Below are 55,748 nucleotides of genomic sequence, written 5' to 3' on the forward strand. Positions count from 1 at the left end.
GTCTCCGTCGATCTCGTGGCTCCAGGCGACGTCCTCTTCCATCAGGGCATCGGCCCGAAGGCTCTCGGTGAAGCTCGGCGAGTCCTGCACGTCCTGTGCGTCCCGCGCGTCCTGGGAAGGGGAAGAAGAGGAGGTCATTGGATCCTTACGTCGATTCGAATAGCACTGGTGGACTGTCACGTCCAACGTGTCACACCGCCCGGTGATTCCCCGAACGGCCCCGTCGATGGTGACATGCCCGTTCCTCGGCGGTCACACCCTTTTTCCGCCCTCCGCGGACCGGGCGTGCGCGCTCGGCGCGGCGGGGGTGCTCCATTCCGGGTGCCCGGGCATGGGCGGGGTGGTCTTCCCGTACAGCCACGGCTCCAGGAAGGCGCCCAGGTCACGGCCCGCCTCCTGCGAGGCGAGGCGTACGAAGTCGGCCGTGTCGGCGGTGCCGTCGCGGTGCCCGGCCACCCAGCGGCGCTCGATCCGGTCGAAGGCCGGTGCGTCGACCTCCTGACGCAGGGCGTACAGGATCAGGGCGGCGCCGTCGTAGACCACGGGCCGGAACAGCCCGATCTTCTCGCCGGGGGCGGCGGCCTTGGGCGCGGCGGGGGGGCCGCCGGCCGCGCGCCATTGGTCGGAGCGCTGGTACGCCTCGCGCATGCGCCGTTCCAGGGAGTACTTGCCGAGGCCGTCCGCGTAGAGGGCTTCGTACCAGGTGGCGTGTCCCTCGTTGAGCCAGAGGTCGGACCAGGTGCGTGGGGCGACGCTGTCGCCGAACCACTGGTGGGCCAGTTCGTGGACCATCACGGACTCGACGTACCAGTCGGGGTAGCCCTCGCCCGAGAAGAGGCTGTGCTCGAAGAGCGAGAGGGTCTGGGTCTCCAGCTCGAAGCCGGTGGACGCCCGGGCGATCAGCACGCCGTAGTTCTCGAAGGGGTAGCGGCCGACCCGCTCCTCCATCCAGGCGATGTGCCCGCCGGTCTTCTTCAACCAGGGTTCGAGCCGCTCGCGGTCCTTGGCGGGCACCACGTGGCGCAGCGGCAGCCCGTGCGGCCCGGCGCCGTGGACGACGGCGGAGTGGCCGATGGAGACCTGGGCCAGTTCGGTGGCCATGGGGTGGACGGTGCGGTAGGTCCATGTGGTGTGGGGGCCGACGCGCAGGGCGGGGGTCACCGGCAGTCCGTTCGCGACGACCGTGAGTCCTTGCGGGGCGGTGACGCGGAAGGTGAAGTACGCCTTGTCGGCGGGGTGGTCGTTGCAGGGGAACACCCGGTGGGCGGCGTCCGCCTGGTTGGCCATGGCCAGGCCGTCCTCGGTGGGTACCCAGCCGCCGTCCGCGCGCCCGCGCGGGTCGCTGGTGTGGCGGATGGTGATGTGCAGCGGCACGTTCTGCGTGACGGGGCGCGCCGGGGTCAGCACGAGGTCCTCCCCGACGCTCTCGAACCGCGCCGGCTCGCCGTTGACCTCGGCTGACGCCACCTTGCCGTGGGTGAAGTCCAGGTTGATCCGCTCCAGCGGCCGCAGGGCGCGCGCGTCGATCACGGTGACCGCGTCGAGGGGGCTGCGGTTGTCCTTGTACGCGAAGGACAGGTCGTACGAGAGGACGTCGTACCCGGGGTTGCCGAGCTCCGGGAACAGCCGGTCGCCGATGCCCAGTGCCTCCGGCGGGGGGAGCACGGCGGCGACGAGGGTGAGGGAGGCCGCGGCGAGCAGGGCGGCGCGCAGGCGCGGGGAGGTGAGCTGCATCCCCCATCGCTTACCAGCGCCTGTGGCACGGCCGCGAACGGCGCGCGAGGGGTCCACCCGAACGGGGCCTTCGGGCGCCGACCCGGCCTAGGGAAGGGCCCGTCCCTGCGGGCCTCACACGTTCACCTGCGCCGGCGCGGCAGCGCCCCTGCGCCGCCTACGCGCGGCTGACGTCGTAGACGCCGGGCACGTCGCGCATGGCGCGCATGAGGGCGGGCAGCCCGGCCGCGTCGGGCAGCAGGAGGGTGTAGGTGTGCCGGACGCGCTGTTCGACGGGCGGTTCCACGGTCGCGGAGACCACCTCGACGCCCTCCCGGGCGATGGCTTCGGTCAGGTCGGCCAGCAGGTGGGGGCGGCCGAACGATTCCGCGAAGAGCGTGACCCGGCAGTCCGCCGTGGCCCGCCAGTGCACGGCGACGGAGGTACGCCCCACCGCGCGCATCCGGGCCACCGCGGAGCAGTGGACGCGGTGCACGGTCACGGCCCCGCCCCGGACCAGGAATCCGGCGACGGCGTCCGGCGGCACCGGGGTGCAGCACCCGGCGAGCCGTACGGTCGCGTCCGGCAGGTCGGCGACGGCGTTGCCCCCGCCGCCCCGCGCCCCCACCACCGACAGCGGGGCCCGCGCGGCCGTGGTGGGGGCCGTCGCCCGGTCGGGATGCGCGTCGAGCCAGCGGCTGATGGCGATCCGGGCGGCCGGGGTCCGCGCGTGGTCGAGCCATTCGGCGGCCGGCCCGGAGGAGGCGTCCTGGGCCAGCAGCAGCTGCACGGTGTCCCCGTCGGACAGCGGCGAGGACAGGGAGGTGAGGCGCCCGTTGACCCGGGCGCCGATACAGCCGTGGGCCGCCTCGCCGTGCTGGGCATAGGCGGCGTCGATGCAGCTCGCCCCGGCCGGCAGGCTGATGGTGCCGGAGGCGCTGCCGTCCTCCCGGAAGACGGTGATCTCGCGGTCCTGGGCCAGTTCGGCGCGCAGGACGCTCCAGAAGGTGTCGGGGTCGGGCGCGGACTGCTGCCAGTCGAGCAGCCGGGACAGCCAGCCGGGCCGCGTCGGGTCCACCCGCTCCTCGTACGGGTCGGCGGGGGCTTCCGGGGCCGCGGTGGGGGCGGTGGCGTAGGGGTTGCCGAGCGCCACGACGCCGGCCTCCGCGACGCGGTGCATCTGCCGGGTCCGCACGATGACCTCGGCGACGTAGCCCTCGGGCGTGGCGACGGCGGTGTGCAGCGACTGGTAGAGGTTGAACTTGGGGACGGCGATGAAGTCCTTGAACTCCGAGACGACGGGGGTGAAGCAGGTGTGCAGCTCTCCCAGGACCCCGTAGCAGTCGGCGTTCTCGCCGACCAGGACGAGGATGCGGCCGAAGTCGGAGCCCCGCAGTTCGCCGCGCTTTCGGGAGATGCGGTGCACGGAGACGAAGTGGCGCGGCCGGACCTGCACTTCGGCGGTGATGCCGGCTTCGCGCAGGACGGTCCGTACGGAGTCGGCGATGGCGGGCAGCGGGTCGCGTTCCCCGGCGTGGGCCGCGATGAGCGCGCGGGTGCGCTCGTACTCCTCGGGGTGCAGGATCGCGAAGACGAGGTCTTCCAGCTCGGTCTTGAGGGCCTGCACGCCGAGCCGTTCGGCGAGCGGGATCAGGACGTCGCGGGTGACCTTGGCGATGCGCGCCTGTTTCTCGGGGCGCATCACGCCCAGGGTGCGCATGTTGTGCAGCCGGTCGGCGAGTTTGATGGACATGACGCGGACGTCGTTGCCGGTGGCGACGAGCATCTTGCGGAAGGTCTCGGGCTCGGCGGCGGCCCCGTAGTCGATCTTCTCGACCTTGGTGACGCCGTCGACGATGAAGCGGACCTCGTCGCCGAACTCCGCACCGACCTGATCGAGGGTCACCTCGGTGTCCTCGACGGTGTCGTGGAGCAGAGAGGCCGTCAAGGTGGTGGTCTCGGCGCCGAGTTCGGCGAGGATCAGGGTGACGGCGAGGGGGTGTGTGATGTACGGCTCACCGCTTTTTCTCATCTGCCCGCGGTGCGAGGTCTCCGCGAGGAGGTACGCGCGCCGCAGAACGGACAGATCGGCGTCCGGATGGTGGGCGCGGTGCGCTTCGGCGACGTGGCCGATGGCGTCGGGGAGACGGTCGCGGGACGTGGGCCCGAGCAGGGCCGCGCGCCCGAGCCGGCGCAGATCGAGCCTGGTCCGGCCGCGTCTGCGGAGCTCAGGGCGCGTTTCGGAATGTGCTTCGGGGTTCGTGGCCTCTGCACTCATGGGCACCTCCGGCGGCTTCGACCGGCGGTGGCGGGCATGGGGTGAGCCCTCAGGGCCGGTGCCTGATGTTACCGACCCCACCACGTGGCGCAGTCCGTCTCTCGCTCAGCGTGAAACGGATCACCCATTAGAGGGAAGCTTCAGGCGAAAGCCGTTTCGGTGAGCCAGGCCGCATCGAACTCGCCCGCGGCCACGATCACGGCCGGTCCGGTCATGTCGATCCGGCCGTCGGGGTGCTCGGTGATGACGAGGGTGCCGCCGGGGAGGTCGACGGTGTAGGTGACCGGGTCTCCGGTGACGGCCGGGTCGGCGCCGTCGCGGCGGATGGCGGCCACGGCGACGGCGCAGGCGCCGGTTCCGCAGGAGCGGGTCTCGCCGGAGCCGCGCTCGTGCACGCGCATGGCCACGTGCCGGGGGCCGCGGTCGACGACGAACTCGACGTTCACGCCGGCCGGGTAGGCGGCCTCGGGGCTGAACGCCGGGGCGGTGTACAGGTTCCCGGCGTCGTCGAGGCTGTCGACGAAGGCCACGGCGTGCGGGTTGCCCATGTCCACGTTGAGCGCGGGCCAGGTCTTCGCGCCGGCGCTGACGGTGACCTCTCCGTCGGGGAAGGCGGCGCGGCCCATGGAGACGGTGACGTCGCCGGTCTTGTCGAGGTGGACGTGCTTGACACCGCCGCGGGTGGCGACGGCGAGGTCGCCGGGCTCGACGTGGCCGGCGTGCTGGAGGTAGCGGGCGAAGACGCGGACGCCGTTGCCGCACATCTCGGCGACGGAGCCGTCGCTGTTGCGGTAGTCCATGAACCACTCCGCCTCGCCGGCCAGGTGTGCGGCCTCGGGGTGGGCTGCGGACCGCACGACGTGCAGGACGCCGTCCGCGCCGATCCCGGCGCGCCGGTCGCACAGCTTCGCGACGGCGGACGCGGGCAGCTCCAGTGCGTTGTCCGGGTCCGGAAGGATCACGAAGTCGTTCTCGGTGCCGTGGCCCTTGAGGAAGGAGAGGGTGGTGTGCGTCACCCGCCCATGGTACCGAGCCGCTGCTCAGGGGCGCTGCACGGTCCACTGGGCGGTACGGGCGGTATGCGGTACGTGCGGTACGGGTGCGGCGGTCAGCGGAGCCGGGCGACCCGGTACACGGCGAGGGCGACGACGGCCAGCGCGGCGAGGGCGTACAGCGCGGCCATGCGCCAGTCGGGGCGGCGGCCGCTGCCGCGGGGCGGGAGCCCGGGCCAGGTGTGCCCCACGCGACGGGCGGCCATCATCCCCCAGCCGCCGGCGCAGCAGCTGATCAGGAAGCCGAGCATCGCGACCACGGCTCCGCCGTCGCCGAACTCGAAGGCGAGCGGGAAGGCGAACATGAGCGAGCCGGCCGCGGCGAGCAGCACGATGGGGGCGATCTGCCACAGGCGCAGGCGGCGCTGGGGACGCAGTTCGACCTCGAACTCGGGCCCGGTGACGGCCTCGGCCTGCGCGGGGTCCGGGGTGTCGGGTCCGTCCGGGGTCAGGCGGGCCGGGTCGGCGGGCAGCCCGAGCCCGGCAGGGCCGTCCGAGGGGTCGAGAAGCTGCGGGTCCGCTTCCCGCCTGGTGTCGTCCCGCCAGGTGTCACGAGGGCCGGCCTCCATCGCCACGCGCCCTCCCCACTCGGACCCAGTACGCCGCCATGCACTGCCGGTGACCGCACCCGCAGCAGTTTGATGATGGCACGCCCCCGGCCCCGCGACAGGCGCCCGGGGCTTCCCGATGCCATCACGTGATCAGGCTGTAACCGCTCGTTCGACCAACGACTGCGCGAGTCCGGGGAGTTCCCCGCGGTCGGCGGCGGCGCCGCTGAGCCAGTGCACCCGGGGGTCGCGCCGGAACCAGGAGTCCTGGCGGCGGGCGAAGCGCTTGGTGGCCCGTACCGTCTCGGCCCTCGCCTCGTCCTCGGTGCACTCGCCGGCGAGGGCGGCGAGGACCTGCTGGTAGCCGAGCGCCCTGGAGGCGGTGATTCCGTCGCGCAGCCCGCGGGCCTCCAGCGCGCGGACCTCGTCCACCAGCCCGTCCTCCCACATCCGGTCCACGCGCCGCGCGATCCGCTCGTCGAGCTCGGGCCGGGCCACGTCGACCCCGATCTGCACGGTGTCGTAGACGGAGTCGTGGCCGGGCAGGTTGGCGGTGAAGGGGCGGCCGGTGATCTCGATGACCTCCAGCGCGCGGACGATCCGGCGGGTGTTGCCGGGCAGGATGGCCTGCGCCGCGGCCGGGTCGACGGCGGCCAGGCGCGCGTGGAGGGCTCCGGGGCCGCGCAGGGTGGCCTCCTGCTCCAGCCGGGCGCGGACCTCGGGGTCCGTGCCGGGGAACTCCATGGCGTCCAGGGCGCCGCGTACGTACAGGCCTGAGCCGCCGACGAGGACGGGGGTGCGGCCCTCGGCGAGCAGCCGGTCGATCTCGGCGCGGGCCATGCGCTGGTACGCGGCGACGCTCGCGGTCTCGGTGACGTCCCAGACGTCGAGGAGGTGGTGCGGGACCCCTCCGCGCTCTTCGGTCGTCAGCTTGGCGGTGCCGATGTCCATCCCCCGGTACAGCTGCATGGAGTCGGCGTTGACGACTTCGCCGTCGAACCGGCGGGCCAGGGCGACGCCCAGATCGGACTTTCCGGCCGCGGTGGGACCGACGACGGCGATGACCCGCGGTGCGGGGGCTGCTTTCCTCACTGCCCCAGTCTCGCAAACCCCACGGCGTGTACCCGATCGGGTTACGTGACGGGGTGGGGGCGGGGTCGTTGCCTTGGCAGGGTTCCGGCCCGGCGTACGCCCGGCGGAGGCCGGTCCGGCCACGGCGGAACTTCACTCACACGAGTAACGTTACGGGAGTAGACATGGGCGTTTTTGATCGGCTTTTTCGTCGTAAAGGACAGGCTGCGGCGCAGGAGGTCGCGGCCGAGGCCGTGACGGCGGAGTCCGCTGCGGCCGACCAGGCCGGGACCGAGGCCGCGGTGGAGGGTCCGGCGGCGGAAGCCGTGGAGATTCCGAAGCAGCAGTCGGCCGAGGCGGCCGCGGACAGCGAGGCCGGCGAGGGCGCCCGTACGTGACCGTCATCCGCTGATGAAAGGTGTCCCATGGGCCTGCTGGACAATCTGAAGGCCAAACTCGCTCCGGCCAAGGAGAAGGTCGGCGACCTCGCGCAGCAGCACGAGGGCAGGATCGGCGAGGGCCTGGACAAGATGGCCAAGGTCGTGGACGGCAAGACCAAGGGCAAGTACAGCGCTCGGATCACCAGCGCCGAGGGCAAGGCGAAGGACGCCGTAAGCAGGATCGCGCACAAGGACGCTCCCGGCGGGCCGCCGACGCCGCCGCCGGCGACGTCCTGACGACGCGCCCGGAGGGGCGCGGGACCGGCTCCGGCCGTCCCGCGCCCCTGCGCCGTCCCCGGACGGCGCGCCTGCCCGCCGCTCGCCAGAACGGACGACGGCCAGGACCAGGCGGCGGCCAGGACCAGGCGGCCCCTAGGACCAGGTGGCGACGAAGTAGCCCACCCCGTACGGCGCGTCCTCGTAGAGCAGGCGCCCCTCCAGGCCCGCGCCCTCGGCGGCGCCGGCCAGCACCTGCCAGGGGGCCCGGCCCGCGGCCTGGAGCTCGGAGGCGAGGGCGGCATCGAGGGCGGCGAGGGCCGCCACGTCGGCGGCGCCCAGCGCACGGGCGGCGGCCGCGTCGAAGGCGGCGGCCCGCTCGTCGAGATAGCCCGGCGCCTTCACGGTCCGGCAGGCGCTGCCGTCACCCATGACGAGCAGGGCGACCCGGGCGTCACGCGCTGCGAGCTCCCGGCCCGTCCGCAGACACCGCGCGGAGTCCAGCGCATCGACGACCGCGAACCCTTCCACGGGGGCGGCGCCCCAGCGCGCGCGACGCAGCAGCCAGGCGCCCACGGCCAGCGAAGGGGGCAGCAGCCGCGGCCCCTCCTCACCCTCCCCCAGCTGTACGCCGGCCTCGACCCCGAATCCGCGGAAGGTGCCGCGGGCGCCCTGGGGGTAGGGCCCGCCGTGGTCCTCGTCGGCGGCTCCGACCACCACCAGCAGGTCGGGCCGGGAGGCGGCGAGCACCGCGAGGGCGTCGGAGCAGGCGGTGCGGGCGTCGCCGAGTTCGGCGGCGGCCCCCGAGGCGACCTCCGGCACGAGCAGCGGCGGGGCGGGACAGACGGCGGCGGCTACGAGCATGATCCGCAGCCTAGCCGCCGCGCCGGCAGGGGGCGGTGAAGGGTCAGTCGACGGCGCAGCCGGAGGTGGCCGCCGGGAGCGGCGCCGGGACCCCCAGGGTCGGGATGCCGAGCATGACCCCGGCGGGCCCGGCCGGGGCGGCGTTGCGCTTCTCCCAGGCGTCGCCGGCGCGGGTGCGGCGCACGAGTCGGGTCGGGCCCTCGGCGAGCAGGTGGTGCGGGGCCGCGTAGGTGATGTCGACGGTGACCACGTCGCCCGGACGGACCGCCGTCTGCGGCTTCGTGAAATGGACCAGGCGGTTGTCGGGGGCGCGCCCGGAGAGGCGGTGCGTGGCGCCGTCCTTGCGGCCCTCGCCCTCCGCGACCATGACCTCCAGGGTGCGGCCGACCTGCTTCTTGTTCTCCTCCCAGGAGATCTCCTCCTGGAGGGCGACCAGGCGCATGTAGCGGTCCTGCACGACCTCCTTGGGGATCTGCCCGTCCATGTCGGCCGCCGGGGTGCCGGGGCGCTTGGAGTACTGGAAGGTGAAGGCGTTCGCGAAGCGGGCCTCGCGCACCGTGTGCATCGTCTGCTGGAAGTCCTCCTCCGTCTCGCCGGGGAAGCCCACGATGATGTCGGTGGAGATCGCGGCGTGCGGGATCGCGGCGCGGACCTTCTCGATGATGCCGAGGAAGCGCTCCTGGCGGTACGAGCGGCGCATCGCCTTCAGGATCGGGTCGGAGCCGGACTGGAGCGGCATGTGCAGCTGGGGCATCACGTTCGGGGTCTCGGCCATCGCCGCGATGACGTCGTCCGTGAAGTCGCGCGGGTGGGGGGAGGTGAAGCGCACCCGCTCCAGGCCCTCGATGGACCCGCAAGCCCGCAGCAGCTTGGAGAACGCCTCGCGGTCGCCCAGGTCGGAGCCGTACGCGTTCACGTTCTGGCCGAGCAGGGTGATCTCGCTGACGCCCTCGGCGACCAGGGCCTCCACCTCGGCGAGGATGTCGCCGGGGCGGCGGTCCTCCTCCTTGCCGCGCAGCGCCGGGACGATGCAGAAGGTGCAGGTGTTGTTGCAGCCGACGGAGATCGAGACCCAGGCGGCGTAGGCGGACTCGCGGCGGGTCGGGAGCGTGGAGGGGAATGCCTCCAGCGACTCGGCGATCTCGACCTGCGCCTCTTCCTGGATGCGGGCGCGCTCCAGCAGCACAGGGAGCTTGCCGATGTTGTGCGTGCCGAAGACGACGTCGACCCAGGGGGCCCGCTTGACGATCGTGTCGCGGTCCTTCTGGGCGAGGCAGCCGCCGACGGCGATCTGCATGCCGGGGCGCTTGGTCTTCATCGGGGCGAGCCGGCCGAGGTTGCCGTACAGCTTGTTGTCGGCGTTCTCGCGGACCGCGCAGGTGTTGAAGACGACCACGTCGGCGTCGCCGTCGGAGCCCTCGGGGGCGCGGGTGTAGCCCGCGCCTTCCAGCAGACCGGAGAGCCGCTCGGAGTCGTGCACGTTCATCTGGCACCCGTAGGTGCGCACCTCGTAAGTTCCCTTGACGTCCACTGCCGTGCTCCGGTCGCTGCTGCTGGTCATGCACCAAGGGTAGGCGCTCGCCGGGAGCCCTCCGGTCCCCGGGGACGCGGCCCCCGCTTCCCCGGCGGCGGGATGCGGGCGGCCGGGACCGGGGCGGGCGCGGGCGGCCGGGGGCGAGGGGACCGCGTCGTGACAGGACGGCCGACGGGTGGCAGGATCGCGCCATGCCTCTCGTACCGCCCCGGATCAGCAGGCGCCACGCCCTGCGGGCCCTGGTGGCCGTACTGGCCGTCCTCGGCGTCCTGCTCTGGTGGCTGAGGCCCTTCGGGCAGCCGCAGCTCACGGGCGAGCTCACCTTCAGCACGGGCGTGCGGACCGGTGTCTACCACCGGTACGGGCAGCTGCTGGAGCAGCAGCTGCGCCGGGACGTGCCCGGGGTCAAGGTCCGGCTGGAGCCCAGCGAGGGCTCCCAGCAGAACCTGCAGCGGGTGGCCGCCGGCGAAGCGGACTTCACGGTGGCGACGGCCGACGCGGTCGCCAAGTACCGCCAGGACGGCAAGCCCGGCGCGACCTTCCTGCGGGGGTGCGCGCGGCTCTACGACGACTACGTGCAGCTGGTGGTGCCGGCCGGCTCCCCGGTGCAGTCGGCGCGGGACCTGCGCGGCAAGCGGGTCGCGGTCGGGCAGGCCGGCTCCGGGGTGCGGCTGATCTCGGAGCGGCTGCTGACGGCTGCCAAGCTGGACCCGGCGCATGACATCACCCCGGTGTCCATCGGCATCGACACGATGCCCGCCGAGCTGGAGGCGGGGCGCATCGACGCGTTCTTCTGGTCCGGCGGTCTGCCGACGAGCGCGGTGCGCGAGTTGTCGGAGCGGTTCGAGATCCGGCTCGTCCAGCTCGGGGACCTGGTGGAGTCGCTGCAGGGCAGTGGCAGCCCGGCCCGCTACTACCGGGCGGCGGTCATGCCGCAGGACGCCTACGCGCGGGCGCGCAACACCACTTCGGTGGCGACCCTGGCCGTGCCGAACCTGCTGGTCACCACGGAGGGAACGGACCCGGGGCTCACCGAGCAGTTCACCCGCACCGTCATCCTCAGCCGCGACCGCATCGGGCACGAGGTGCATGCCGCGCAGCTGGTGGACCTGCGGACGGCGATCTACACCGACCCCCTCGACCTGCACGAGGGCGCACGGCGCTACTACCGCTCCGTCAAGCCGTAGCGGGGGCGTCGGAGGGCAGCAGCATGGTCGCCGCGGCGGCGGCGCCGATCAGACCCGCGTGCGTACCGAGGGCCGCCGGGACCACCCGCAGGTCCTGCACGAAGGACAGGCTGGCGTAGGCGGCGAGGTGGCGGCGGACCGGGGCGAACAGCGTGTCGCCGGAGGCGGCGACGCCCCCGCCGATGACCGCGATGTCCGCCTCGACGAGGGTGGCGGTGGCGGCGATGGCCGCGGCCAGGGCGCGTCCCGCGCGGTCGAAGGCGGCGATGGCGATGGGGTTGGCCGCCTCGGCGGCCGCGGCCACCCCCGCGGCCGAGGCGTCCCCGTCGGCCTCGGCGGGACTCCAGCCCTGGGCCAGGGCCCAGCGGGCGATGGCGGTGCCGGAGGCGATCGACTCGACGCAGCCGCGGCTTCCGCAGACGCACGGCTCGCCGTCGAAGGCGACGCTGATGTGGCCGACGTGGCCCGCGTTGCCCGTGGGGCCGGGGTGGAGCTGGTTGTTCAGGACGAGGCCGCCGCCGACGCCGGTGGAGACGACCATGCACAGCGCGTTCGCGTGGCCCCGGGCCGCGCCCAGCCAGTGTTCCGCGGCCGTCATCGCCACCCCGTCGCCGACCAGCACCGTCGGCAGGTCGGCGCCGCGCGCCGCGAGCTCCGCCGAGATCCTCTCCTGGACCGGGAAGCGCCGCCACGCGCCGATGTTGACCGGGCTGACCGTGCCCCGGGAGGTGTCCACCGGGCCCGCGCTGCCGATCCCGCAGCGGACCGCCGACCGCCACAGCGGGGAGCCGGACAGCTCCGCGACGACCTCCGTCACCGCGGCCATCACCTCCTCCGCGTCCATGCCGCGCGGGGTCGGGCGGCGGGTCGTGGCGGTCATCGTCCCGTCGGCGCCCACCAGCGCCCCGGCGATCTTCGTGCCTCCGATGTCGATGGCCACCGTCAGGCCGGCGGCCGGAGTCCCGGCGCGCGAGGGGGGGAAGGACGTGGTGGGAGTGATCACGGTGGCGGCTCCAGGAAGGGGTCCGGATTCAGTATGCGTCGCGGGGACAGCCGTGCTCCCGTGGGGTTGCGGCCCCGGCCGCCCGCCGTGCGCCCGCCGGTCCCGAGGAGCTCTTCCGCGACGTGACCCTGGGACGTGGCCCTGGACGGTGTTCTTGCGGATGCGTCTGGCGACCGCGCCTGCCTCCTGCGTGCCTGCACGGCCCACGTGCACAAGCCCGCCCCGGCCCGGGCACCGGTCCCTTTCCGGACGCCGCCCCGGCCCGGGCACCGGTCCCTTTCCGGACGCCGTCCCTCTCCGGACGCCGACCCCTTTCCGCCAACGGCAGTGAGACGCACAAGTGGCGGCCGGTTGGGCCCTGTTGACTGCTCCCGCAGAAGGGGGCCAGGTTGTCAGTGGTCCGCCCGCCGCGGCCCCCAGGCCTCCGGGACCGTCCCGGTCCCGAGCGGATCGCCCACGAGTGGGCGGCCCGCGGCCGGAGCACGCCCCGCGCCCCTGTCCGCACGCCGCATCACCGAGATCCCGCGCGTCCCCCGGCCCCGCTTGAACCGCCGCCGACGACCCGCCCGCCTGTCCGGCCTGCCGGACCCGCCCGACCCGCCCGCCTGTCCGACCAGCCCGACCCGCCCGCCCGTCCGACCCCGCCGCCCCCTTCCGGAGGAGCCCCGCATGTCCGAGACCGGCCACGGTGTCGACCCTCGTGCCGCAGCCGCCGCCCCCGGGGCGGCCCCGGCGCCCCCGTGCCCGACCCGGCGCGGGGTGCTGGCCGCCGGGGCCGGGGCGGGGGCCGCCGCCCTGCTGGGCGGACCGGCCGCCGCCCCGGCGGCCTCCGCCACCGAGCCCGCCGCCCGCCCCGGCCCCCGCCCCGCCGCCGGGCCCGCCGAGGAGGCGCCCCCGCCCGGCCTGGCCCCGTACGCCGCCTACTGGTACCCGGACTCCCTCCCGAAGGGCGCCCCCGGTCCGGGAATCGTGTGGCGCTCGCTGCGGCACTGGACCCCCGAGAGCGACCCGGACCTCGCCCACAACACCGCGACGGTGCCGCTCGCACCGCGCTTCACCCCGGTGCCGCCGAACCGGGACGCCCGCACGGGCCAGGCCCGCATCGCCTCCCTCGTCTCCTTCGGTCCCACCGCCGAGAACCCCTCCCAGGGCTCGCCCACCGCCGACTTCTACGCGCTCACGCACTGGGCGTACATCGACCAGCTGGTCTTCTGGGGCGGCTCCTGCGGCGAGGGTCTCGTCCTCGCCCCGAACGCCCCCGTCGTCGACGCCGCCCACCGCAACGGGGTGCGCGTCCTCGGCAACGTGTTCCTGCCGCCCGCGGCCTACGGCGGCGATCTCCAGTGGACCCGCGACCTCGTCCAGCGCGACGCGCGGGGCAGCTTCCCGATCGCCGAGAAGCTGGTGCGGGTGGCGACGGCCCACGGCTTCGACGGCTGGTTCGTCAACGCGGAGACCGACGGCGGTGACAGTGGACTCGCGACCCGCATGCGGGAGTTCCTGCACGCACTGCGGGCGGCGGGCGAGTGCGCGGGCCTGCGGACCACGTGGTACGACGCCATGAACGCCACCGGCCGCGTCGGCTGGCAGGGCGCCCTCAACGCACTGAACCAGGAGTTCTTCGAGGACCGTTCCGGGAAGGTCGCGGACACGGTGTTCCTGGACTTCCGCTGGACCCCGCAGAAGCTCGCCTCCTCCGGGGCGCTGGCCGAGCGGCTGGGCCGCTCCCGCCACGAGCTGTGGGCGGCGGTGGACACGGAGTCCGAGGGCTGGGACGCTCCGGTCCGCTGGGACGCGATCGTCCCGCGCGCGGGCGAGCACGTCGTCAGCTACGGCTTCTACCGGCCCGAGTGGACGCGCAACCATCTCGCCGACCGCTCCCCCGGCGCCTTCCACCTCGCCGACGACCGCTTCTGGACGGGCGCGTCCCTCGACCCGTCCCGCCCCGCGCCCGACGACGGCTGGCGGGCCCCCGCGACGGTCGTCGCGGACCGGTCCACGGTCTCCGCACTGCCCTTCGCCTGCTCCTTCAACACCGGCCACGGGGAGCGCTGGTACGAGGCGGGCGAGGTCGTCTCCGACCTCCCCTGGAACCACCTCGGGCTCCAGGACCGGCTGCCCGGGCGGCGCTGGGTCGTGGCCACCGACGGCGAACGGCCCCGCGTCACCCTGGACTTCGCCCGTGCCTGGCGCGGCGGATCCAGTCTCCTCGTCGGCGGGCGCCTGACCGCTCCGGCCGCGGTCGGGCTGCACGCGACCCGCCTGCCGCTGACCCCTTCCACCGTCCTGGAGCTGGTGCACGCCACCGAGTCGGGGCCGGTCACCGTGGAAGTGGGCGTCGCCACGCGCGAGCCCGCGGTCGCGGGCGAGCCGGTCCCGTACACCTGGATCCCGGCGCAGGCACCCGGCTCCGGGCCGGGCTGGCGCACCGCGCGGGTGGGGCTGTCGGCGCTGGCGGGCCGCACGGCCCACGGGCTGGCCGTACGGATCACCCCGGGCGGGCAGGGGGCGGTGGCGTGGCGGCTCGGCGCCCTGTCGGTACGCGACGGGACGGCTCAGCGGCGCCCGGCGCGGCCCGCCGCCCTGACCGTGGACGCCTCGGCCCGGCAGGACGGCGCGGCCTCGGTCCGCCTGTCGTGGCGCCCGGCGGCCGGGCCGGTCCGCCACCACGAGGTGTCCCGGGTGCTGCCCGGCGGCGCCCGCCGCTTCCTCGGCGGTACCTGCGGCGCCGCCCTCTACCTGCCCGCCGTCCCCCGGGCCGGCCGGGAGCGCGCGGCGGTCTTCGAGGTCCGGGCCGTGGACGAGCTGTACGCGCTCTCCGCCCCGGCCCGCACCACCCTGGTCTGGTAGCCGACGGCCGTCAGCCGGGGCAACCGGGAGCCGCGGGGGCAGGGGGCGGGGCCGGGGCGGTGGTCGTGGCCGTGGCCGTGGCGGTCAGGAGGCGTGGGGATCGGTGCGCGGCACGGCCACCGTCACGCGCAGCCCGTGCGGCGGGTTCGTCGCGTAGGAGAGGGTCCCGCCGCCGGCGGCGAGCAGGGCGCGGGAGATCGACAGGCCGAGCCCGGAGCCCTTGACGTTCTGGTGCCGGCCGCTGCGCCAGAACCGGTCGCCGACGCGGAGCAGCTCGTCCTCGGTGAGGCCGGGACCGCGGTCGGCGACGACCACGTGGACGGTGCGCCCGGCGGCCGGGACCGCGACCTCGACCTCGACCTCTTCTCCGGGCGGGGTGAACTTGAGCGCGTTGTCGATGACGGCGTCGAGCGCGCTGGAGAGGGCGATGGGGTCGGCCCAGCCGGTGACGGCGCAGCGGCCGGTCCCCTTGAGCCGTACGCCCTTCTCCTCCGCGTAGGGCCGCCAGGCGGCGACCCGTTCGGCGGCCAGCGCCCCGACGTCGGTGAGGCTGATCTCGGCCGAGGCGTGCTCGGCCAGGGCCAGGTCCAGCAGGTCGTCCAGGACCTGCGTCAGGCGTTTGCCCTCGGCGCGCACGGAGGCGATCTCCTCATTGCCCTCGGGCAGTTCGAGGGCGAGCAGCTCGATCCGCAGGAGCAGCGCGGCGAGGGGGTTGCGCAGCTGGTGGGAGGCGTCGGCGACGAAGGCGCGCTGTTGCTCCAGTACCTCTTCGACGTTGTCGGCCATCTCGTTGAACGAGCGGGCGAGGCGTTGCAGCTCCGGGGGGCCTCCGGCGGCGGCCACGCGCGAGTTCATCCGGCCGGTGGCGATGCCGTGGGCCGCCGCGTCCAGGGTCCGCACGGGCCGCAGGACCCAGCCGGTGAGGCGCAGCGCGGCGCCGAAGGCGACCAGCATGGCGGCGGCGAGGCCGGCCGCGATGAGGAGCCAGCCCTTCAGGATCCGGCCGCGCATCAGGTCGGTGGGCGATTCGGTGGCGACGACGGCGACCACGTCTCCGTCGAGGACGACCGGGGAGACGACGAGGAGCTTGCCGTGGGTCTGCCAGGGCCAGACCTGGGCGGGGTCGTGGCTGCGCCGCCCGGCCAGCGCCTCCTCGAAGGCGCGGCGGCCCTCGCCGGACTCGGGGAGCTGCCACCAGCCCGGGGACTGGGCCATCGCCTTGTCGTCGCGGTAGAAGATGCCGGCGCGGATGCCGTACAGCTCCTGGTAGCGGGCCAGTTCGAGGCGGAGGGTGGCCTGGCGTTCGTCGGTGCCGGTGGATCCGGAGCCCTCCGCGTCGACGACGAACTGGGCGAGGGCGGCGAAGCGGGCGCTGTCGTCGATGCGGTCGACGACCACCCGCTGCTGCTGCCCGGCGGCCAGGCTCGCGGCGAGCGGGAAGCCGAGGGCGAGGAGCGTGCCCGCCATGAGGATGACGAGCAGGGGGAGCAGCCGGGCGCGCACGGGCGGGTCCCGCTAGGGGGCGGCCGGGGTGACGAGCCGGTAGCCCACCCCGCGGACGGTCTCGATGAGGGCGGGCATGCGCAGCTTGGAGCGCAGGGACGCGACGTGGACCTCCAGGGTGCGCCCGGTCCCCTCCCAGCTGGTGCGCCAGACCTCGCTGATGATCTGCTCGCGCCGGAAGACGACGCCGGGCCGCTGGGCGAGCAGGGCCAGCAGGTCGAACTCCTTGCGGGTGAGCGGTACGTCGGCGCCGTCCACGCTGACCCGGCGGGTGGGCAGCTCGATGCTGACCGGGCCGAGCCGGACGAGGGCGGGCGTGCCCGTCCCGGTGGCGGCGGCCTCTTCGGAAGCGCCGGTGCGCCGGGCGACGGCGTGGATGCGGGCGAGGAGTTCGCCGGTGTCGTAGGGCTTGACGACGTAGTCGTCGGCGCCCATGTTCAGGCCGTGGATGCGCGAGCGGACGTCGGCCCGCGCGGTGACCATGATGACGGGCGTGGCGGTGCGCTTGCGGATCTTGCCGCACACCTCGTAGCCGTCCTGGTCGGGCAGGCCGAGGTCGAGCAGGATCACACCGTAGGGAGGTGCTCCGGCGGGCAGCAGTGCCTGCAGCGCCTCCTCGCCGTTGCGGGCGTGGGTGACCCGGAAGCCGTGCCGGGCGAGGATCGCGGACAGGGCGGCGGCGACGTGGTCGTCGTCCTCGACGAGCAGCAGTCTCATGTCGTCCCCCTCTCCTTCCCTCGGTCTTCGGATTCCGTACGTTGCGGGGCCACCCAGCATCCACGCCGATGAGGACGCCCACGTCAAGGGGGTTCCGGTCCGGCGCGCCTTCCGTTACGCACCCGGTACGACCACGGCGCCGGGGCGGCGAGCCCGCGCACGGAGCGTATCCGGGAGAGTCCGGATCGTTATCCTCAATTCTCGCTCAGATGTGATGACGATGTGCACGCTTCGTCACTACTGTCCTCCCAACCGAGGAGGACGGAGCAAGAAGCCGATGAGCGGAGTATCAGTGACCAAGGACGTGCAGGACGCGGCCGGTGCCGCGGACGACCTGGTCGTACTGAGCAACGTCAACAAGCACTTCGGCGCGCTGCACGTGCTTCAGGACATCGATCTGAGCATTGCCCGCGGTGAGGTCGTCGTGGTGATCGGCCCTTCGGGATCGGGCAAGTCCACGCTGTGCCGGACCATCAACCGCCTGGAGACGATCGACTCGGGCACCATCACGCTCGACGGGAAGCCGCTGCCGGCGGAGGGCAGGGAACTGGCCCGGCTGCGCGCCGACGTGGGCATGGTGTTCCAGTCGTTCAACCTCTTCGCGCACAAGACGGTGCTCCAGAACGTCATGCTGGGCCAGCTCAAGGTCCGCAAGGCGGACCAGGCCGAGGCGCACGCGAAGGCGCTGGCGCTGCTGGAGCGCGTCGGGGTGGCCTCGCAGGCCGACAAGTTCCCGGCGCAGCTCTCCGGCGGCCAGCAGCAGCGTGTGGCGATCGCCCGCGCGCTGGCGATGGACCCGAAGGTGATGCTGTTCGACGAGCCGACCTCGGCGCTCGACCCGGAGATGATCAACGAGGTGCTGGAGGTCATGCAGCAGCTCGCCCGGGAAGGGATGACGATGGTGGTCGTCACGCACGAGATGGGCTTCGCCCGCTCCGCGGCCAACCGTGTCGTCTTCATGGCCGACGGAAAGATCGTCGAAGAGGCCGCGCCCGAGCAGTTCTTCAGCAACCCGCGCAGCGACCGGGCCAAGGACTTCCTCTCGAAGATCCTGCACCACTGACCACCGGGTCTGGTAGTCATCCGGTGACGGACCACCGCCGGAGGGCTCCTGCCACCCCGCAAGCGCCCGTACGCGACGCTCCGCGTCCAACATCGTCTCATCCGAGGGAAGTTCACCATGAAGGTTTTCAAGACCGGTGCGGTCGCGGCCATCGCCGTCGCCCTGGCCCTGACCGCGACCGCCTGTGGCGGCGGCAGTGACAAGGGTTCCGAGGGCAGTGGCGGCAAGGACAAGGTCGTCATCGGCATCAAGTTCGACCAGCCCGGCGTGGGCCTGAAGACCCAGGACGGCAAGTACACGGGCTTCGACGTCGATGTGGCCACCTACGTGGCCAAGGAGCTGGGCTACCAGCCGGACCAGATCGAGTGGAAGCAGGCCGTCAGCGCCGAGCGCGAGAACCTGATCGCCAACGGTGACGTCAAGTTCGTCGTCGCCAGCTACTCGATCAACGACAAGCGCAAGGAGAAGGTCGACTTCGCCGGCCCGTACTTCCTGGCGCACCAGGACCTGCTGGTCCGCGCCGACGACTCCTCCATCACCAAGGCCGAGGACCTGAACAAGAAGAAGCTCTGCTCGGTCACCGGCTCCACCTCGGCGCAGAACGTCAAGACCAAGCTGGCCCCCGAAGCGGACCTGCTGGAGCAGGGCGGCTACTCCGAGTGCCTGACCGGCCTGGAGAACAAGAAGGTCGACGCCCTCACGACGGACAACTCGATCCTCGCCGGCTACGCCTCGCAGGACGCGAACAAGGGCAAGTTCAAGCTGGTCGGGCTGAGCCTGAGCAACGAGAACTACGGCATCGGTCTGAAGAAGGGCGACAAGGACCTCCAGACCAAGATCAACGCCGCGCTCAAGAAGATGGTCTCGGACGGCGCCTGGGAGGCGGCCGTGAAGAAGAACTTCGGACCGGCCGACTACAAGAACGAGCCGGCCCCGCAGATCACCGAAGGCAGCTGATTCACCGGTGAGGTGCGTCGCCGCCCGCCTGTCGCGGGCGGCGGCGCCCCCCGCCGGCCATCCTGGGGAGAGCGCAGGGCATCGTGTTCGATTTTCTTGATTCCGGGCAGTACGACCTGCTCGGAGCCTTCTGGGTGACGGTTCAGCTCACCCTCTACTCGGCGGTCGGATCCCTCATATGGGGCACCGTCCTGGCCGGGATGCGGGTCAGCCCGGTCCCGCTGCTGCGGGGCTTCGGTACCGCCTACGTCAACCTCGTGCGCAACACGCCGCTGACCGTGCTGATCATCGGCTGCTCGCTGGGCCTCAACCAGACCCTCGGCATCGAGCTGGGCGGCGGAACCTTCAAGGAGATCGGCTTCAAGCTCGCGATCCTCGGGCTCGTCGCCTACACCGGGACCTTCGTCTGCGAGGCGCTGCGCTCGGGCATCAACACCGTGCCGGTCGGCCAGGCCGAGGCGGCCCGCGCCCTGGGACTGAGCTTCTTCCAGGTGCTCACCCTGATCGTGCTCCCGCAGGCTTTCCGGGCGGTGGTCGCACCGCTCGCCAACGTACTGATCGCACTCACCAAGAACACCACGGTGGCGGCGACCATCGGCGTGGCCGAGGCGGCCCTGCTGATGAAGGAAATGGTCGAGAACGAGGCCCAGGCGCTGTTCGCCGTCTTCGGTGTCTTCGCCCTCGGCTTCGTCCTGCTGACCCTGCCCACCGGCCTGCTCATGGGCTGGGTGGCCAAGCGAGTGGCGGTGAAGCGATGAGCTCGGTGCTGTACGACACCCCGGGCCCCCGGGCCAAGGCCCGCAACTGGATATACAGCGGCGTCTTCGTCGCCTTGTTCGCCCTCGCCGCGTGGTGGGCGCTGTCGCTCATGGCCGAGAAGGGCCAGCTCGAAGCCGACAAGTGGACCCCCTTCGTCACCGACAGCCGCGTCTGGACCACCTTCCTGATCCCCGGCCTGCTGGAGACCCTGAGGGCCGCTGCGATCGCCATGGTGATCGCCATTCCGCTCGGCGCCCTCCTCGGCATCGGCCGGCTCTCCGACCACTCCTGGGTGCGCGTCCCGGTCGGCGCGGTCGTCGAGTTCTTCCGCGCCATCCCGGTGCTGATGCTGATGCTGTTCGGCTTCTCGCTGTACGTGCAGTTCGCCGATGTCTCCTCGGACCTGCGCCCGCTGTACGCGGTGATCACCGGCCTGGTGCTCTACAACGCGGCCGTCATCGCCGAGATCGTCCGGGCGGGCGTCCTGTCCCTGCCCTCCGGCCAGACGGACGCGGCCAAGGCGATCGGCATGCGCAAGGGCCAGATCATGGTCCACGTCCTGATCCCGCAGGCCGTCACGGCGATGCTGCCCGCCCTGGTCAGCCAGCTCGTGGTGATCCTGAAGGACACCGCGCTCGGCGGCTCCCTGCTCGGCCTCGGCGAGCTGCTGTCGATGAACCGGCAGATCTCGGCGAACTACAGCAACACCATCGCGACGCTCGTCGTCATCGCCCTGATCTACATCGTGGTCAACTTCGGCCTCACCACCTTCGCCTCCTGGCTGGAGGGCCGGCTGCGCAAATCGAAGAAGGGCTCCGGCGCGGTGGTCGGGGTGGCCGAGGTCAGCGACCTGGCCACCGGGGGCAACAGCGGCGGAGCGGCCTGACCGCCCTCCCGGTTCGAGGCCCCCGAGGGCCTGACGTACGGTCAGTCATACTGCGTAGCCCGTGTGGTGCGGCGGAACTCATCCGCCGCACCACACGGCGCTGTCCGGACCGGCGTCACTTGACGCAGGCACTTCCAGTGGGTTGCATACGTTCTGTGATCACATACCGGACACCGGGAGCCACATCATGGACCCGGTGATCGTCGTCGGCGCGGGGCCCGTCGGGCTGTCCCTGTCCCTCGCCCTGGCCGGCCAGGGCGTGCCCAGCGTCGTGCTCGACGAGGGGCCCGGCAAGGAGGATCCCCGCCCGGCCCGCACCGTCATCCTGCACGCCGACACCGCCGCCATGGCACACCGGCTGGGCTGTACGACGCTGCGCGACGAGGGCGCCTACTTCGCCGCCTGGCGCACCATGCGGCGCAGCCGGCCGGCCCGGCGGTACACCTTCGACGACGGCCCGGCCCCGCTGCACCTGCCGCAGCACGCCCTGACCCGCGGGCTGCGCGACGCCGCCGCCGCGCACCCGCTGGTCCAGCTGGTCACCGACAGCCGTCTGGACGCCGTCGAGCAGGACGGCCGGGGGGTCACCGCGCACACCCGGGGCGCCGAGACCACCTGGTGGCGCGGGAGCCACCTGGTCGGCTGCGACGGCGCCCGCTCCACCGTGCGCAAGCTGATCGGCATCCGCTTCCCTGGCCGTACCGCCGTGGAACGCCACGCCGTCGCCGCCTTGCGCACCGAACTCCCCTGGCCCGGCGAGGCCCTGCTGCACCGCGCCCCGCCGCGGGAGGCCACTTCCCGGCCGCTGCCGGACGGCGTGTGGCGGCTGGACTGGCTGCTGCCGGCGCGCGGGGACCTCGTCACCCCCGACCTCCTGGTGAACCTCATCCGGGACACCCTCGCCGACTGGTGCGGGGGCACGACTCCCCCCTACGACCTCATCGACACCGGCGTCCACACCCTGCACCACCGCCTGGCGCGGCGCTGGCGCGACGGCCGCGTCTTCCTCGCCGGGGACGCCGCGCACCTGCTGGGCGCCCTGGGCACCCAGGGGGTCGAGGAGGGGCTCCGGGACGCCGAGAACCTCGCCTGGAAACTCTCCCTGGCCTGGCACCAGGGGGCGTCCGAGGCCCTGCTCGACAGCTATGAGGACGAGCGGCGCACCGCGGTCGCGGCCCGGCTGCGCGCCGCGGACCAGGCGCTGGCGGTGCTGCGGGCCGGGGGCGGGGGCCTGCGGCCCTACCTGCCCGGTGCCACGCGGTCCGCCGAGTCCCTGCTGACCGACGGCCACCTGGGGCGGGGCCCGCTGGGTGCGGCGCCGGCGTACGCCCCGCCGGTAGCCGTACGGGAGGTGCCGACCGCCACCGAACCGGGCGGCGCCGTGGCGAACGTGCCCGTGACCGCGCCCGACGGAGCGACCGTGCCGCTGCGCGACCTGCTGGGCAAGGGCCGGCTGCTGGTGGTCCTGGTCGCGCCGGGCACCGGGGTCTGGGACCGGCGCCACTGGCTCGGCGCGGGCCTCATGCCCCGCTTGGCGGCCGCGGTCAGCGCCCTGCCCGTCCGTACGGACCTGCTGGTCGCGGACGGCTACCCGGGGGCTGCGGCTCACACCGTGCTCCTGATCCGGCCGGACGGCCACCTGGCCGCGACCTTCGCCGGGGTGCGCCCGGCGGAGCTGTACGAGGCGGCGGACGCCGTCCGGGCGGGCGCACCCTCCTCCCGGCTGCCGGCTCCGGCGCCCGCGCCGCCCACCACACCGGCCGTGGTGATCGATTGACCGGTCCCGCGCAGCCGTGGTTCACTCGCGGACATGACCGGCAACGACGTACGCCTGTGGCGGAGGGTCCATATGGACCTGCTCCGCTACGCGGGCTGCGTGTGTCGCCCCTCCTGCTGATTCGCCTTCCCCTTTCGCGCGCCCCGTGCCGTCACCGGCCTGCGCGCGTCTCCGCGAACCCCAGGACGGTCTCCTGCCATGTCTGCACCCGCGTCCGCCTCCGCGGCTTCCGCCGCCCCTGCTCCCGCACCCCCCGGGGGCCCCACGGCCGCCGAACTCCTCGACTTCGCCCTGCGCACCGCCGCCGACCCCGCGATCGTGGGGTCGCTGCCGCTCGATCCGCAGGGCCGCACCTGGATCAGGCTGGACGGCCCCTGCGGCAGTGAGGCCTGGCTGATCGGCTGGCCGCCGGGGACCGGCACCGGCTGGCACGACCACGCCGAGTCGCGGGGGGCGTTCGCCACCGCCCGGGGCCGGCTCACCGAGCACTCGCTGGCCGTACGGCTGCCCGCGGAGGGCTGGCGTTCGCTGGAACTCGCCGCGGGGGTGGACCGCAGCCGCCGCCTGGAGGCGGGCACCGGGCGGGCCTTCGGGGAGCACCACGTGCACGAGGTCCTCAACGAGTCGGCGAGCGAGCACGCCGTCTCGGTGCACGCGTACTATCCGCCGCTGCCGCTGATCCGCCGTTACAGCCGCAGCGGAGCGGTGCTCGGCCTGGAGCAGGTCGACCGTCCGGAGGACTGGCAGTGAGCGCGGCGGAGCCGACGGGCATCGACGAACTGCTGGAGCGCCTCCGTGCGGGGTACACCCGCATCGCACCGCAGGAGGCGTACGCCGCCTCCCGGGCCGGGGCACTGCTGGTGGACATCCGCTACCAGGCCCTGCGGGAGCGCGACGGGCTGATCCCGGGCGCGCTGGTGGTGGAGCGCAACGAACTGGAGTGGCGGCTGGACCCCCAGGGCAGCCATCGCGCCGCCGAGGCCACGAGCCACGACCTCCAGGTGGTGGTGATCTGCAACGAGGGCTACGCCTCCAGCCTCGCCGCGGTCTCCCTCCACACCCTGGGCCTGCACCGGGCGACGGACCTGACGGGCGGCTTCCAGGCTTGGAAGGCGGCGGGCCTCCCGGTGATCTCCCGGCCCTGACCCCGCCGGCCCGCGCTCGGCCCGCTCCTCGCACCCCGCCGGGGGCAACCGGGCGGGGGCGACCGGGCGGGGCGGCGCCGGCGCTAGCCCGGGTACCCCAGGTCGTCGGCGTCCTCGCCCTCCGCCTCCAGTGCGCGGCGGACCACGCGCAGCGCCATTCCCTCGGGGTAGCCCTTGCGGGCGAGCATCCCGGCGAGGCGCCGGATCCGTTTGTCCCGCTCCAGGCCCCGGGTGGCACGGAGTTTGCGCTCCACGAGCTCCCGGGCCGTCTGCTCCTCCTGCTCGGAGTCCAGCAGCTCCAGGGCGTCCTGTACGAGGGTGGCGTGCACCCCCTTGGTACGGAGCTCCTGCGCCAGGGCCCGCCGGGCCAGGCCCCGGCCGCGATGGCGGGATTCGACCCAGGCTCCGGCGAAGGCGGCGTCGTCGATCAGGCCCACCTCCTCGAACCGGGAGAGGACCTCTTGCGACACCTCCTCGGGGATGTCGCGCTTCGCCAGTGCGTCCGCGAGCTGCCGCCGGGTGCGCGGCATCCCGGTGAGCAGGCGCAGGCAGATCGCCCGCGCCTGCTCCTCGGGGCTCTGGGGCGGCAGTTCGCCGCGGCCTTCACGGCTGCCGCGGTTCCCGCCGCCCCTTCCCTGCTCCCGCACGGGTCAGCTCTTGGCCACGGCGGCCTTGGCCGTCGTCTTGGCCTTCGACGCCGGAGCGGGCACCGCGGTGGCGGCGGCAGCGGCGTCGGCCGTCTCGGCACCGGCCTCGGCGGCGGCGTCCTTGCGGACACCCACGCCCAGCTTCTCCTTGATCTTCCGCTCGATCTCGTCGGCGAGATCCGGGTTGTCCTTCAGGAAGTTGCGGGCGTTCTCCTTGCCCTGGCCGAGCTGGTCGCCCTCGTAGGTGTACCAGGCGCCGGCCTTGCGCACGAAGCCGTGCTCCACGCCCATGTCGATCAGGCCGCCCTCGCGGCTGATGCCGTGGCCGTAGAGGATGTCGAACTCGGCCTGCTTGAACGGCGGCGCGACCTTGTTCTTGACGACCTTGACGCGGGTGCGGTTGCCGACCGCGTCCGTGCCGTCCTTGAGGGTCTCGATACGGCGGATGTCGAGGCGCACGGAGGCGTAGAACTTCAGCGCGCGGCCACCCGTCGTGGTTTCCGGCGAGCCGAACATCACGCCGATCTTCTCGCGGAGCTGGTTGATGAAGATCGCGGTGGTCTTGGACTGGTTGAGCGCACCGGTGATCTTCCGGAGTGCCTGGCTCATCAGACGGGCCTGGAGACCCACGTGCGAGTCGCCCATCTCCCCCTCGATCTCGGCGCGCGGCACCAGGGCCGCCACGGAGTCGATGACGATCAGGTCGAGGGCGCCGGAGCGGACGAGCATGTCCACGATCTCCAGCGCCTGCTCGCCGGTGTCCGGCTGCGACAGGATGAGGTTGTCGGTGTCGACGCCGAGGGCCTTGGCGTATTCGGGGTCGAGCGCGTGCTCGGCGTCCACGAAGGCGACGGTGCCGCCGGCCTTCTGCGCATTGGCCACGGCGTGCAGGGTCAGGGTCGTCTTACCGGAAGACTCCGGCCCGTACACCTCGATCACACGGCCGCGGGGCAGCCCGCCGACGCCGAGCGCGATGTCCAGCGCGGTCGATCCCGTGGGGATGACCTCGATGGGGTCGTTCGGCTTGTCGCCGAGGCGCATCACCGCACCCTTGCCGAATTGCCGTTCAATCTGTGCGAGAGCGGCGTCGAGAGCCTTCTCGCGGTCGGTGCCTGCCATGGGTTCCACCCGGTTTGCTTGAGTCGATCGCTTCACGCCATTGACGCTAGTGCCTGCCACTGACAATGCGCCTCCACGACCGGTTCGGCTGTGGATAACCCATCAGAATGGATGTTCGATTTCTATGTCAAGCGCACCACGCCATACCCCGGGGGCCCCGCCCGCACCCCGCCTATGACGCACCACGCGAGGGCGGGTGACAACCCACGGTTGACACCTCGGAACTGTCAACCTAGGGTTGCCTCCATGACGAACCCTCCCGTGGAACCCGTCCGCATGACCAATCCGGTACGCCTCGACGACCTCATCGAGGCCATCAAGAAGGTCCACACCGACACCCTGGAGCAACTCAGCGGCGCCGTCGTCGTCGCCGAGTCCCTCGGTGACGTGGCCGACCATCTGATCGGCCACTTCGTCGACCAGGCCCGCCGCTCCGGAGCCTCCTGGACCGACATCGGCCGCAGCATGGGCGTCACCCGCCAGGCCGCCCAGAAACGCTTCGTCCCCAAGGCCGACAAGGAGGGCGACCCGGGCCTCGACCCCAACGAGGGCTTCGGCCGCTTCACCCCGCGCGCCCGCAACGTCGTCGTCACCGCCCAGAACGAGGCCCGCGCCGCCGGCGGCACCGAGATCCGCACCGAGCACCTGCTCCTCGGCCTGCTCAGCGAGCCGGAGGGCCTGGCGGCCCTCGCCCTGACCGCCCAGGGGGTCGCGGCCGGCGACGTGCGCACCGCGGCGACGGCGACGCTGCCCCCGGCCGCGGAGGCCGTCCCCGACCTCATCCCCTTCGACGCCTCCGCGAAGAAGGCCCTGGAGCTCACCTTCCGCGAGGCCCTGCGCCTGGGTCACAACTACGTCGGCACCGAGCACGTCCTGCTCGCGCTCCTGGAGCTGGAGCACGGCACGGGCCCGCTCAGCGGCCTCGGCGTGGACAAGGACGCCGTCGAGGCCTGGGTCACCGAAGCCCTGGCAGCCGTACTCGGCGACGCGGACGCGCAGTAGAGGCGTCCGCGTCCCGCGTCAGCTCGTACCGCTTCACGTACGCGCCGAGGAACGCCTGCAGCGTGGCGACGGCCGGGATCGCGATGAGCGCCCCGACCGCGCCCAGCAGGGCGGTGCCCGCGATGACCGAGCCGAAGGCCACCGCCGGGTGGATGTCGACGGTCCTGGACGTCAGCTTGGGCTGCAGGACGTAGTTCTCGAACTGCTGGTAGACGACGACGAAGCCGAAGACGTACAGCGCGTACCAGGGGTTGACCGTGAAGGCCAGCAGCATCGGCAGCGCGCCCGCGAGGTAGGTGCCGATCGTGGGGATGAACTGGGAGACGAGTCCCACCCACACGGCGAGCGCGGGCGCGTACGGCACGCCGAGGACCGCCAGCAGGACGTAGTGGGCGACGCCGGAGATCAGCGCCATCAGCCCGCGCGAGTACAGGTAGCCGCCCGTCTTGGCGACGGCGATCTCCCAGGCGCGCAGCACCTCGGACTGCTTGGCGGGCGGCAGTACGGAGCACAGCGCGCGCCGCAGCCGCGGCCCGTCGGCGGCGAAGTAGAAGGAGAACAGCCCGATCGTCAGCAGTTTGAAGAGTCCGCCGAGGACGGTGGCGGACACGTCCAGCACGCCGCTCGCACTGTTCTGCACGTACTTCTGGAGCCAGTCGGAGTGCAGCATGCTGTCCTGGATGTCCAGCCGGGACAGCTTGGTGTGGAAGGCCGCGTTGATCGAGTTGATGACCGAGTCGAGGTAGCGCGGGAAGTTCTCCACCAGGTCGACGATCTGCCCGGCGAGCATCGAGCCGAGCAGCGCGAGGAAGCCGGCGACGAAGGCGAAGACGGCGAGGAACACCAGGAAGGTGGCGAGCCCGCGGCGCATGCCGCGCGCGGCCATCCGGGAGACCGCCGGCTCGACCGCGAGCGCCAGGAAGAACGCGATCAGGATGTTGACGAGCAGCCCGATCAGCTGGTGGAAGGCCCAGCTGCCGAGCTGGAAGCAGGCGACGAGCGCCAGTACGAGGACCACGGCGCGCGGCAGCCAGCGCGGCATCCGGTCCCCGTACCCGGCCGGGAAGGGCCGGGCGGGAGGCTCCCCGCCGCCGTCGGGGGCGGGGACCGGCCCGGCCGGGCCCGACCAGTCGCCGGGAGCGGCGGCCCGACCCCCCGGACCTGCGGGAGCGGGCGGGGCGCCGAGGGCGGCCGGCCCTCCGGGGCCGCCGGGCTCGGGCCGCCGGGGCGGCGGCGCGCCCTTGGCGTGTACGTGCTGGTCGGTCGTGTCTTCGGTGGCTGCCACACGGCAAGTCTGTCCCACCGGCGGCCCGTACCGCGAAGCGGCGCCGCGCGCCGGCTCCGGCCCGGCCGCCCCGGCGCCCCTGCGCGCCGGGCCCCGCACCCGGCGTCAGCGCAGCGAGGCCGGCACGTCCATCGCCGAACACACCGCGCGCCACACGTCCTTGGCCTCCCAGCCCGCCTCGAGCGCCTGGTGGACGGTCCGGCCGCCGAGCTCCGTCATGACATGGTCCCGGGCGAAGGAGTCCGCGTAGCCCGCACCGAAGTGCTCCGCCATCCGCTCCCAGAAAATCGTCAACCGCATGCCTCCAGTATCCCGCCCCGGAGAGTGCACCCGCCCCGTTCGTCCCCCGGCGCCGCTCCACGGCGCCCTACGGTTTCCCGCATGTCTGGAGACGAAGTCCCCCCGGCGCCCGCCACGGCGGCCCCGGTCCCGCCGCAGGCCCGGCCGGTCCCCGGGGCCCGCTCGGCCCCGCTGGACCGCGCGGAACGGTTCATCTGGCTCACGGCCCGCGTGCTGGAGCAGCGGCGGTTCGCGTTCCACTTCCTCGGCGGGGACGCCGGACCGGTGGACACCGCCCTCGCTTCCCACCTCAACGGCGACGGCGGCTACGGGCACGCCCTCGATCCCGATGTGCGCGGCCCGCTCAGCCAGCCCCTGCACACCGTGTACGCGCTGCGCGTCCTGGACGGCCTGGGACGCTGCGCCGGGCCCCGCGTCGAGCGGCTGTGCGGCCACCTCACCCGCGTCTCCACCGCGGAGGGGGCCCTCCCCGTGCTCTCGCCGGGCCCGCGCGAGCACCCGGCGGCCCCCTACCACCTCGCGCAGGACGACCCGCCGGGGGCGCTGCTGACCACCGGCCCGGTCGTCGGCCTGCTGCACCGCAACCGGGTCTGGCACGCCTGGCTCTTCCGGGCCACGGACTTCTGCTGGGACCGCATCGAGGGGCTGCGCCACTCGCACCCGTACGAGGTCCGCAGCGCGGTGGACTTCCTCGACGGCGTCCCCGACCGGGCGCGCGCGACGGCCGCCGCGGACCGGCTGGGGCGGCTGGTGCGCGCGCAGGGCCTCGTCGTGCTCGATCCGGCGCGGCGCCGCGAGCATCCGCCCGCCCGCGGCTACGCGCCGCAGGAGCAGCTTTTCCCGCACGACTTCGCCACGAGGCCCGAGTCGCTGGCCCGCGGCTGGTTCACCGCCGAGGAGCTGCGCCGCTCGCTGGACTTCCTGGCCGGCCGGCAGCAGCCGGACGGCGGCTGGCCGCAGCGCCGCAGGCCCTGGGCGCCGGGCAGCGCGCTGGAGCGGCGGCCGATCGCCACCCTGGAGGCGCTGCTGACGCTGCGCGCCTACGGACGCCTCCCGGACGCAGGGTCCGCCGGGAGCGGGCTCAACCGCCCAGGGCCCGTACCCCCGCGGTGACCGCGACGGCGGCGGCGACGACCAGCAGGAAGGGGGCCCGCGCCAGCAGCGCGGCCGCGGCGGCGGCCAGCCCGGCGGCGCGGGCGTCGAGGACGAGCTCGTGGCCCGTGCTGAAGGTCTGCTGCGCGGTGAGCGCGGCGAGCAGGGCCACGGGCAGCAGGGCGGAGAGCCGGCGCACCAGCGGCCGCTCCAGGGCCTGGGCGGGGACGAGCAGCCCGACCAGTTTGACGGCGTAGCAGCCGACGACGGTCAGCCCGATGGCGATCCAGACGTTCACGAGCGGCGTCCCTTCATCCACAGCACGGCCGGCGCGGCCAGCGCGGCGATCAGGACCGGCACCCCGGCGGGCAGCACGGGCAGGAAGCCCAGCCCGAGGACGAGCGCGAGGGCGGCGACGGCCCGCTCGGTGCCGGTCCGCAGCATCGGCGCGAGCAGCGCCAGGAAGACGGCGGGCCCGGCGGCGTCAAGGCCCCACACCCTGGTGTCGCCGATGGCCTCGGCGCCGAGCGCCCCGAGCAGGGTGGTGAGGTTCCACAGCACGTACAGGCTGATCCCGGTGGCGGCGAAGCCGAGCCGGGCCGACCTGCGGTCCGGCTGGGCCAGCGCCACGGCGGTGGTCTCGTCGATCACCCAGTGCGCGGCGAAGGGCCGTACGGCGCGCGGCAGCGCGAGCAGCTGCGACAGCCTCAGCCCGTAGAAGGCGTTGCGCGTCCCGAGGAAGAAGGCGCCGGCGGCGGCGGTGAACGGATTGCCGCCGGCCGCCAGCGCCCCGACCAGCGCGAACTGCGAGGCGCCGGTGAAGACGAGCAGGCTCAGCACGCAGGCCTGGAGCGCGTCGATCCCGGCCCCCGCGGCGGTCACCCCGAAGGCGAACCCGGACAGCCCGACGGCCACCCCCACCCCGAGCGCGTCCCGCACGACGGCGCCGCGCGGCCGTCCTTCGGCGACCCCCTCGGGGGTCTCCTGCGTCATGATCCGATGTTCTCCCACGCCCCGAAGCTACGCAGGCCGGGGCGGCGCGGTCTTGTACGTTCCTGCGGTCCGGCCGGCGGACCGGACCGCGGGACGGCTGCGGCGTACGCGCTGTCCTACGCGCCGTCGTGCGTGCCCGCGCCCGCCCCGGCCCCGGCCCCGGCCCCGGCCGGAGGCTACCCGGCGGCCCGTTCCCGCCGGTAGGCCCCCGGCGGAACCCCCACGATCCGGGTGAAGTGCCGGTTCAGGTGCGGCTGGTCGGTGAAGCCGACGGCGACGGCCACCTCCGCGGGCGGTGTTCCCGCGCCGAGCAGCCGTCGAGCCCGCCGGACCCGCGCGTCGGTCAGCCAGGTGTGGGGCGGCATCCCGTACCGGTCCCGGAAGGCGCGCAACAGGGCGAACGGACTCGTCCCGAGCTCCGCCGCGAGCTGTTCCAGCGAGGGCGGAGCGGCCATCCGCTCCTCCAGGAGCGCCCGGGCCCGCTCGGCGTCGGCGGCGCCCGCGCGCCGTACCGTACGGGCCGGCAGCGGTCCCGCGTGCCTGCCGAGCATGCGCGCCACCACGCCCCGCAGCAGCGTGTCGGCGGCCAGCGCGTTTCCGGCCTCGGCGGCCCGGTGGACCCCGGCGATCGCCCCCGAGCCCTCCGGGTCGGCGACCATGTCGGCGGTGAATCCGGGGGTTCCGCGCGGGGCGCCGATCTCGGCGGCGACCTCGGTGATCAGGTCGCGGGAGGGGTAGAGGGTGGCGTACGCCCAGCCCTCGGGGACCCCGGCCCGCGCGCTGTGCGCCACCTCGGGGTTGATCAGGACGACGCTGCCCGGTCCCGCCCGGACGGTACCGCCGGGCAGTCCGATCTCCTCGACGCCGCCGGTGACGGCCGCGATGACGTACCCGTCGTGGGCGTGGCGCGGGAAGGTGTGGCGTACGTAGCGGGCGCGCAGCAGGTCCAGCCCGGGCAGCTGCGGGTACTGCCAGTGCCGGGCCCACTCCCGGCGCTCCTCGTCCTTGCCCATCCACCCATTCTGCGCCCCGCCGGACGGGGGTGTTCTCGCAGGTCCGGATGGTTGTCGGTGGCGGGGTGCAGGATGGGGGCATGTCCGGCTCCGCGCTCGCCTCGTTCTCCCCCGCGACCCGCTCCTGGTTCACGGGGGCCTTTCGTACGCCCACGCCCGCCCAGGAGGGCGCCTGGCGGGCGATCGCACAGGGTTCGGACGTGCTGGTCGTGGCGCCCACCGGCTCCGGCAAGACCCTGGCCGCCTTCCTGGCCGCCCTCGACCAGCTGGCAGCGACCCCGCCGCCGGCCGAGCCGAAGAAGCGCTGCCGGGTGCTGTACGTATCGCCGCTGAAGGCCCTGGCGGTGGATGTGGAGCGCAATCTGCGCAGCCCCCTGACGGGCATCCGGCAGGAGTCCGTCCGCCTCGGTCTGCCGGAGCCGGAGATCCGGGTCGGGATCCGCTCCGGCGACACCCCGCCGGCCGAGCGCCGGGCGCTGGCCACCCGCCCGCCGGACATCCTGATCACCACGCCCGAGTCCCTCTTCCTGATGCTGACCTCGGCCGCGCGGGAAGCCCTCGCCGGGATCGAGACGGTGATCCTGGACGAGGTGCACGCCGTGGCCGGCACCAAGCGCGGCGCCCACCTCGCGCTCTCCCTGGAGCGTCTGGACGAACTGCTGCCGCGCCCGGCGCGCCGGATCGGCCTGTCGGCGACGGTCCGGCCGGTGGACGAGGTGGCCCGCTACCTCGCACCGCGCGGCCGAACCATGATCGTGCAGCCCCCTTCCGCCAAGGAGTTCGACCTGTCCGTGGTCGTCCCCGTACAGGACATGGGCGAACTGGGCGGCTCGCCCGCGACCGAGGGCCGCGAGGGCGGCGACAAACCCTCGATCTGGCCCCATGTCGAGGAGCGGATCGCGGATCTGGTGCAAGCCCACCGCTCGACGATCGTGTTCGCGAATTCGCGCCGTCTCGCGGAGCGGCTGTGCAACCGGCTCAACGAGATCGCGTACGAGCGCGCCATGGGCGAGAAGATGCCGGAGGGCTCGCCCCCGGCGGAGATCATGGCGCAGTCGGGCGCCGCCCAGGGCGCCCCGCCGCTGCTGGCCCGCGCCCACCACGGTTCGGTCTCCAAGGAGCAGCGGGCTCTGGTGGAGGAGGATCTGAAGGCGGGCCGGCTGCCCGCGGTGGTCGCCACCTCCAGCCTGGAACTGGGCATCGACATGGGCGCGGTGGACCTGGTGATCCAGGTGGAGTCCCCGCCCTCGGTGGCCTCCGGGCTCCAGCGCGTGGGCCGGGCCGGGCACCAGGTCGGCGCGGTCTCCACCGGCGTGGTCTTCCCCAAGTACCGCGGCGACCTGGTGCAGGCGGCCGTGGTCACCGAGCGGATGCGCACCGGCTCGATCGAGTCCCTGCGCATCCCGTCGAACCCGCTGGACGTCCTGGCGCAGCAGCTGGTCGCGATGGTCGCGATGGACACGTGGCAACTGGACGACCTGCTGGCGCTGGTGCGCCGGGCGGCGCCCTTCGCGGCCCTGCCCGAGTCGGCGTTCACCTCGGTGCTGGACATGCTGGCCGGCCGCTATCCCTCGGACGCCTTCGCCGAGCTCAGGCCCCGTGTCGTCTGGGACCGCGTCGCCGGGACGATCACCGGCCGGCCGGGCGCCCAGCGGCTGGCGGTCACCTCGGGCGGCACCATCCCCGACCGCGGCCTCTTCGGGGTCTTCCTGGCCGGCTCCGACCCGAAGAAGGGCGGCGGGCGGGTCGGCGAGCTCGATGAGGAGATGGTCTACGAGTCCCGCGTCGGGGACGTCTTCACCCTGGGCACCAGCACCTGGCGGATCGAGGACATCACCCGCGACCGCGTCCTGGTCACCCCAGCGCCCGGCGTGCCCGGGCGACTGCCGTTCTGGAAGGGCGACCAGCTGGGCCGCCCCCTGGAACTGGGCCGCGCCGTCGGCGCGTTCCTGCGCGAACTGGGCGGCCTCGGCGACGAGGACGCCCGGCTGCGGCTGCTGGCGGCAGGCCTGGACGCCTGGGCCGCGGAGAACGTCCTGACGTACCTCGCCGAGCAGCGCGCGGCATGCGGCCACGTGCCGGACGACCGGACCGTCGTGGTCGAGCGGTTCCGGGACGAGCTCGGCGACTGGCGGGTCGTCGTCCACTCCCCCTTCGGCGCCCAGGTGCACGCTCCGTGGGCGCTGGCGCTGAGCGCCCGGCTCGCCGAGAAGTACGGCATGGACGCCCAGGTCATGCACGCCGATGACGGGATCGTGCTCCGCCTGCCCGATGCCGACCTGCTCTCCATGGACCTGCTCGACCACGACCCGGCGCATCCCGCCGGCTTCGAATTCGACGACGAACAGGCCCCGCTGGGCGCCGCCGATGTCGTCTTCGACCGCGGCGACGTCAGCCGGATCGTCACCGACCAGGTCGGCGGTTCGGCGCTCTTCGCCTCCCGCTTCCGCGAATGCGCGGCCCGGGCGCTGCTGCTGCCGCGGCGCAGCCCCGGCAAGCGCACCCCCCTGTGGCAGCAGCGTCAGCGTGCCTCCCAACTGCTCCAGGTGGCTTCGGAGTTCGGGTCCTTCCCGATCGTGCTGGAAGCCGTGCGCGAGTGCCTCCAGGACGTCTTCGACGTGCCCGGCCTGACCGAGCTCATGGGTGACATCGAGGCGCGCCGCGTCCGGCTGGTCGAGGTCACCACTCCCGAACCCTCCCCCTTCGCCCGGTCGCTGCTCTTCGGGTACGTCGCCCAGTTCCTCTACGAGGGCGATTCGCCCCTCGCCGAGCGCAGGGCGGCCGCGCTGTCGCTGGACTCCCGCCTGCTGGCCGAGCTGCTCGGGCAGGCGGAGCTGCGCGAGCTGCTCGACGCGCAGGTGCTGGAGGAGCTGGAGCGGGAGCTCCAGTGGCGCACCGAGGACCGGCGGGCCAAGGACCCCGAGTCGGTGGCCGACCTGCTGCGCATGCTGGGCCCCCTGACGGAGGCCGAACTGGCCGAGCGGGGAGCCGGTGCGGACTGGGCACAGGAGCTCGGCTCGGCCCGCCGCGCCATCCGCGTCCGGATCGGCGGCGCCGACCACTGGGCGGCCATCGAGGACGCCGGCCGGCTGCGGGACGCGCTGGGCACGGCCCTGCCCGTCGGCGTTCCGGAAGCCTTCACCGAACCGGTCAAGGACCCGCTGGGCGACCTCCTCGCCCGCTACGCGCGCACCCACGGCCCGTTCACGACGGCGGCCGCGGCCACCCGCTTCGGCCTGGGCCCGGCGGTCACCGAGGGCGCCCTGCACCGGCTCGCGGCGGCCGGCCGGGTGGTGCAGGGCGAGTTCCATCCGGCGGGCATCGGCCAGGAGTGGTGCGACGCCGCGGTGCTGCGCAGGCTTCGCCGCCGCTCGCTGGCCGCCCTGCGGCAGGAACTGGAACCGGTCCCGCCGACCTCGCTGGCGACCTTCCTGCCGCAGTGGCAGCACCTGGGCGGGGCCCTGCGCGGCATCGACGGTCTGGCCCGGGCGGTCGAACAGCTCCAGGGCGCACCCGTACCGGCCTCGGCGCTGGAGCGCCTGATCCTCCCCTCGCGGGTCAGCGGCTACTCCGCCGGGCTGCTGGACGACCTGACCACCGCCGGCGAGGTGATGTGGGCCGGCGCCGGCGCCCTGCCGGGCAAGGACGGCTGGATCTCCCTCTACCTGGCGGACGCCGCCCCGCTGCTGCTGCCGCCACCGCACCCGCTGGAGCTCGGCCCGGTGCACCAGGCGGTCCTGGACTGCCTCTCGGGCGGGTACGGCCTGTTCTTCCGGCAGATCGCCGAATCGGTCCGCGCCGGCTCTCCGGAGGTCTCCGACCTCGCCCTCTCGGAGGCGGTGTGGGATCTGGCCTGGTCGGGCCGGCTCACCAACGACACCCTGAACCCGCTGCGGGCGCTGCTGGGCTCGGGCCGCACCGCGGGATCGACGGCCCACCGGGCCCGGCGCACGGTCCCGCGCGGCCGTTACGGCACCCTCAGCGCCACGGCCTCGCGCACCGGGCCGCCCACCGTCTCGGGCCGCTGGTCGCTGCTGCCGCAGCAGGCCGCCGACCCGACCCACCGTGCCCACGCCCTGGCCCGGACCCTGCTGGACCGGCACGGCGTGGTGACGCGCGGTGCGGTCGCCGCCGAAGGGGTGGAAGGCGGTTTCAGTGCGGTCTACCGCGTCCTGTCGGCATTCGAGGACAGCGGCCAGGCCCGCCGCGGCTACGTCGTGGAGGGGCTCGGCGCCGCCCAGTTCGCGATGGACGGCGCGGTGGACCGCCTCCGGGCCGCCGAGCGCACCCCGCCCCCGCTGGCGGCGGTGGTCCTGGCCGCCGCCGACCCGGCCAACGCGTACGGCGCGGCCCTGCCCTGGCCGGAGCCTCCGGCCGGCGCCACCCACAAGCCCGGCCGCAAGGCGGGCTCCCTGGTGGTCCTGGTCGACGGCGAGCTCATCCTGTACCTGGAGCGCGGCGGCAAGACCCTCCTCGCCTGGCCGGAGCCGGGCGAGCCCCGCCTGACCGCCGCCGTGGAGACGCTGGCCACGGCAGCCCGCTCGGGCACCCTCCCCGCCCTCACGGTGGAACGCATCAACACCAACCCCTCCCTCACCTCTCCACTGGGCCCCACCCTGGAATCAGCCGGCTTCCACGCCACCCCCAGGGGCCTCCGCCTGCGCCCCTGACCCCAGCCCCGCCCCCGCCCACGTCCCCGACCCCAGCGCGGACCGGTCCGGCGCGCGCCCCCACCCCCAGCCCCAGCCCCAGCCCCAGCCCCAGCCCCAGCCCCAGCCAGTGTCGAGGGCCCGGCGGCCCCGGCCCCCACCCCTGGCGTACGAGGCCAAGGGCCCGGGGCGAAGCCCCTTGGCCCCGGCCCTGCCGGCGTCTGAGGCGCGGAGCCCGCGCCCCGCCCCGCTCACGCCCGAGACCCGGAGCCTGGCGAGAACCCGCACCCCGACCCCGCCGACCTCCGAGCCCGAGGCCCGAGGCCCGAGGCCCAGCGCGGCGCCCGCACCCCCGCCCCGCCCGCGGTTCAGGCGCCGGGGTTCGGGGCGGAGTCCCGGGGAAAGGGCGGGTGGGGATCCGCTCCGCGCGGCGCCCCCGACGGGCCCACCCCCGCCCCACCACCCCGGGAGACAATCGGCTCATGCCCGAAGGAGACAGCATCTGGCGCGCAGCGGCCCGCCTCCACTCCGCGCTCGCCGGCAAACCCCTCACCCGCAGCGACCTCCGCGTCCCCCGCTTCGCGACCGCCGACCTCACCGGCCGCACCACCCTCGACGTCATCCCCCGCGGCAAACACCTCCTGGCCCGCTTCGAGGGCGGCCTCACCCTCCACAGCCACCTCCGCATGGACGGCGCCTGGAACGTCTTCCCCGCGGGGGCGAAGTGGCACGGGGGCCCCGCCTACGAGATCCGCGCCATCCTCGGCACCGCCGACCACACCGCCGTCGGCTACCGCCTCCCGGTCCTGGAGCTCATCCGCACCGCGGAGGAGGACCGCGCCGTGGGCCACCTCGGCCCCGACCTCCTGGGCCCCGACTGGGACGCCGAGCGCGCTGTCGCCAACCTGCTGGCCGCCCCCGAGCGCCCCCTCGGGGAAGCCCTGCTCGACCAGCGCAACCTCGCCGGGATCGGCAACATCTACAAGGCCGAGATCTGCTTCCTGGCCCAGGTCACCCCCTGGACCCCGGTCGGGGCGCTCCCCGAGAGCACGCTGCTGCGCCTGGCCGCGGCCGCGCAGCGCCTGCTGGCCGCCAACGTCGGCGACCGGCCCGCGCACCGCAACACCACCGGCAGCCGCCGTCCCGGCCAGGACCTCTTCGTCTACGGCCGGCTCCGCCGCCCCTGCCTGCGCTGCGGCACTCCCGTCCGCGAGGCCTCCCAGGACGACCGTCCCACCTACTGGTGCCCCTCCTGCCAGACGGGCCCGACCCCGTGAGGCACGTCCTGTCCGACCGGCCCCCGCCAGTCAATTGACGCACCGTCAGTTTTGGTCGTACGGTCCCGGCATGCCCCCGCCCGAGCCCGAGCCCCACCCCAAGCCGAGGCCCGCACCCCCGCCTCCGGCCCCGCCCCCGTACGACCTCACCGGCCGCACCGCCTTCGTCACCGGCGCCGCCGGCGGCATCGGCCGCGCCGTCGCCGTTCTCCTGGCCGCGGTCGGCGCACACGTGCACTGCGCCGACCGCGACGAAGCGGGACTCGGACAGACTGCCGCCCTCATCGCCGCGGCCGGCGCGGCCGGTCCGGCCGGCCCGGCCGCCACGCTCCACCCCCTCGACGTCACCGACCGCAGCTCACTGCGGGCTGCCGTCGCGGCCGCGGGCCCCCTCGACATCGCCGCCGCCATCGCCGGGATCATGCACACCAGCAGCGTCCTGGAGACCTCGGACGAGGACCTCGACCGGGTCTTCGACGTCAACTTCAAGGGGGTACTGCACACCTGCCAGGAGGCAGCCCGGTCCATGATCGCAGCGGGCCGCCCCGGCTCGATCGTCACCATGGCCTCCGGGGCGGTGGACGCCGCCCAGCCCGGCCTGCTCTGCTACAGCGCCGCCAAGGCGGCTGTGGTCCAGCTGACCAAGACGCTCGCCACCGAGGCCGGCCCGCACGGCATCCGGGTCAACGCCGTCGCGCCCGGCTGGGTCCGCACCCCCATGACCGCCCGCCACGGCGCCGAGGTCCAGGAGCGGACCGAGGCGATGATGGTCCGCCTGTCGCCCCTGCGCCGGGTCGGCGAGCCCGTGGACATCGCCCAGGCCGTGCTCTACCTGGCGTCCGACGCCTCGTCCTTCATGACGGGCCAGATCCTTCGTCCCAACGGCGGCGTCGCGATGCCCTGGTAGCCGGGACGTCCCGCGCCGCCCCGGCCGCGGCCCCGCTCCCGTCCCCCACGGACGGCCCGGGGGCGCCCGTGGCGCCCCCGCCGCCGCCACCGGCCCGGACGGCCCTGCGCCGGACCTTGCGCACCGGCGCCGGCACGCAGTGCACCGGCAGCAGTCCCAGCCCCCAGCCTCCCACGGCCACCGCGCCCTCCACGGGCCCGGACTCCGCGGGCACCAGCACCAGCCTCAGCACGGCCCACCACCACAGCGCCCCGACCGCGAGCCCGAGGGCCCAAGCCGCAGGTACGCGTCGTAACCGCCGCACGGCTACCTCCCAGGGCCGGGATGCGGACGGGCCCATCCTCCCGCACCGCTCCCGGCGCCGCACCCAGAACAGCCGGGAGCCCCGGCCGGTGCTCTAGGCACCGGCCGGGGCTCCGGCCACACTCACACGCTCACGTGCTCGCTCACGCGGCTACGACATTCACCGCTTCCGCAGGCGCCTTGATGGTCACCCGCTCGGGCCCCGGGACCGAAGTCATGGACACCGAATTGAGCATCGGGCGGACCGGCACACTCACCGGTTCGCTTGCCGCGGCCGACTGTGCCAGCTCGGCCAGCGACAGTTCGTCGCTGACTTCGCGCATCAGCTCGGACATCCGTACGTCCAACGCGTCGCAGATCGCGGAGAGCAGCTCGGAGGATGCCTCCTTCTGCCCCCGTTCCACCTCGGAGAGATAGCCGAGCGAAACTCGGGCCGACGAGGAGACTTCGCGCAGAGTACGGCCCTGGCGCTGGCGCTGCCGACGCAGCACGTCACCCAGCAGGCGACGGAGCAGAATCATCGGTGGCTCCCTCCTCTGACCGTGTAGCCGCATCCTTCACGCCCCACCGTACCGCCTCGCGCCGCGGCCGTGCGGGGAGCGATGTCGTGTTCACTCAGGGCTGCAAACATCAAATCCCCCCGTTCTGTTCCGTATCCTGCCTCCGCGCATTCTCACGGAGTTGGCTTGAGAGAAGTTCGAGTACTGTGCGTGCACTCTCCCTACGAATTTCCGCGCGGGAGCCGTTCAACCACAGCCGGGCCGTTTTCCCGCCCTGCGGACCCTCCACGGCGATGTGGACCGTGCCGACCGGCTGCCCGTCCTGCGGGTCCGGGCCGGCGACGCCGGTGGTGGCGATTCCCCAGGAGGCGGCCATCACCCGCCGCACCCCCGCCGCCATCTCCCTCGCGACCTGGGCGTTCACCGCGCCTTCGGCGGCCAGCAGTCCGGCGTCCACTCCCAGCACCCGGTGCTTGAGCTCGGTGGCGTAGGCGGTGACGGAGCCGCGGAAGGACCGCGACGCGCCGGGGACCGCGGTGAGCTCGGCGGCGACCACGCCACCGGTCAGCGACTCCGCGACGGCGACCGTCTGGTCACTCTCCGCGAGCAGCCGCAGCACGTCCGCGGCCGCCGCGTGCAGGGCCGTCCCGTCGGCCGCCTCGGCCGCGGGCGCCCCGGCCGGCCTCGGTCCGGCTCCCGGTTCAGCCACAGGAGGAATCCCCTGCCGTGTCCGTCACGTCGCGACCCGCTCCGCCGCGCGCTCCGCGGCGAGGCCCGCACGGCGCAGGACGACCGCCTGCCGGATGTAGTCCAGTCCCGTGAGCACGGTCAGCAGGACGGCGAGCGCCATCATCCAGAAGCGCAGGGTCGCCAGCGGGCCGGTCAGCGCGAGCACGTACATGCCCACGGCCGTGCCTTGCGCCAGGGTCTTGACCTTGCCGCCCCGGCTGGCCGGAATCACCCCGTAGCGGATCACCCAGAAGCGCAGCAGCGTGATCCCCAGTTCGCGCCCGAGGATCACCCCGGTCACCCACCAAGGGAGGTCGCCCAGCCAGGAGAGACAGATCAGCGCCGACCCCATGATCGCCTTGTCGGCGATGGGGTCGGCGATCTTGCCGAAGTCCGTGACCAGGTTGTACGTCCGGGCCAGGTGCCCGTCGAAGATGTCCGTGATCATGGCGACGGCGAAGGCGGCCCACGCGAAGGCCCGCCACGCGGGGTCGTAGCCGCCCTGTGCCAGCAGCAGGAAGACGAAGCCCGGCACCAGCACGAGACGGATCATCGTGAGGATGTTGGCGATGTTCCACAGGCTGGCCTGATCGACCGCCGCGGCTCCCAGCTTCGCGCCGGGCGCGGGCCGACGGCCGGTCCCGCCCGCCGCAGATGCCGGGACTCCGGTCATCCGGCCGCCTCCTCAAGATCCGTGCCCAGGGGCTCGGCCACCAGGTCCACACCCAGGGTGCCGACCACCTTCGCCGTGACGATACGCCCCGGGACCAGGCCGGCGCCGTCCGTGAAGACGACCTGCCCGTCCGTCTCGGGAGCCTGGTGGGCGGCCCTCCCGTAGGCGCCTTCGCCGTCCTGCGCCTCGTCGAGCGGTACGACCGTCTCGACGAGTACCTCCAGGGTCTCCCCGATCCGCTCTTCCGCGCGCTGCGAGGTGAGCTCCTCGGCGAGCCGCTGCATGTGGGAGAGGCGCTCGGCGATGGTGTCCTCGTCGAGCTTGTTCTCGTAGGTGACGGCCTCGGTGCCGTCCTCGTCGGAGTAGCCGAAGACGCCGATGGCATCGAGGCGGGCGTGGGTGAGGAAACGCTCCAGCTCGGCGAAGTCCGACTCCTTCTCGCCGGGGAAGCCGACGATGAAGTTGGACCGGACGCCGGCCTGCGGGGCCTTGCCGCGGATGGTGTCCAGCAGCTCCAGGAAGCGGTCGGTGTCGCCGAAGCGGCGCATGGCGCGCAGCACGTCGGGGGCCGAGTGCTGGAAGGAGAGGTCGAAGTACGGGACGACCTTGGGGGTCGAGGTCAGTACGTCGATCAGGCCGGGCCGCATCTCGGCCGGCTGGAGGTAGCTGACGCGGACGCGCTCGATGCCGTCCACCGCGGCCAGCTCCGGCAGCAGGGTCTCCAGCAGCCGGATGTCCCCGAGGTCCTTGCCGTAGGAGGTGTTGTTCTCGGAGACGAGCATGACCTCCTTGACGCCCTGCTCGGCGAGCCAGCGGGTCTCGCCCAGCACGTCGCTCGGGCGGCGGGAGATGAAGGAGCCGCGGAAGGAGGGGATGGCGCAGAAAGAGCAGCGCCGGTCACAGCCGGAGGCCAGCTTGACCGAGGCAACGGGGCTCTTGTCCAGGCGGCGGCGCAGGGGCGCGCGCGGGCCGGAGGCGGGGGCGACGCCCTCCGGCAGGTCCGCGGGGGCTTCGGCGACGGGCTCCTGGGCGTGGCCGGGGAGGGCGACCTCGGCGGCCTGCCGCTGCGCGGGGCTGATCGGCAGCAGCTTGCGCCGGTCGCGCGGAGTGTGGGAGGCGTGGATGCCGCCGTTGAGGATGGTCTGGAGGCGGTCGGAGATGTCGGCGTAGTCGTCGAAACCGAGCACGCCATCGGCCTCGGGGAGCGCTTCGGCGAGTTCCTTGCCGTAGCGCTCGGCCATACAGCCGACGGCGACGACGGCCTGGGTCTTGCCGTGATCCTTGAGATCGTTGGCTTCCAGCAGGGCGTCTACGGAGTCCTTTTTGGCGGCTTCGACGAAGCCGCAGGTGTTGACGACGGCCACGTCCGCATCGGCGGCGTCCTCGACGAGCTCCCAGCCATCCGCCGCCAAGCGGCCTGCGAGCTCCTCCGAGTCCACCTCGTTACGGGCGCAGCCAAGAGTGACAAGGGCGACGGTACGGCGTTCGGGCATGGACTCAAGACTACTTCGTCCCGGCACGGGCCCCCGCCCCAAGTCCCCCCACGGCAAGATCCCCGGGAGCCGCCGCGCGGACCGCGCGGCACCCCGGGGATCCGGAGGGGAGCCTTCCGCCCTGGGGCGGCCCGTGTTCAGCCCGCCTGGGGCTGCCCCTGGGCGGGGTCTTCCTTGGTGTATGTGAGCCGTTCCACCTGTCCGGGCTGGAAGCGGTCCTTGATCTCCTTGCCGTTCACGAAGAGCTTCACGGCCCCGGCGTCGCCGAGCACGAGGTCGACGGACTCCTTGTCCGTGAAGGTCTTGGACTCGCCCCGGGCGAGCGTGCCGTCGAAGAGAAGGCGGCCGCTGTGGTCCTTGGCGGAGATCCAGCTCTCTGCGGTGTCGGCCGTCAGGACGACCGTGACGAGGTCCTTGGGCGCGGCGGCGATGGCGCTGTCGGAGGGTTCCGGCTTGGGCGCCTGCGGGGTCTGCTGGGGCTGTCCGGCCGGCTTCGCGCCGGACTGCCTGGGGGCGGGCTGCGGGGAGGCGGAACCTTCCGCCACCGGCCGCTTGGCCTTCTCGTCGCCGCCGCTGAAGGCGGTGAAGCCCACGAAGCCGATCACGGCGACGATGGCGGCGACCATGGCGGCGGTCCAGTTGGGCCGCTGCCTCTCGGGACGAATGCGCTCGGCTTCGAACATCGGCGCGGCGGGGGTGGGTGCCGGCCGGCCGCCGTGGGCCGCGTCGTAGGCCTCGACCAGGGGTGCCGGATCGAGGTGTACGGCGCGGGCGAGCGTACGGATGTGGCCGCGTGCGTAGACGTCGCCGCCGCAGCGCGTGAAGTCGTCCTCTTCGATCGCGTGCACGATCGGGATGCGCACGCGGGTAGTGGAACTGACCTCGTCGACGGTGAGCCCGGCGGCGATCCGGGCCTGCTTGAGGGCCGTCCCGATGGACGGTCCTTCGACGGAACGTTCGACGATGCGGTCCTCGGACCGGTCGTCGGTCGAAGGCCGCTCTTCTTCGGGGGAGTTGGAGTTGCCGATGGACACGTGGGCGCCTTTCGAGCGTGTAGCCACCTGCTGGATGTCCAGTCTAGGGGGGTGACGAAAGGGTGGAGCAACCGGAGGGTGCACTTCCTACGCCATAAGAATGGCGAGGGGAGGCCCCGCCCGGTGCGGCGGCCCGGCGCCGTGCGCGGTGCCGCCACCTCCCTTCAACTGGACGCGGGCCCTGGGGAAACGGTTGCCCGCGAATTCCCCGGCCGCACATCGCCCTTACGGCTGGGTCTCCCCGCGGATCACGGCGAGCACCCCGTCCAGCTCGTCCGCCTTCAGCAGCACGTCACGGGCCTTGGAGCCCTCGCTGGGCCCGACGATGCCGCGCGACTCCATGAGGTCCATGAGCCGGCCGGCCTTGGCGAAGCCCACCCGCAGCTTGCGCTGGAGCATCGAGGTGGAGCCGAACTGCGTGGAGACGACCAGCTCGGCCGCCTGGCACAGCAGGTCCAGGTCGTCGCCGATGTCCTCGTCGATCTCCTTCTTCTGTTTCTGCCCCACCGTGACGTCGTCCCGGAAGACGGGCGCCATCTGGTCCTTGCAGTGCTGCACGATCCCGGCGATCTCGTCCTCGGTGACGAAGGCGCCCTGGAGCCGGACCGGTTTGTTCGCCCCCATCGGCAGGAAGAGGCCGTCGCCCTTGCCGATCAGCTTCTCGGCGCCCGGCTGGTCGAGGATGACCCGGCTGTCGGCGAGGGAGGAGGTGGCGAAGGCGAGCCGCGAGGGCACGTTCGCCTTGATCAGACCGGTGACGACGTCCACCGAGGGCCGCTGGGTGGCCAGCACCAGGTGGATGCCGGCCGCGCGGGCCAGCTGGGTGATGCGCACGATCGAGTCCTCGACGTCCCGCGGGGCGACCATCATCAGGTCGGCCAGCTCGTCGACGATCACCAGCAGGTACGGGTAGGGACTGAGCTCGCGCTCGCTGCCCGGCGGCAGCTTGATCTTGCCGTCCCGGATGGCCTGGTTGAAGTCGTCGATGTGCCGGTAGCCGAAGGCGGCCAGGTCGTCGTAGCGCAGGTCCATCTCGCGCACCACCCACTGGAGGGCCTCCGCCGCCCGCTTGGGGTTGGTGATGATCGGCGTGATCAGGTGCGGAATGCCCTCGTACGCCGTCAGCTCCACCCGCTTGGGGTCCACCAGGACCATCCGGACGTCCTCCGGGGTGGCCCGCACCATGACGGAGGTGATCAGGCAGTTGATGCAGGAGGACTTTCCGGAACCGGTGGCGCCGGCCACCAGCACGTGCGGCATCTTGGCGAGGTTGGCCATGACGTAGCCGCCCTCGACGTCCTTGCCGAGCGCGACCAGCATGGGGTGGTCGTCCTCGGCGGCGTCGGCCAGGCGCAGGACGTCACCCAGGTTGACCATCTCGCGGTCGGTGTTCGGGATCTCGATGCCGACGGCCGACTTCCCCGGGATCGGGCTGATGATGCGCACGTCGGGCGAGGCCACCGCGTAGGCGATGTTCTTCGCCAGCGCGGTGATCCGCTCGACCTTCACGGCCGGGCCGAGCTCCACCTCGTAGCGGGTGACCGTCGGGCCCCGGGTGAAACCGGTGACCCTGGCGTCGACCTTGAACTCCATGAAGACGTTGCTCAGCGAGGCGACCACGGCGTCGTTGGCCGCGCTGCGGGTCTTGCCCGGGCCGCCGCGCTCCAGCAGGTCCAGCGAGGGCAGGGCGTAGGTGATGTCCCCGCGCAGCTGGAGCTGCTCGGCGCGGGGCGGCAGCGGCTGGGCGTCCGGCGGGGTCTTGGTCAGGTCGGGCACCGAGAGCGTCCCGGAGGCCGCGGCGGTGGTGTCGTGCGGCCGCCCGGCGGACGCGCCGGTGCTCCCGGCGGCGACGACGGTGGCGGCGGGCGCCTCCGGGACGGCCCCGGCTGCGGAGGCGGCGGCAGCGACCGGGCTCCCGGCGGCCGGTACGGGACGCCCCGCCCGGGCCGGCGGCACCGGGGTGGTGGCCTGCGCTCCGTCGTGCCCGGCGCCGATCCCCTGGGTGAGGTCGGCGACCAGCGGGGAGGGCGGCAGCCCCCCGTAGACCGCCCCGTCCAGCGCGGCCGCGGCCGCTGCGGCCACGTCCACGGCGTCCATCCCCCGGTCCGTGGCCGGCCGGGAAGCGGCCCGCCGGGGCCGGCGGCGCCGGGCCAGGGCTTCCTCCTCGGCGGAGCCGGCCGGATCCGCGGCGGCGCCGGTGCGGGCCTGCCACTGCTGCGGATCGTGCCGCTCCCCCGCGAAGACCGGCTCGGCGCCCCCGTACCCCTCCCCGTACCCCTCGTCGTACTCGTTCGGGGCGATGATGCCGAGCCTGATGCCGAGCCGCCGCAGCCGCTGCGGGATCGCGTTGACCGGGGTCGCGGTGACCACCAGCAGGCCGAAGACCGTGAGCAGCACCAGCATCGGCACGGCCAGCGGCGCGCCCATCGTGAAGATCAGCGGTTTGGAGGCGCCCCAGCCGATGAGGCCGCCCGCGTTCTGCATCGCGGTGGTGCCCTCGTCGCGGCCGGGCGCCCCGCAGGCGATGTGGACCAGCCCCAGGACGCCGATGACCAGGGCGGAGAGCCCGACGCCGATGCGCCCGTTGGCGTCGGCCTGGTCGGGATGACGGATGAAACGCACCGCCATGACACCGAGCAGGACCGGTACGAGCAGATCCAGTCGTCCGAAGGCGCCGGTGACCAGCATGGTGACCAGATCCCCGACGGGACCGCTCAGGTTCGACCAGGTTCCGGCGGCGACGATCAGGGCGAGGGCGAGCAACAGCAGCGCGACGCCGTCCTTGCGGTGGGCGGGGTCGAGGTTCCTGGCCCCGTGGCCGATCCCGCGGAAGACCGCACCGACCGCGTGCGCGCAGCCCAGCCACAGGGCGCGCACCAGCCGCACCACACCCCCGGTCGGGGACGGCGCGGGCCTCGGCGCGACCTTCTTGACCGGGGCACGCCGGGCGGCCGCGGCCTTCTTCGCGGGAGGCCTGCGCGCGGCAGCCGCCTTCTTCGCCGGCGCCGGGGTACGGCCGGTGCGGCCCTTCGCGGTGCCCGCGCTGCTCGGGGAACCCTTGCCGGACGTACGTGAGGCCATGGGCCCGAGATTACCGGTGTCCACCCCGGGGGACGCGCCTGCCCACCCCTTCACCCGTTCGTGTCGCCCGCGTCGTCGGTGCTTTGACGCACCACCAGACCTGACGTGCCGCCAGAGCGGCCGCCGCTCAGCCCTGTACGGGCAGGACGGGCGCTCCTCCGCCGGTGCCGGGCTCCAGCGCGTCGAGCGCCCGCCGCAGTCCGGTCAGTTTGCGTTCGAGGTGCGCGGCGGTCGCCACCACCGCCGCCTCGGCCGAATCCTCGCCGAGCTGCTTGGTCAGCGCCTCGGCCTGCTCCTCGACCGCCGCGAGGCGCGCGGAGAGCTCGGCCAGCAGGCCGGCGGTCTCCTTGCCGGCGTCCACGCCGTTCGACCCGCCGCCCTCCAGCTGGAGCCGCAGCAGGGCCGCCTGCTCACGCAGCTGGCAGTTCTTCGTGTACAGCTCCACGAAGACGGAGACCTTGGCCCGCAGCACCCACGGGTCGAAGGGCTTGGAGATGTAGTCGACCGCGCCCGCCGCGTACCCGCGGAAGGTGTGGTGCGGACCGTGGTTGATCGCGGTGAGGAAGATGATCGGGATGTCCCGGGTCCGCTCCCGCCGCTTGATGTGCGCCGCGGTCTCGAAACCATCCATTCCCGGCATCTGCACATCCAGCAGGATGACCGCGAAATCGTCCGTCAGCAGCGCCTTGAGCGCTTCCTCCCCCGACGACGCCCGGACCAGTGTCTGATCGAGCGCGGAGAGGATGGCCTCCAGCGCCAGCAGATTCTCCGGCCGGTCGTCGACCAGGAGGATCTTGGCCTTCTGCACCATGCCCTGTCCTCCTCGCCCCGGCGCGGGGCCTCCCCGGCTCCTGGCTCCGGCCTGCACGCCGGGCCCCGCTCCAGAAGGCGGCATCCTTGCACCGTCCGTCCTTGTGCCGGTCATCGTAGCCCCAGTCCCGAGATCGCCACACCCTGTCACCAGGATGTCACTGTGCACGAAGCGGAAACGCGGGGGGAGGCCAGAAGGTTCCCCGCCCGCCGCATTCCGGCGCCGCCGCGGGCGCGGCCAGCCGGGCGGTAGGGAACCTTCCGCTCTCCCCCGTGCTCACTTCCCGCGCATCCACTGCTCCATCACGGACAGCAGGTAGTCGGGGTCGACCGGCTTGGTGACGTAATCGGAGGCCCCGGAGTCGATCGCCTTCTCCCGGTCGCCCTTCATCGCCTTGGCGGTCAGCGCGATGATCGGCAGCCCCGCGAACTGCGGCATCCGCCGGATCGCCGAGGTCGTCGCGTAACCGTCCATCTCCGGCATCATGATGTCCATCAGCACCACCGTGACGTCGTCGTGCTGCTCCAGGACCTCGATGCCCTCCCGCCCGTTCTCCGCGTACAGCACGGACAGCCCGTGCTGCTCCAGCACGCTGGTCAGCGCGAAGACATTGCGCACGTCGTCGTCCACGATGAGGACCTTCTCCTCGTGGAAGTCATACGTCCGCGGCGCGACCGGCAGTTCGTCCTGCGGATCACCCCACCCGTCCTGCGCACCCCCCGCGCCGGGCTGCCCCGGCACCGCGGTGCGGGGCTCCAGGTCGCTCAGCGCCTTGCGCCGCCGCCGGAACAGCGCGGCGCCGCCCGTGCCCTGCCCGGCCGGCCCGGAGCCCGCCGGGCCCGTCCGCTCCGTACGCGCCGGCTGCTGCTGCGGCTGCGCCGGGGGCGCGACCGCGGGCGCCGCCGGAAGCGCGGGCCGCGCCTCGTCGGCCGGCCTGCGGTACAGCTCGCCGCGGGCGCTGCCCGGCGTGGGCGGCGCGTAGCCCTGCGGGGGCAGCTCGCTCGGGTGCAGGGGCAGGTACAGCGTGAAGGTGGAACCGCGGCCCGGCTCGCTGGCCGCGTGGACCTCACCGCCCAGCAGCCGGGCGATCTCCCGGCTGATGGACAGGCCCAGGCCCGTACCGCCGTACTTGCGGCTGGTCGTCCCGTCCGCCTGCTTGAACGCCTCGAAGATCACCAGCATCTTGCTCGCCGCGATCCCGATCCCGGTGTCGGTCACCGAGAAGGCGATCAGGTCCGCGTCCGCCTCCCGCAGCGAACCGGCCTCCAGCAGCTGCTCGCGGATCGCCGTCGGCACATCGGCGCCCGCGGGCCGGATCACCAGCTCCACCGCCCCGGTATCGGTGAACTTCACCGCGTTGGACAGCAGGTTGCGCAACACCTGGAGCAGGCGCTGCTCGTCGGTGTGCAGGGTGGCGGGCAGCTCCGGCGAGACCCGGACGGAGAAGTCGAGCCCCTTCTCCGCCGTCAGCGGCCGGAAGGTCGCCTCCACGTAGTCCACCAGCTGCACCAGCGCGATCCGCGTCGGCGACACGTCCATCTTGCCCGCCTCGACCTTCGACAGGTCCAGGATGTCGTTGATCAGCTGGAGCAGGTCGGAGCCCGCCCCGTGGATCGTCTCGGCGAACTCCACCTGCTTCGGCGAGAGGTTCTCGTCCGCGTTGTCGGCGAGCAGCTTCGCCAGGATCAGCAGCGAGTTGAGCGGCGTCCGCAGCTCGTGCGACATGTTCGCGAGGAACTCCGACTTGTAGCGCATCGAGACCGCGAGCTGCTCGGCGCGCTCCTCCAGGACCTGCCGGGCCTCCTCGATCTCGGTGTTCTTCACCTCGATGTCGCGGTTCTGCCGGGCGAGCAGCTCGGCCTTCTCCTCCAGCTCCGCGTTGGCGGCCTGCAGGGCCTTCTGCCGGTTCTCCAGCTCGTCGGAGCGCTCGCGCAGCTGCTCGGTCATCTCCTGCGACTGCTTCAGCAGCATCTCCGTCTTGGAATTGACGCTGATCGTGTTGACGCTCGTACCGATCATCTCGGCGATCTGGCTGAGGAAGTCCTTCTGGATCTGTGTGAAGGGCGTGAAGGACGCCAGCTCGATGACGCCGAGCACCTTCCCCTCGAACAGCACCGGCAGCACGATCACGTGCGCCGGCGGGGCCTCGCCGAGCCCCGAGGAGATCTTCAGGTAGCCCGGCGGGGTGTTCTCGACGAGGATCGTGCGCTTCTCCTCCGCGACGGTCCCGATCAGCCCCTCCCCCGGCCGGAAGGAGATGGGCATCTGACCGCCGGCGTACGCGTAACTGCCGCGCATCCGCAGCTCGTACGAACCGTCCGCGCCGCCCTCCGTCCCGATCTCGGTGGTGCCGCCGGCCGGCAGCGCCAGGAAGAAGGCGCCGTGCTGCGCCGAGACCACCGGAGTGAGCTCGCTCATGATCAGCGAGGCCACGTCGTCCAGCTCCCGGCGGCCCTGCATCAGCGCGGAGATGCGGGCGAGATTGCCCTTGAGCCAGTCCTGCTCCTTGTTGGCCAACGTGGTGTCGCGCAGGTTGACGATCATCGTGTTGATGTTGTCCTGGAGGACCTGGATCTCACCGGCCGCGTCCACGTCGACCTTCAGGCTCAGGTCGCCGCGGGTCACCGCGGTGGCCACGGCCGCGATCGCGCGCACCTGCCGGGTGAGGTTGCCGGCCATCTCGTTCACGGACTCGGTCAGGTCCCGCCAGGTGCCGTCGACGTCGCGCACGCGCGCCTGGCCGCCCAGGATGCCTTCGGTACCCACCTCGCGGGCCACCCGCGTCACCTGGTCGGCGAAGGAGGACAGCTGGTCGACCATCGTGTTGATGGTGGTCTTCAGCTCCAGGATCTCGCCCCGCGCATCGATGTCGATCTTCTTGGTCATGTCGCCCTTGGCGATGGCGGTCGTGACCATGGCGATCTGCCGCACCTGACCGGTGAGGTTGGAGGCCATGAAGTTCACCGAGTCGGTGAGGTCCTTCCAGGTCCCCGAGACACCCGGCACGTGCGCCTGGCCGCCCAGACGGCCCTCCGTACCCACCTCGCGGGCCACCCGCGTGACCTCGTCGGCGAAGGACGACAGGGTGTTCACCATCGTGTTGACCGTGTCGGCGAGCTGCGCGACCTCGCCGCGCGCCTCCACGGTGACCTTCTTCGTCAGGTCGCCGTTGGCCACCGCCGCCGAGACCTGCGCGATCCCGCGCACCTGGGCCGTCAGGTTCCCGGCCATCGTGTTGACGTTGTCGCTGAGGTCCTTCCAGATGCCGGTGACCCCGCGCACCCGGGCCTGGCCGCCGAGGATGCCCTCGGTGCCCACCTCGCGGGCCACCCGCGTCACCTGCTCCGCGAAGGACGACAGCTGGTCAACCATCGTGTTGACGGTGGTGACGAGTTCGAGGATCTCGCCCTTGGCGTCGACGGTGATCTTCTTCGACAGATCGCCCATGGCGACCGCCGTGGTCACCTCGGCGATGTTGCGCACCTGCGAGGTCAGGTTGTTCGCCATGAAGTTGACGGACTGCGTGAGGTCCTTCCAGGTGCCGGAGACGCCCTTCACCTCGGCCTGACCGCCCAGGATGCCCTCGGTGCCCACCTCGCGGGCCACCCGCGTGACCTGCTCCGCGAAGTTCGACAGCTGGTCGACCATCGTGTTCAGGGTGTTCTTCAGCTCCAGGATCTCGCCCCGGGCGTCCACGTCGATCTTCTGCGACAGGTCGCCGCGCGCCACCGCCGTGGCGACCTGGGCGATGTTGCGCACCTGCGAGGTCAGGTTCCCGGCCATGCCGTTCACCGAGTCCGTCAGGTCCCGCCACACGCCGGCCACCCCGGGCACCTGCGCCTGGCCGCCGAGGCGGCCCTCGGTACCCACGTCCCGGGCGACCCTGGTCACCTGCTCCGCGAAGGCCGAGAGCTGGTCGACCATCGTGTTGATGGTGTTCTTCAGCTCCAGGATCTCGCCCCGGGCGTCCACGTCGATCTTCTGCGACAGGTCGCCGCGCGCCACCGCCGTGGTCACCTGGGCGATCTGGCGCACCTGCGACGTCAGGTTCCCGGCCATGAAGTTGACGGAGTCGGTGAGCTCCTTCCAGGTGCCGGAGACCCCCTCGACCCGGGCCTGACCGCCGAGGCGGCCCTCCGTGCCCACGTCCCGCGCCATCCGCGTGACCTGGTCGGCGAAGGAGGACAGCTGGTCCACCATGGTGTTCACGGTGTTCTTCAGCTGGAGCATCTCGCCCGAGACGTCCACCGTGACCTTCTGCGACAGGTCGCCGTTGGCCACCGCCGTCGTCACCTGCGCGATGTTGCGGACCTGGCCCGTCAGGTTGCGGAAGGCGGTGTTCACCGAGTCGGTGAGGTCCTTCCACGTCCCCGCCGCCCCCGGCACCTGCGCCTGACCGCCCAGCTCACCCTCGACGCCGACCTCGCGGGCCACTCGCGTCACTTCCGCACCGAAGGACTGGAGCTGGTCCACCATCGTGTTGACGGTGTTCTTCAGCTCCAGCATCTCACCGGCCACATCGACGGTGACCTTCTGCGACAGGTCGCCGTTGGCCACCGCCGTCGTCACCTGCGCGATGTCCCGCACCTGCGTGGTGAGGTTGCGGAAGACCGTGTTCACCGAGTCGGTGAGGTCCTTCCACGTCCCCGCCGCCCCCGGCACCTGCGCCTGACCGCCCAGCAGGCCCTTCGCCCCGACCTCGCTGGCCACGCGCGTGACCTCGTCGGCGAAGGTCCGCAGCGTCTCGGTCATCTGGTTGATCGTTTCGGCCAGCTGCGCGACCTCGCCGCGCGCGCTGACCCGCACCTTCTGCGACAGGTCACCGTTCGCGACCGCCGTCGTCACCTGCGCGATGCCGCGCACCTGGGCCGTCAGGTTCCCGGCCATCGTGTTGACGGAGTCGGTCAGGTCCTTCCACACGCCCGCGACCCCGGGCACCTGCGCCTGGCCGCCCAGCTCACCCTCCGTACCCACCTCGCGGGCGACCCGGGTCACCTCGGAGGAGAAGGAGGACAGCTGGTCCACCATGGTGTTCACGGTGTTCTTCAGCTGGAGCATCTCGCCGGCCACGTGCACCGTGACCTTGCGCGACAGATCGCCCTTGGCGACCGCCGTCGTGACGAGGGCGATGTCACGCACCTGGGCGGTGAGCCGGTACGCCATCGTGTTGACGGAATCGGTCAGGTCCTTCCAGGAACCCGACATCCCGCGGACCTGGGCCTGACCGCCGAGCTTGCCCTCGGTGCCCACCTCCAGCGCCACGCGCGTCACCTCGTCGGTGAACGCGGACAGCTGGTCGACCAGGTTGTTGACGGTACGCCCGACCTTCAGGAACTCCCCGCGCAGCGGATGTCCGGCCCCCTCGGGGCTTTGCGTCCGCAGGTCCATCCGCTGGTCGAGATCGCCCTCGGCCACCGCCGACAGCACCCGGCCCACCTCGGACACCGGCCTGGCGAGATCGTCCACCAACTGGTTCGAGGCGTCGATCGCAGCCGCCCAGGAACCCTCACAGGCACCCGTTTCCAGCCGTTCGCTCAGCTTGCCCTCGCGCCCCACCATCCGGCGGACCCGGGACAGCTCCCCCGTCAGGTGCAGGTTCCGGTCGGCGACCTCGTTGTAGACGGCGGCGATCTCCGCCATCACGCCTTCGCCGGAGACCGTCAGCCGCTTGCGGAAATTCCCGTCCCGCATCGACACCAGGGCCGTGAGCAGGCGGTTCAGAGCGGCGGTATCGACCTCCGTCGTACCGCTCCGCCGGGACCGCCCGCCTTTCGGCCGCGTTCCCGTACGCCTCACCGCTGCGCCAGACTCCACCGTGTCCCTCCCGAAAGGGTCGACCGCTGTTCCACCGGACACCTGACTCATGACAAGCCGGCTCTACCAAGCCTGCCCAGTGTTTCACCCTGGCCGAACCCGGCCATAACACTTCGGCACCATCGCACACCCGCCGTACCCTGCGAGTGCAATCCCCGACTGCGGCACCACGCCGACCGCGAAGGTAAGTAACCTGGCACCCGATGTCCAACCGCGTCGAAGGAGACTTGTGATCACGGCACGGGCGGCTGCCAGCTTCGATCCCCTCGGGCGCTCGGTCGCCGCAGCCCGCGCGTTCGTCCGCGACACCTTGCAGGGCTGGGGTTTCGCGGACATCGTCGACGACGCGGTGGTGCTCACCAGCGAGCTCGTCACCAATGCCGTGGTCCACGCCGGAACCCGGGCCGAGGTCCTGTGCCTGCGCGCCGAGGACGGCGTACGGGTCGAGGTCGCCGACCGGTATCCGGAGCGCGAGCTGCCCCTCCAGCACCCCGGCGAGCGGCCCTACGCCGACCCGGACCGCGAGAACGGCCGCGGCCTCATGCTCTGCGCCGCCCTCGCCACCCGCTGGGGAGTCGAGTACACCGCGACCCACAAACACGTGTGGTTCCGCCTCGACCCGCCAGACCGGCCGGTCGGTACCCGCTCCGCCGGGCCCGTCGTCCCCGACCAGCTGCTTCCCCTCGCCGACAGCCGCGTACGCGTCGCCGTGCTCCAGGTCGACTCCGCCGACACCATCGCCGCCTGGAACGAAGACGCCGAGCACATCTTCGGCCACCGCGCCGACAAGGCCGTCGGCCGGCCCCTCGCCGAACTCGCCGCCTGGCCCCAGACCCCCGGCACCGGCACCGGCATCGCCGAGGCCCTGCGCCTGTCCCGCTGGGAGGGCAGCTACGGCATCCGCGGCGCCGACGGCCGCGTCATCCCCGTCTACGCCTCCCACCTGCGCGTCCGCGACGCCCACGGCGAACCGTCCATCGTCTGCCTCCTCGTCCACGACGACGAGCGCGCCCTGCTCCAGAGCCCCACCCGCGTCCCCGCCCTCGACAGCGGCCAGCTCACCGAGCCCCGGCCCGCGGACCCCTTCGAGGTCTTCATCGGCTCCCCCGCCCCCGACGACCTCGACGGGCTCCTCCAGCGCATCGTCGAACGGGCCCGCGACCTCCTCGACGCCGACGCCGCCTTCCTGCTGCTCGCCACCGACGACGAGACCGAGCTGGAGGTCCGCGCCACCACCGGCCTGCCCTCCACCCGCCAGCGCTTCGCGCGCGTCCCCGTCGAGGCCGGCACCAACCGCTACGGCTCGGCCCGCATGCCCGCCGTCCACGACGACCTCGCCGCCGTCCCCGGAGCCGTCCCGCTCCTGGAGGCCACCGGCATGCGCTCCGTCGTCACGGTCCCCCTCAAGGTCGAGGGCCGCCTCACCGGCTCCCTGGGCGTCGCCGCCGAGGTCCCGGGCCGCTACTCCAACGCCGAGGCCCTGCGCCTCCAGTTCGCCGCCGACCGCATCGCCCTCGCCGTCGAGTCCGCCCGGCTCGGCGAGCTGGAACGCCTGCGCCGCGGCTCCCTGTCCTTCCTCGTCGAAGCGTCCGACCTGCTGGCCGGCACCCTCGACCGGGACCAGACCCTGGCCCTCATGGCCCAGATGACCGTCCCCACCCTCGCCACCTGGTGCGCCGTCTACACGATCGCCGACCAGTCCTCGGACCCGTACCTGTCCTACGTCCTGCACGAGGACGAGGAACGCATCGACGGCCTCAAGGTCCTGCTCTCCCGGGTCAGCCCGCCCGAGCCGGTCCGCGAGGCCGGCGCCCGCCCGTGGCCGGAGACCGCCCTCGCCGTCGGCGGCGAGACCGTGGTACTCCCCCTGCTGGCCCGCAACCGCGTCATCGGCATGCTCACCCTGGGCAAGCCCAGCGAGGAGCACTTCCGCCAGGAGATCCTCGAACTCGCCGAGGACCTCTCCCGCCGCGCCGCCCTCGCACTCGACAACGCCCGCCTCTACTCCGAGCGCACCGCCATCAGCCGCTCCCTCCAGCGCAGCCTGCTGCCGCCCGGCTCCCCCGCCATCCCCGGCATGGAGGTCGAGGTCATCTACCGCGCCGCCGGAGAGGGCAACGAGGTGGGGGGCGACTTCTACGACGTCTTCCCGATCCGCGACGGCGCGTACGGCTTCGCCATCGGCGACGTCTGCGGTACGGGCCCGGAAGCGGCGGCCGTCACCGGCCTCGCCCGGCACGCCCTGCGCCTCCTGGCCCGCGAGGGTCTGGGGGGCCCCGCCGTCCTGGAGCGCCTCAACGCGGCCATCCTCGACGAGGGCGCCCGCAGCCGCTTCCTCACCCTCCTCTACGGAGAACTCCACCCCCAGCCCGACGGCGGCGCCCTGATGAAGGTCGTCTGCGCCGGCCACCCGCTGCCGCTGCGCCTGCGCCCGGACGGCGAAGTCATCCCGGCCGCGGAGCCGCAGCCCCTGCTGGGCGTGATCGAGGACCTCGAACTCTACGAGCAGACCCTCACGCTCGAACCGGGCGACGTCCTGCTCTGCGTCACGGACGGGGTGACCGAGCGCCGCGAGGGCACCCGCATGCTGGGCGACGACGGCCTCGCCGAAGTCCTCACGACCTGCACCGGCCTCACCGCGGGCGCGGTCGCCTCACGCGTCCTGCGTGCGGTGGAACGCTTCGCGGCGGAACCCGCCTCGGACGACATGGCCATCCTGGCGTTCCGTGTCCCGCAGCAACGCGAGGGCGAGTAGAAATCCGGGTGCGGGCCACGCCGTCCCGCTCTAGGGTCGGTGCCCATGCCCTTCTCTCGCACCCGCCCCGACTTCACCGCCGACGAACGCACCCAGCTCCTCGGCTGGCTGGACATGCAGCGCTCGATCATCCAGTGGAAATGCGAAGGCCTCTCCGAAGAGGACGCGCACCGGCCCGTCCTCCCCTCCTCGCCCCTGATGACGGTGGCCGGCCTGGTCTCCCACCTCCGGTGGACCGAACAGTGCTGGTTCGAGGTCCTCTTCCTGAACCGCCCGGCCACCGGCCCCCAGTTCGTGGGCCGGGAGGACGAGGACTTCATGGTCGACGACACTCCCCTGGCGCAGCTGCTTCAGGAGTACGACCGCCAGTGCACCCTGTCCAACGAGATCATCGCGGCCCACTCGCTCGACGACACCGGCCGCAGCACGGAGTTCAGGTCCGGAGCGGCTTCGCTGCGCTGGATGCTGCTCCACATGATCGAGGAGACCGCCCGGCACGCCGGCCACCTGGACGCGATCCGTGAACTGCTCGACGGCGAGACGAGCTACTACTGACCGGCCGGCAAACGCAAAAAGGCCCCCGCCAAGAGGCGGGGGCCTTTTCCTTTGGAGCCCTTTAACGGAATCGAACCGTTGACCTTCTCCTTACCATGGAGACGCTCTACCGACTGAGCTAAAAGGGCGGGTTGTTCGGCGGCGTCCTACTCT

At 73.1% G+C, this 55,748-nt stretch carries 45 protein-coding genes and 1 tRNA gene (1 of these 46 cut by a window edge); 19 read left to right on the top strand and 27 right to left on the bottom strand.

Translation table 11 applies throughout. The features are described from left to right. The 6 genes from hflX to miaA form a co-directional block, all read right to left on the bottom strand. Positions 1–138, bottom strand: the 5' end (the start) of a protein-coding gene (gene hflX / locus AMK16_RS07230; RefSeq protein WP_073909896.1) for a GTPase HflX. 1,368 nt of this gene lie to the left of the window's left edge; only the first 138 of its 1,506 coding nucleotides appear in the window; the start codon lies at positions 136–138; its stop codon lies off the left edge, out of view. Positions 139–252: 114 nt separating this feature from the next. Then, on the bottom strand, positions 253–1,734 hold the full coding sequence (locus AMK16_RS07235) for a M1 family metallopeptidase (protein ID WP_073909899.1): 1,482 nt from the start codon (positions 1,732–1,734) through the stop codon (positions 253–255). A 157-nt stretch (positions 1,735–1,891) separates the two neighbouring features. Further along, on the bottom strand, positions 1,892–3,991 hold the full coding sequence (locus AMK16_RS07240) for a RelA/SpoT family protein (protein ID WP_073909901.1): 2,100 nt from the start codon (positions 3,989–3,991) through the stop codon (positions 1,892–1,894). Between the two features lie 140 nt (positions 3,992–4,131). Next, complete coding sequence (gene dapF, locus AMK16_RS07245; RefSeq protein WP_073909903.1) at positions 4,132–5,007, bottom strand: diaminopimelate epimerase; 876 nt, start codon at positions 5,005–5,007, stop codon at positions 4,132–4,134. Between the two features lie 92 nt (positions 5,008–5,099). Then, positions 5,100–5,612, bottom strand: a complete 513-nt coding sequence (locus AMK16_RS07250) for a hypothetical protein (RefSeq protein ID WP_107417061.1) — start codon at positions 5,610–5,612, stop codon at positions 5,100–5,102. Positions 5,613–5,744: 132 nt separating this feature from the next. After that, positions 5,745–6,683 carry a tRNA (adenosine(37)-N6)-dimethylallyltransferase MiaA gene (gene miaA / locus AMK16_RS07255; RefSeq protein WP_073909908.1) on the bottom strand — a complete coding sequence of 313 codons (939 nt, stop codon included), beginning with the start codon at positions 6,681–6,683 and terminating at the stop codon, positions 5,745–5,747. 164 nt (positions 6,684–6,847) lie between these two features. On the opposite strand from miaA, the gene AMK16_RS07260 reads away from it, so the two are divergent. Further along, entirely contained in the window at positions 6,848–7,060 is a 213-nt protein-coding gene (locus AMK16_RS07260) for a hypothetical protein (RefSeq protein ID WP_073909910.1), read from the top strand. Positions 7,061–7,087: 27 nt separating this feature from the next. Then, a complete protein-coding gene (locus AMK16_RS07265; RefSeq protein ID WP_073909912.1) occupies positions 7,088–7,339 on the top strand; it encodes an antitoxin in 252 nt (83 codons plus the stop codon). Positions 7,340–7,474: 135 nt separating this feature from the next. Here AMK16_RS07265 and AMK16_RS07270 read toward each other — a convergent pair whose 3' ends face one another. Further along, entirely contained in the window at positions 7,475–8,182 is a 708-nt protein-coding gene (locus AMK16_RS07270) for a class III extradiol dioxygenase subunit B-like domain-containing protein (protein WP_073909914.1), read from the bottom strand. 43 nt (positions 8,183–8,225) lie between these two features. Further along, positions 8,226–9,743: a tRNA (N6-isopentenyl adenosine(37)-C2)-methylthiotransferase MiaB gene (gene miaB / locus AMK16_RS07275; protein WP_073909916.1), complete on the bottom strand. Its 1,518-nt coding sequence runs from the start codon at positions 9,741–9,743 to the stop codon at positions 8,226–8,228. Between the two features lie 164 nt (positions 9,744–9,907). On the opposite strand from miaB, the gene AMK16_RS07280 reads away from it, so the two are divergent. Further along, a complete protein-coding gene (locus tag AMK16_RS07280) occupies positions 9,908–10,903 on the top strand; it encodes a TAXI family TRAP transporter solute-binding subunit (RefSeq protein ID WP_073909919.1) in 996 nt (331 codons plus the stop codon). Here the strand turns inward: AMK16_RS07280 and AMK16_RS07285 are convergent. Continuing rightward, entirely contained in the window at positions 10,893–11,906 is a 1,014-nt protein-coding gene (locus AMK16_RS07285; protein WP_443333534.1) for an ROK family protein, read from the bottom strand. The genes AMK16_RS07280 and AMK16_RS07285 overlap by 11 nt on opposite strands. A 669-nt stretch (positions 11,907–12,575) precedes the next feature. Here AMK16_RS07285 and AMK16_RS07290 point away from each other — a divergent pair. Continuing rightward, the gene (locus AMK16_RS07290) at positions 12,576–14,756 is read left to right on the top strand and encodes an endo-beta-N-acetylglucosaminidase (RefSeq protein ID WP_079191358.1); all 2,181 of its coding nucleotides are present in this window, start codon (positions 12,576–12,578) and stop codon (positions 14,754–14,756) included. A gap of 84 nt (positions 14,757–14,840) precedes the next feature. Here the strand turns inward: AMK16_RS07290 and AMK16_RS07295 are convergent, their stop codons facing one another. Beyond that, positions 14,841–16,259, bottom strand: a complete 1,419-nt coding sequence (locus tag AMK16_RS07295; protein WP_073909922.1) for a sensor histidine kinase — start codon at positions 16,257–16,259, stop codon at positions 14,841–14,843. Positions 16,260–16,271: 12 nt separating this feature from the next. After that, the gene (locus tag AMK16_RS07300; RefSeq protein WP_073909924.1) at positions 16,272–16,976 is read right to left on the bottom strand and encodes a response regulator transcription factor; all 705 of its coding nucleotides are present in this window, start codon (positions 16,974–16,976) and stop codon (positions 16,272–16,274) included. A 277-nt stretch (positions 16,977–17,253) separates the two neighbouring features. Between AMK16_RS07300 and AMK16_RS07305 the strand changes: the two genes are divergently transcribed. The 8 genes from AMK16_RS07305 to AMK16_RS07335 all read left to right on the top strand — a co-directional run bounded on the left by AMK16_RS07305 (position 17,254) and on the right by AMK16_RS07335 (position 23,563). After that, positions 17,254–18,039, top strand: a complete 786-nt coding sequence (locus AMK16_RS07305; protein ID WP_073909927.1) for an amino acid ABC transporter ATP-binding protein — start codon at positions 17,254–17,256, stop codon at positions 18,037–18,039. Positions 18,040–18,156: 117 nt separating this feature from the next. After that, on the top strand, positions 18,157–18,996 hold the full coding sequence (locus AMK16_RS07310) for a glutamate ABC transporter substrate-binding protein (RefSeq protein WP_073909930.1): 840 nt from the start codon (positions 18,157–18,159) through the stop codon (positions 18,994–18,996). A gap of 83 nt (positions 18,997–19,079) precedes the next feature. Next, entirely contained in the window at positions 19,080–19,754 is a 675-nt protein-coding gene (locus tag AMK16_RS07315; protein ID WP_073909933.1) for an amino acid ABC transporter permease, read from the top strand. After that, a complete protein-coding gene (locus AMK16_RS07320; protein ID WP_073909936.1) occupies positions 19,751–20,641 on the top strand; it encodes an amino acid ABC transporter permease in 891 nt (296 codons plus the stop codon). The genes AMK16_RS07315 and AMK16_RS07320 overlap by 4 nt, the downstream gene beginning before the upstream one ends. A gap of 187 nt (positions 20,642–20,828) precedes the next feature. After that, on the top strand, positions 20,829–22,418 hold the full coding sequence (locus tag AMK16_RS07325; protein WP_073909938.1) for an FAD-dependent monooxygenase: 1,590 nt from the start codon (positions 20,829–20,831) through the stop codon (positions 22,416–22,418). Positions 22,419–22,451: 33 nt separating this feature from the next. Beyond that, positions 22,452–22,538 (top strand): putative leader peptide, encoded by an 87-nt coding sequence (locus AMK16_RS38300; protein ID WP_311318651.1) that lies wholly within the window; start codon positions 22,452–22,454, stop codon positions 22,536–22,538. Positions 22,539–22,616: 78 nt separating this feature from the next. Then, positions 22,617–23,168, top strand: coding sequence for a cysteine dioxygenase (locus AMK16_RS07330; RefSeq protein ID WP_073909941.1), 552 nt, complete (start codon positions 22,617–22,619; stop codon positions 23,166–23,168). After that, positions 23,165–23,563, top strand: a complete 399-nt coding sequence (locus AMK16_RS07335; RefSeq protein WP_242438626.1) for a rhodanese-like domain-containing protein — start codon at positions 23,165–23,167, stop codon at positions 23,561–23,563. Before AMK16_RS07330 ends, AMK16_RS07335 begins: the two co-directional genes overlap by 4 nt. 83 nt (positions 23,564–23,646) lie before the next feature. On the opposite strand, the gene recX is transcribed toward AMK16_RS07335, so the two are convergent. Together recX and recA are read right to left on the bottom strand one after the other, a co-directional pair. Then, positions 23,647–24,210: a recombination regulator RecX gene (gene recX / locus AMK16_RS07340; protein WP_073909947.1), complete on the bottom strand. Its 564-nt coding sequence runs from the start codon at positions 24,208–24,210 to the stop codon at positions 23,647–23,649. Positions 24,211–24,213: 3 nt separating this feature from the next. Then, positions 24,214–25,329, bottom strand: coding sequence for a recombinase RecA (recA, locus tag AMK16_RS07345; protein ID WP_199885356.1), 1,116 nt, complete (start codon positions 25,327–25,329; stop codon positions 24,214–24,216). A gap of 246 nt (positions 25,330–25,575) precedes the next feature. Here recA and AMK16_RS07350 point away from each other — a divergent pair, with 246 nt between their 5' ends. Beyond that, entirely contained in the window at positions 25,576–26,331 is a 756-nt protein-coding gene (locus AMK16_RS07350; protein ID WP_073909953.1) for a Clp protease N-terminal domain-containing protein, read from the top strand. Here the strand turns inward: AMK16_RS07350 and AMK16_RS07355 are convergent. Both AMK16_RS07355 and AMK16_RS07360 read right to left on the bottom strand, forming a co-directional pair. Continuing rightward, entirely contained in the window at positions 26,285–27,373 is a 1,089-nt protein-coding gene (locus tag AMK16_RS07355) for an AI-2E family transporter (RefSeq protein WP_073910733.1), read from the bottom strand. The genes AMK16_RS07350 and AMK16_RS07355 overlap by 47 nt on opposite strands. Before the next feature lie 348 nt (positions 27,374–27,721). After that, positions 27,722–27,916 carry a DUF3046 domain-containing protein gene (locus AMK16_RS07360; protein WP_030650223.1) on the bottom strand — a complete coding sequence of 65 codons (195 nt, stop codon included), beginning with the start codon at positions 27,914–27,916 and terminating at the stop codon, positions 27,722–27,724. Between the two features lie 81 nt (positions 27,917–27,997). On the opposite strand from AMK16_RS07360, the gene AMK16_RS07365 reads away from it, so the two are divergent. Next, a complete protein-coding gene (locus tag AMK16_RS07365; RefSeq protein ID WP_073909956.1) occupies positions 27,998–29,029 on the top strand; it encodes a hypothetical protein in 1,032 nt (343 codons plus the stop codon). Here AMK16_RS07365 and AMK16_RS07370 read toward each other — a convergent pair. The 3 genes from AMK16_RS07370 to AMK16_RS07380 all read right to left on the bottom strand — a co-directional run bounded on the left by AMK16_RS07370 (position 28,998) and on the right by AMK16_RS07380 (position 31,014). After that, the gene (locus tag AMK16_RS07370) at positions 28,998–29,306 is read right to left on the bottom strand and encodes an AzlD domain-containing protein (protein WP_073909959.1); all 309 of its coding nucleotides are present in this window, start codon (positions 29,304–29,306) and stop codon (positions 28,998–29,000) included. The genes AMK16_RS07365 and AMK16_RS07370 overlap by 32 nt on opposite strands. Next, positions 29,303–30,001 (bottom strand): AzlC family ABC transporter permease, encoded by a 699-nt coding sequence (locus AMK16_RS07375; protein WP_073909962.1) that lies wholly within the window; start codon positions 29,999–30,001, stop codon positions 29,303–29,305. Before AMK16_RS07375 ends, AMK16_RS07370 begins: the two co-directional genes overlap by 4 nt. Positions 30,002–30,177: 176 nt before the next feature. Beyond that, on the bottom strand, positions 30,178–31,014 hold the full coding sequence (locus tag AMK16_RS07380) for an AraC family transcriptional regulator (RefSeq protein WP_073909965.1): 837 nt from the start codon (positions 31,012–31,014) through the stop codon (positions 30,178–30,180). Between the two features lie 80 nt (positions 31,015–31,094). On the opposite strand from AMK16_RS07380, the gene AMK16_RS07385 reads away from it, so the two are divergent. From AMK16_RS07385 to AMK16_RS07395, 3 genes are all read left to right on the top strand, one after another. Further along, positions 31,095–35,684 (top strand): ATP-dependent helicase, encoded by a 4,590-nt coding sequence (locus AMK16_RS07385; RefSeq protein WP_073909968.1) that lies wholly within the window; start codon positions 31,095–31,097, stop codon positions 35,682–35,684. Between the two features lie 461 nt (positions 35,685–36,145). After that, complete coding sequence (locus AMK16_RS07390; protein WP_073909971.1) at positions 36,146–36,940, top strand: Fpg/Nei family DNA glycosylase; 795 nt, start codon at positions 36,146–36,148, stop codon at positions 36,938–36,940. A gap of 34 nt (positions 36,941–36,974) precedes the next feature. Continuing rightward, positions 36,975–37,847: an SDR family NAD(P)-dependent oxidoreductase gene (locus AMK16_RS07395; RefSeq protein ID WP_073909973.1), complete on the top strand. Its 873-nt coding sequence runs from the start codon at positions 36,975–36,977 to the stop codon at positions 37,845–37,847. Positions 37,848–38,293: 446 nt separating this feature from the next. Here AMK16_RS07395 and AMK16_RS07405 read toward each other — a convergent pair whose 3' ends face one another. From AMK16_RS07405 to AMK16_RS07440, 8 genes are all read right to left on the bottom strand, one after another. Continuing rightward, positions 38,294–38,671, bottom strand: coding sequence for a helix-turn-helix domain-containing protein (locus AMK16_RS07405; RefSeq protein WP_073909979.1), 378 nt, complete (start codon positions 38,669–38,671; stop codon positions 38,294–38,296). 109 nt (positions 38,672–38,780) lie between these two features. Then, positions 38,781–39,290 carry a CinA family protein gene (locus tag AMK16_RS07410; RefSeq protein WP_073910737.1) on the bottom strand — a complete coding sequence of 170 codons (510 nt, stop codon included), beginning with the start codon at positions 39,288–39,290 and terminating at the stop codon, positions 38,781–38,783. Positions 39,291–39,383: 93 nt separating this feature from the next. Beyond that, the gene (pgsA, locus tag AMK16_RS07415; RefSeq protein WP_073909982.1) at positions 39,384–40,052 is read right to left on the bottom strand and encodes a CDP-diacylglycerol--glycerol-3-phosphate 3-phosphatidyltransferase; all 669 of its coding nucleotides are present in this window, start codon (positions 40,050–40,052) and stop codon (positions 39,384–39,386) included. Then, a complete protein-coding gene (gene rimO, locus AMK16_RS07420) occupies positions 40,049–41,545 on the bottom strand; it encodes a 30S ribosomal protein S12 methylthiotransferase RimO (protein ID WP_073909985.1) in 1,497 nt (498 codons plus the stop codon). The genes pgsA and rimO overlap by 4 nt, the downstream gene beginning before the upstream one ends. Before the next feature lie 137 nt (positions 41,546–41,682). Beyond that, a complete protein-coding gene (locus AMK16_RS07425) occupies positions 41,683–42,579 on the bottom strand; it encodes a helix-turn-helix domain-containing protein (RefSeq protein ID WP_073909988.1) in 897 nt (298 codons plus the stop codon). A gap of 225 nt (positions 42,580–42,804) precedes the next feature. Continuing rightward, positions 42,805–45,660, bottom strand: a complete 2,856-nt coding sequence (locus AMK16_RS07430) for an FtsK/SpoIIIE family DNA translocase (RefSeq protein WP_073909991.1) — start codon at positions 45,658–45,660, stop codon at positions 42,805–42,807. Positions 45,661–45,787: 127 nt separating this feature from the next. Beyond that, a complete protein-coding gene (locus tag AMK16_RS07435) occupies positions 45,788–46,471 on the bottom strand; it encodes a response regulator (RefSeq protein WP_073909994.1) in 684 nt (227 codons plus the stop codon). A 276-nt stretch (positions 46,472–46,747) separates the two neighbouring features. Then, positions 46,748–52,285, bottom strand: a complete 5,538-nt coding sequence (locus tag AMK16_RS07440; protein WP_199885357.1) for a HAMP domain-containing protein — start codon at positions 52,283–52,285, stop codon at positions 46,748–46,750. Positions 52,286–52,514: 229 nt separating this feature from the next. On the opposite strand from AMK16_RS07440, the gene AMK16_RS07450 reads away from it, so the two are divergent. Beyond that, complete coding sequence (locus tag AMK16_RS07450; RefSeq protein ID WP_199885358.1) at positions 52,515–55,040, top strand: SpoIIE family protein phosphatase; 2,526 nt, start codon at positions 52,515–52,517, stop codon at positions 55,038–55,040. Between the two features lie 45 nt (positions 55,041–55,085). Continuing rightward, the gene (locus tag AMK16_RS07455) at positions 55,086–55,595 is read left to right on the top strand and encodes a DinB family protein (RefSeq protein WP_073910007.1); all 510 of its coding nucleotides are present in this window, start codon (positions 55,086–55,088) and stop codon (positions 55,593–55,595) included. Between the two features lie 52 nt (positions 55,596–55,647). Here the strand turns inward: AMK16_RS07455 and AMK16_RS07460 are convergent. Beyond that, positions 55,648–55,723: transfer RNA gene (locus tag AMK16_RS07460), tRNA-Thr, on the bottom strand. Between the last annotated feature and the right edge of the window lie 25 nt (positions 55,724–55,748).

Source organism: Streptomyces sp. CB00455 (assembly GCF_001905445.1).
In the GTDB taxonomy this organism is placed as follows: domain Bacteria; phylum Actinomycetota; class Actinomycetes; order Streptomycetales; family Streptomycetaceae; genus Streptomyces.

Coding starts and splice junctions, on each gene's coding strand:
- AMK16_RS07265 (WP_073909912.1), top strand. CDS start 7,088: ATGGGCCTGCTGGACAATCTGAAGGCCAAACTCGCTCCGGCCAAGGAG.
- AMK16_RS07310 (WP_073909930.1), top strand. CDS start 18,157: ATGAAGGTTTTCAAGACCGGTGCGGTCGCGGCCATCGCCGTCGCCCTG.
- AMK16_RS07260 (WP_073909910.1), top strand. CDS start 6,848: ATGGGCGTTTTTGATCGGCTTTTTCGTCGTAAAGGACAGGCTGCGGCG.
- AMK16_RS07290 (WP_079191358.1), top strand. CDS start 12,576: ATGTCCGAGACCGGCCACGGTGTCGACCCTCGTGCCGCAGCCGCCGCC.
- AMK16_RS07325 (WP_073909938.1), top strand. CDS start 20,829: ATGGACCCGGTGATCGTCGTCGGCGCGGGGCCCGTCGGGCTGTCCCTG.
- AMK16_RS07250 (WP_107417061.1), bottom strand. CDS start 5,612: ATGGAGGCCGGCCCTCGTGACACCTGGCGGGACGACACCAGGCGGGAA.
- AMK16_RS07350 (WP_073909953.1), top strand. CDS start 25,576: ATGACGAACCCTCCCGTGGAACCCGTCCGCATGACCAATCCGGTACGC.
- AMK16_RS07385 (WP_073909968.1), top strand. CDS start 31,095: ATGTCCGGCTCCGCGCTCGCCTCGTTCTCCCCCGCGACCCGCTCCTGG.
- AMK16_RS07380 (WP_073909965.1), bottom strand. CDS start 31,014: ATGGGCAAGGACGAGGAGCGCCGGGAGTGGGCCCGGCACTGGCAGTAC.
- pgsA (WP_073909982.1), bottom strand. CDS start 40,052: ATGACCGGAGTCCCGGCATCTGCGGCGGGCGGGACCGGCCGTCGGCCC.
- AMK16_RS07300 (WP_073909924.1), bottom strand. CDS start 16,976: ATGAGACTGCTGCTCGTCGAGGACGACGACCACGTCGCCGCCGCCCTG.
- AMK16_RS07390 (WP_073909971.1), top strand. CDS start 36,146: ATGCCCGAAGGAGACAGCATCTGGCGCGCAGCGGCCCGCCTCCACTCC.
- AMK16_RS07455 (WP_073910007.1), top strand. CDS start 55,086: ATGCCCTTCTCTCGCACCCGCCCCGACTTCACCGCCGACGAACGCACC.
- AMK16_RS07375 (WP_073909962.1), bottom strand. CDS start 30,001: ATGACGCAGGAGACCCCCGAGGGGGTCGCCGAAGGACGGCCGCGCGGC.
- AMK16_RS07270 (WP_073909914.1), bottom strand. CDS start 8,182: ATGCTCGTAGCCGCCGCCGTCTGTCCCGCCCCGCCGCTGCTCGTGCCG.
- AMK16_RS07320 (WP_073909936.1), top strand. CDS start 19,751: ATGAGCTCGGTGCTGTACGACACCCCGGGCCCCCGGGCCAAGGCCCGC.
- AMK16_RS07405 (WP_073909979.1), bottom strand. CDS start 38,671: ATGATTCTGCTCCGTCGCCTGCTGGGTGACGTGCTGCGTCGGCAGCGC.
- AMK16_RS07280 (WP_073909919.1), top strand. CDS start 9,908: ATGCCTCTCGTACCGCCCCGGATCAGCAGGCGCCACGCCCTGCGGGCC.
- AMK16_RS07435 (WP_073909994.1), bottom strand. CDS start 46,471: ATGGTGCAGAAGGCCAAGATCCTCCTGGTCGACGACCGGCCGGAGAAT.
- AMK16_RS07235 (WP_073909899.1), bottom strand. CDS start 1,734: ATGCAGCTCACCTCCCCGCGCCTGCGCGCCGCCCTGCTCGCCGCGGCC.
- AMK16_RS07365 (WP_073909956.1), top strand. CDS start 27,998: ATGTCTGGAGACGAAGTCCCCCCGGCGCCCGCCACGGCGGCCCCGGTC.
- AMK16_RS07330 (WP_073909941.1), top strand. CDS start 22,617: ATGTCTGCACCCGCGTCCGCCTCCGCGGCTTCCGCCGCCCCTGCTCCC.
- AMK16_RS07305 (WP_073909927.1), top strand. CDS start 17,254: ATGAGCGGAGTATCAGTGACCAAGGACGTGCAGGACGCGGCCGGTGCC.
- AMK16_RS07240 (WP_073909901.1), bottom strand. CDS start 3,991: ATGAGTGCAGAGGCCACGAACCCCGAAGCACATTCCGAAACGCGCCCT.
- AMK16_RS07355 (WP_073910733.1), bottom strand. CDS start 27,373: ATGCCGCGCTGGCTGCCGCGCGCCGTGGTCCTCGTACTGGCGCTCGTC.
- rimO (WP_073909985.1), bottom strand. CDS start 41,545: ATGCCCGAACGCCGTACCGTCGCCCTTGTCACTCTTGGCTGCGCCCGT.
- AMK16_RS07360 (WP_030650223.1), bottom strand. CDS start 27,916: ATGCGGTTGACGATTTTCTGGGAGCGGATGGCGGAGCACTTCGGTGCG.
- AMK16_RS38300 (WP_311318651.1), top strand. CDS start 22,452: ATGACCGGCAACGACGTACGCCTGTGGCGGAGGGTCCATATGGACCTG.
- miaB (WP_073909916.1), bottom strand. CDS start 9,743: ATGACCAGCAGCAGCGACCGGAGCACGGCAGTGGACGTCAAGGGAACT.
- AMK16_RS07430 (WP_073909991.1), bottom strand. CDS start 45,660: ATGGCCTCACGTACGTCCGGCAAGGGTTCCCCGAGCAGCGCGGGCACC.
- recA (WP_199885356.1), bottom strand. CDS start 25,329: ATGGCAGGCACCGACCGCGAGAAGGCTCTCGACGCCGCTCTCGCACAG.